The sequence below is a fragment of the Oribacterium sinus genome, from assembly GCF_963553175.1.
Lineage (GTDB): Bacteria > Bacillota > Clostridia > Lachnospirales > Lachnospiraceae > Oribacterium > Oribacterium sinus_B.
The window spans coordinates 57,672-115,342 of sequence record NZ_CAUVME010000001.1 but is presented as its reverse complement, the minus strand read 5'-3'; the positions used below and the strand labels follow the sequence as shown (position 1 = coordinate 115,342).

Genomic DNA, 57,671 nt, shown 5'->3' with positions numbered 1-57,671 from the left:
ATTCCTGTACCAGCTGAACAATGACCACCAGTACAACCACCGCAATCAACATCATATCCGTCTGGTAACGATAGTAACCGTAGTTTAAGGCAATGGCTCCCAGACCGCCGCCTCCTACAAAGCCCGCCATAGCGGAATAAGAAAGGATGGAGGTCATACAAATTGCCGCCCCCACATAAAGACTGGGGCGAGCCTCCGGAAGCAGGACCTTAAAAATAATCTGAAAGCTGTTGGAGCCCATGGATTTTGCCGCTTCAATCACTCCGCTGTCCACTTCCTTTAGGGAGGACTCCACCATTCTGGCGATATAGGGTGCGGAAGCAATCACAAGAGGCGGAATAATCGCCTTAGGTCCCAGCGTCGTGTGCACCAGAGCCTTGGTGATGGGTAGCACCATAACCAAAAGAATCAGGAAAGGGATGGTACGGAAAATATTGGTGAAAAATCCGAGAATCCCATGAATAATCTTATTCGGTGCAATACTGCCCTCCTCCGTTACCACCAAAATCACCCCTAAGGGGATGCCGATGGCATAGGAAATCAAGGTGGAAATGCTTACCATATACAAGGTTGCCAAAGTTTCCTTGGAAAAAAGAGCCAAAAGCTCCTGCAAACTCATGCTCATGAATGCACCTCCTCATACAGAATTCCTCTTTCCTTTAGGAAGCTGAGAATCTGGAATTCATCCTCCGAATTCTCCGGCAGTTCTATAATCATCTGCCCCATGGCAATATTATCCACATCCTTGGTATTGGCAAAGAGAATATTCACCGGTGCCTTAGCGGAAAGAATCATTTCCGAAAGCACAGGCTCATGGGCGGAACGTCCGTCAAAAACCAAACGAATGCGCTTTCCGGTACCGAATCGAGTTTCCTTCTCTCCCTCTCCCAAAATCAGCTTTCTTCCGATTTCCGACTTAGGGGAACGGAAAACCTCCTTCACCGGGCCTGCTTCCGCAATCCGGCTGTGATCGATAATGGCCACCTCATCACAAATGGCTTCAATCACGGACATCTGGTGGGTAATCAAAATAATGGTCACCCCCATCTCCCGATTGATCTTCTTCAGCAATTCCAGAATCTGCTCTGTAGTTTTAGGATCCAAGGCAGAGGTTGCCTCATCACAGAGCAACACCTCCGGTTTTGTCGCCAAGGCTCTGGCGATGGCTACTCTTTGCTTCTGTCCTCCGGAAAGCTGGGAAGGGTGACTGTACTCCCTTCCCTCTAAACCCACCATGGCCAAAAGCTCCTTCGCCCTCTCCAGTCTTGCCTTCCTTTTCTTAACATAGGAAATAGGACCGCCTTTATGGGAAATTTCCAGGGGGTAGCTGACATTTTTCAACAAATTTCTCTGCTCAAGAAGATTAAACTGCTGGAAAATCATGCCCATGTTCTGCCGCATGGCAAGAATTTCCCTTTGCTTCATGGAGCCCAGGCTCTGCCCCCGGAAATAAATCTGTCCACTACTGGGCTTTTCCAAGTAGTTGATACAACGAACCAAGGTGGATTTTCCGGCACCGGAAAGACCGATAATACCCTGAATGCTTCCTCTTCGGATGGACAAATCAATCTGATCCAATGCCACAAAGTCCTCACCGTCGGTTTTAAAGGTCTTGCCAAGCCCCTTGATTTCTATAATATTTTCATTCTTCAACTCTTCCCCGGAACCCTCTACTGTATAGTTCTCTTTCGGAAGAGCCTCGTTTTTCACAATCGCTTCTGTCATTTTATCTTCCATAAATATCCCGGTGCTTCGCCGGATTATTGGCAAAGCGCCAAAATTGCCTCTCCGTAAATTTCTGCCGCCAAAAGTAGATCCTTTACCTTAATCCACTCATCAGCCCCGTGCATTCTGGTGTCTACATCCGGAAGAACCGCTCCGAAGGCTACGCCATTTTCCACATCATGCACATAGGTACCGCCACCGATTGCCAGGCACTCTCCCTTTAATCCGGTCACCTTCTCGTAAACAGAGAGAAGATTCTGTACAAAGGGGGAATCGGAGGGTACATAGTGGGGAGGAATCATTCCCTTGGTTTCAAATTGGAAGCCCTTGGCTTCTACATTTTTTCTTGCGGTATTTACACAATTCTCCTCCGTAGCACAGATAGGCACACGGGAATCGTAGGTAAAACGAAGCTCTTCTCCGTCAATGGCATAGATATCCAAGGTACAGGTTAAATCCTTACTTTCCTTATCCTCCATCTTAATGCCCAAGCCGGAGCCGTCGGTCTTTCCATAAGGGAAAAGTTCCAAAAGATGCTCTAAATCCTGCTTCAGCTCTGCTCCGATAGAGGGAAGCTTTGTGGCAAAAATCACCGCTGCAAGACCTGCATTTTTTCCAAGGTAGGGAGTTGCCGCATGGGCGGAGGTTCCGATTACCGTAACCTCATTGCCGTTTTTACCGATCTTTACCTGACACTGCTCTTCCACCGCCTGCTTTGCAGCTTGGAACTCCTCTTCTTCTAATGCAGAGAAAACAAGTACAGCTTTCTGCGGTACCGCATTTACCGCAATTCCCGCCTTTAAGGAAAGAAGACTGCTCTCCTCCTTCTCTCTCTTCTTGAAAATTGTTCCTCTAAACTGTCCCTTTTCCACGTTGATAATGGGGAACTCCGCATCCGGGGTAAAGCTCATCTCTCCGGCCTTCTCCCTGGCATAGTAATACTCTAAATCTTTGGAACCGGTCTCTTCATTGGTTCCCATAATCATACGAACGCCCTTCTTTAAAGGATAGCCCAGTTCTTTTACCGCACGCATGGCATAAAGCCCTGCAAGCATCGGTCCCTTATCGTCACTGACACCGCGACCGTAGACAATTCCGTCCTTTTCCAGCATTTTAAAGGGCTCGGTAATCTCCCAGCCTTCTCCCGCAGGAACCACATCCAAGTGTGCCAAGATATCCAGACTTCTGGGAAGCTTTGCATCCATATCCGCTGTTCCCACATAGTTTTCCATATTGTTTACGGAAAAACCGTAGCCCTCACAAAGGGACATGGCCTCCTCTAAAGCCTTCTTGGGACCTTCTCCGAAGGGTGCTCCCGGCTTTGTCTCTCCCTGAACGGAATCAATGGCAATCAGTCTGCCCAAGTCCTTAACAAATTCCTCTTCATGCTCTGCCAACCAAGTTTTGATACTCTTTTCCATAGGGTCCTTCCTTTCTTCTTGCTTAAACTTCGTATGCTCTTAGCTATACCTTTATGCCCAAGGCCTTCTCTAGCAATATTATGCATTTTGCCCTTGGGCATTCTATGCCAATATTGATATCTCCTGCCTTAAGGCTTTTTCACTGATGTTTTTTACCCCTTTTTTTAGTTTCTGGAGAACTCGCTGAGCTTTAGATTTTCATTTCTATCCAAAACCATACCGATGGACCAGGGATGGGCGAAAAGCAATAAGGGTCTATCCTTTAAGTCCTTTACCAGCTTCATATCAGAGGTTCCGGAAATGGCGGAAACATCTATTTCCGTATAATTTTCAATCCAGCGAATATGCTCGTAGGGAAGCATTTCCAAGCGCACCTCCACATTATACTCGTTTTTCAGACGGTAGGTTAATACTTCAAATTGCAGAGATCCTACAACGCCTACAATAATCTCCTCCATACCGCTGTTATACTCCTGAAAAATCTGAATGGCACCTTCCTGGGCAATCTGAGAAACCCCCTTTAGGAACTGTTTTCTCTTCATGGTATCAATCTGCCGTACTCTGGCAAAATGCTCCGGAGCGAAGGTAGGAATTCCCTCATAGACAAACTTTTTGTTGGAAAGCTCCAGGGTATCTCCGATAGAAAAGATTCCCGGATCAAAAACACCGATAATGTCTCCTCCATAGGCCTTATCCACGATTTTTCGCTCGTCTGCCATCATCTGGGTAGGCTGGGAAAGCTTCACCTTTCTGCCTCCCTGAATATGGTTTACTTCCATTCCCGCATCAAATTCTCCGGAGCAGATCCGCATAAAAGCCACTCTATCACGGTGCTTTGGGTCCATATTGGCCTGAATTTTAAAGACAAAGGCGGAAAATGCCTCCTCCACCGGATCAATCATGCCCTGGTCGGACTTTCTGGGAAGGGGAGACTTGGTCATCGCCAAGAAATGCTGCAAAAAGGTCTCCACACCAAAGTTGGTTAAGGCAGAACCGAAGAATACCGGAGTAAGTTCTCCCGCATCCACTCTCTTTTCATCAAAGGCATCCGCAGCCCCGTCCAAAAGCTCCAAATCCTCCTGTAGCTTTTCAAAGTACTCCTGAGAAATATGATTGGGAAGCTCCGGATCCTTATAATCAAAAACTTCCTTTTCTACCGCCTTCTTTCCTCCCGCATTGCTGTGGAAAAGGCTGACCTGCTCGGTTTCTCTGTCATACACCCCCTTAAAGTTATGGCCGCAGCCGATGGGCCAGTTAATAGGGCAGGTTCTGATTCCCAATACCTCCTCAATTTCATCCAAAAGGGCATAAGGGTCTCTGGCCTCTCTATCAAACTTATTGATGAAGGTGAAAATAGGGATATGTCGCATAACACAGACTTTAAAGAGCTTAATGGTCTGGGGCTCCACACCCTTTGCTCCGTCAATGACCATCACCGCACTGTCTGCCGCCATCAAGGTTCTATAGGTATCCTCCGAGAAGTCCTGGTGTCCCGGGGTATCCAAAATGTTAATACACTTTCCGTCATAGTTAAACTGAAGTACGGAAGAGGTTACGGAAATTCCTCTTTCCTTCTCAATCTCCATCCAGTCGGAAACCGCATGCTTTGCAGACTTTCTTCCTTTTACCGTTCCTGCCAAGTTGATGGCACCTCCATAGAGAAGAAACTTCTCTGTAAGGGTGGTTTTTCCTGCGTCCGGGTGGGAAATAATCGCAAAGGTTCTTCTTTTTTCAATTTCTTCTCTTAAATTCGCCATGGTTCTCCTATTTATATTTACAAACGCTTACTTCAAGCCTAACTAACCTGTCTTTTGTCTCTCTAAATCCAAGGAATCCTTAGATTCCTCCTATTACGATAAAAAAGGCTATGCCCAAGGGACATAGCCTACTTTCCGCTTTTATCTTCTCCGAAGGAAATCCGGAAGATCGATGTTGTTTTCTCTTCCTGTTCTAACTCTGCTGCTTGGGCTTTCCGGAGTCTCTACAGGTCTGGAAAGATTGACTTGCGGAGTGCTTGCATATCCCCCAAGATTAGTCTGCGTATTCTCTACAGGCACCTCCGGTCTTTGAGAAAGTCCGGGAGCAACAGGTCTTTGATTGCTAAGGAAAGAAGGAAGTCCGGGAGTAGTATTGCTTCCTGTTCCGGTATTGTTGGCAACGGAAGGAGTAATCTGTGGAGTCTGTGTATTTACCGTTCTTACAGTTTCTACAGTCTTGGTTCTCTCCTTGATACCGGTAGCAATAACGGTAATGGATACCTCATCCTGACTATCCTCATCATACATAGCACCGAAGATAATGTTGGCATTCTCGCCTACCAGCTCTTCTACATAGGAAGCCGCATCATTTGCCTCGATGAGACTGATGTCTCCGGAAATGTTGATGATAACATCGGTAGCGCCCTCGATGGTGCTCTCCAAGAGCGGAGAAGAAATCGCAATCTTTACAGCCTCGATAGCCTTGTCATCTCCCTTGGCCTTACCGATACCTACATGGGCAATTCCCTTATCCTTCATAACAGCAGAAACGTCTGCAAAGTCCAAGTTAATCAGTCCCGGTACATTAATCAAGTCGGTAATTCCCTGTACAGACTGCTGTAATACTTCGTCAGCCTTCTTCAAAGCCTCCGGAAGAGAGGTCTTCTTCTCCACAATCTCCAACAAACGATCGTTGGGGATTACAATCAAGGTATCCACCGCACTCTTTAAGGCATCAATACCTTCCATGGCATTCTTCATACGCTGCTTAGCTTCAAAGCGGAAGGGCTTGGTTACAACACCAACGGTAAGAATACCCATATCCTTCGCAATTCTGGCAATAATAGGAGCTGCACCGGTTCCGGTTCCGCCACCCATTCCACAGGTAACGAAAACCATGTCTGCGCCCTGTAATGCAGCGGTAATGTCCTCTGCACTTTCCTCAGCGGCCTTGGTACCGATTTCAGGCTTTCCTCCACATCCCAGTCCCTTAGTTAATTTCTCACCAATGGTCATAGCTGTAGAAGCCTTACTGGACTGTAAAGCCTGCTTATCTGTATTCACCCCTATAAATTCTACTCCGGCAATGCCCTCGTCCACCATGCGATTCACCGCATTATTTCCGGCACCACCAACTCCCACAACAATTATTTTTGCAGCCGCTTCGGACTCGGGAAGCTTAATTTCCAGCATATCTTCCTCCTTCAATCTATGACTTTTTTCCTTTTAGGAACGGACTCTTCTCCACATTAATCCTAACTATATCATTATAAGAATTTTCGGCATTTTGTAAAGACTTTCCTTAAGGATGATACACAGATTTCAAAGAAAGTGCAAGTTCAATTCTTCCTACAAGTTTATTTATTTTCTCGAAAGATATAGGCTTCCTTTTCTTTTCTGCCTTTAAACTCACTTAAATCCAGGGTTCCTTTCCTTCCTGAAAGAGCCGGCAGAATGTCCTTTAAGCTCATGACCTTCTGCTCCATGTCCTCATTTCCACCAAGGAGAACCCGAACCCCCCCCACATGAATAATGGCCTGCGTTCCGCTATATTCAATATAATCACAGCTGATTTTTTCCTGTTGCAGGGAAGCACTGAGATTCAAAATATCCTGAAACACTCCCTTATTTTCCACCGGAAGAGCCTTGTAAAGACTCACAGAGGAAAATTTCAGGCCCTTTACCTCCGGAATCCCGGGGGCTTTTTTCTTGGTGGATTCCACCACTACCCCGTCTCCGTCAAAATAAAAGTTGCTGGACATATATTGCACATAGCCCACCATATTTTTTTCATAGATAATAACTTCCACGCTCCAAGGATTCTTCCAACGCATTTCATACCGTTCAATAAAAGGAAGGCTTTTATGGGGACGAAACTTTTCTTTAAAAAAGGCATAGGCGGATTTCTCATCCCATTCATCTTGAAAGAGCAATGCCTTAATTTCTTTTTCGCTGTACTGCTTATTCCCCAAAATCTTCACATCCGAAATGCGAATACTGACTATCAGCAAAAGTAGTAAAAGAAAAAAAAGAATCAGTCCATAATGTATTAATTGTTTCTGTTCTTTTCTTCTGTTCATTTTCTGTTCATCTTCCCTTATCACTCCCAAAGCTTCCTTACTTCTATAGTATACATCGTCAAACGCTGATTTTTTCTTAAGTTTCCGAAAAAACGCTGATTTCCTACTCTTATTTTTCTGAAGAAATCGACTCATCCAAAGTAGTTTGATAGGAAACATTCAGGCAGATTCCGATCTCCGCCAGCAAAATCACAAGGGAGGTTCCTCCGTAGCTGATAAAGGGGAGGGTAATTCCGGTGTTGGGAATAGAGTTTGTCGCTACCGCAATATTTAAAATTGCCTGTAAAGCAATGTGGGACATCACGCCGATAACCAGCAAAGAACCGAAAAGGTCTTTGGCATTTTTTGCAATCTCATAGAGACGAAAAAGAATAAGTGCATAAACCAGCATCACGCCAAGGCCCCCCACAAAGCCCAGCTCTTCGCAAATAATGGTAAAAATCATATCATTCTGGGACTCGGGCATTATAAACTTCTGAATACTCTCTCCCAGTCCCCTTCCGAAAATGCCTCCGGAACCGATGGCATAAAGCCCCTGCAATGTTTGAAAGGTTTCATCTTCATAGGAAGAAGGATCCTTCCAGGCTAAAATTCTGGTAATCTGATAGCCGTGTAGCACCTTCATTTTTTGCAACAGCAAAGAAAGAGGATAGGCGCCAAGATACGCCGCTATTCCTCCTCCCAAGAGCATCAAATGATACTTATAGCTTTTTACCGCTACAAAGAGCATAAATGCCGCAATTCCCGCTACAATCATAGCGGTGGACAGGTTGGTATAAGCAATGATTGCTGCCGGAACCAGTGCCCAGGCTGCCGCTTTTAACATGGGAACGAAACCGTCAAGCTTCCTTCCCTTATGAGTTAAAAGAGTGGCAAAGAGAATAATAATGGCAGGTTTCATCAGCTCTGAAGGCTGGAAACGTACACCGAAAATTACAATCCAGCGGTTGGAACCGTGGGATGCCACACCAATCAGGCTGGTGACGATTACCGCCACAAAGGCTATGGCATAAATCACCAGATTTAACTTGGCAAAGATATGGTAGTCAATAAATCGGGAGGTAAAAAGCATGATAAGAAATCCAAATCCGGCAAAGAAAGCCTGTCGTTTCAGGTAAAACATCTCTCCCAAATTATCTCTTTCCGCCGTATAGGAAGAGGCGGAATACAGCATCAGTAGCCCAAAAAGGGTAATGGAAAAGACCATTACCACCAGGGAAATATCATAAAATCGTTTTAGCCTTCTTTTTCCAGCCACTGATTTCCTCCTCTTAAAGATTCTTCATGCAGTCTTTACAGTCTCACGCAGTCCTTACAGGTTCTTCACGCAGTCTTTAAAGATTCTGCCTCTTTCCTCATAGTCCTTAAACATGCCCCAGGAGGCACAGGCCGGACTTAAAAGCACGTAATCTCCGGGATCCGCATAGGCCGCGCAATCCTTTACCGCCTCATCCATATCCTCGGCAAACATCACATTCTGGAAGCCGTTTTTCTTAGCGGTTTCCGCAATCTGATTTCTGGTTTCTCCAATCAAAACCAGGTACTTTACTCTTCCTTTAAACTCCTTCACCCAGGGATCAAAATCCACGTGCTTATCATATCCGCCCCCGATTAAAACCACCGGGCCCGGCATTGCTCTAAGGGCTTGGATTGCCGCATCCACATTGGTACCCTTGGAATCGTTGTAATATTTTACACCGGAACGCTCCCGAACAAATTCAATTCTGTGCTCCACAGGCTTAAACTTCTTGCAAACCTTGATAATCTTGTCCATGGGTACGCCCATTTTCAGACCGACTCCTACGGCGCAGAGGATATTTTCATAATTATGCTTTCCCAGCAAATGCACATCCTTGGTGGTGAAAAGCTTCTCCTCCTTATCCGCCTTCTTATAATAGAAGGTATCTCCTCTCAGGAAAAGAGACTCCTTTTCCTTGGTATCCTTCGGCTCTTCCTCGGAAGAAAACCATAGCACCTTCGGCTTTAGGCTTCTTTTCTTTCCGAACTTCCGAAGCTCCGGATCCATATAGTTTAAAACGATACTGTCTTCCTCTTCCTGATTCTCCGCAATGGATTCCTTCACCGCAATATAGTTTTTCATGGTCTTGTGTCGGTCCAGATGATCCGGGGTAATGTTGGTGATGGCGGAAACATCCGGCCGAAAATCCACGATGGTTTCCAGCTGAAAGGAACTTACCTCGCAAACGGTGGCAGACTGCTCTTCTGTCTCCAGGGCCTCTGCCGTAAAGGGATTTCCGATGTTTCCCACCACATGGGTATCGCTGTATTCGCTTTTCAAAATTTCCCCGATAAGGCTCACTGTGGTGGTCTTCCCATTGGTTCCCGTTACCGCACAAAGCTTTCCCTTGCTGGATTGGTAGGCCAGTTCGATTTCTCCAATAATAGGGATTTGGGCGGTGGAAAGCATTTTCACATAAGGCTCATCTAAGGGGATTCCGGGACTGATGACAGAGGCGTTAATATGCAGCAAATCAGAGGCCAAGAGCTTGCCCTTAATCAGGCTCACCTTGTCCTTCTTTTTAAACTGGCTCAGCAAGGCTCGATCCTCAACCTTGGGGTTTTTATCGAAGAAAATCACTTCTCCCCCCATGGCAAGAATCTGCTTTGCCGCCGCAACACCGCTCCGTCCTGTTCCCAAAACCAAAATTTTCTGCTTGTCCATCTTCGTCCCTTTAACCTCTTTGAAATCCCTTTCCCTGTGCTTGTAAGTTCTGCAAAGCCCTATCTTCTCCCCTTTAGGCCTGCAAATTTATTTCCCTAAATTTTTCTTGCTCTTTTTTAGCTTTTTCTTTTTGCTTTTTCTTTTTTACTCTTTCATTTTTTATAAAATCATAAAGCAGAAAAAACATAGCAAAATCGTAACAATGGTAAAAATTGTCACCACCTTGGTCTCGGACCAGCCCAAGAGCTCAAAATGATGATGTATGGGCGCCATTTTGAAAATTCTCTTTCCATGGCTCCATTTGAAGTAGCTTACCTGAATAATCACGGAAAGCACTTCCACGAAATAAATGAAGGCAAAAATCGGAATAAATAAGGCGATTTCCTGCTGAATGGCCATAGCCACCACAAAGCCTCCCAAAGCCAAAGAGCCGGTATCTCCCATAAATACCTTGGCAGGATAGGCATTGAAGCATAAAAAGCCCAAAAGTCCGCCCAAAACCGCTCCCATAAGAGGTGCCATATCTCCCGTTCCCAGGTGATTTTTCAAAAGTAAGAAAAATACAATTACCGCAGTTACAGAGGAGCAAAGACCGTCAATACCGTCCGTAAAATTCGCCCCGGTATCGGTAGCGGTAATAATAAAGAGGGAAATCGGGAAGAACAGAACCAGTCCCACACTGTAAGCTTCCTTACCAAAGAAAGGAATGCGAAAGGCTCCGCTATATTCCTTGGAATAGAAAATATAGGAGATATACAGGATGGAAATAATCGTCTGGCACAGCATCTTCTGCCTTGGATTAAAGCCCTCGGACTGATGCTTTACCACCTTCAGGTAGTCATCAATAAAGCCTACTACCCCAAAGCCCATCCCCAAAAGGTAGGCCGGTAAAATATGAGGGTAGGTTCCCGCAAAGGGAAGACAGGCTACGCTGATGGCAATCAGAAACAAGATGCCTCCCATGGTAGGAGTTCCCTGCTTTTTTAAATGGCTATTGGGGCCGTCCTCTCGAACCTCCTGACCAAACTTCAATTGGTGCAGAAGCTTGATTCCCTTTGGCGAAATCAAAAGCATCACCAAAAAGGAAATCCCTAAGCTTATTCCCTCCATAAACATTTTCCTTCCCCCTCATTTCTTTATCTTGCAGATGTACTTTCCGTACTTTCCGATGTACTGGGCAGCTCGTCCGGAACCTCTCCCTCGTCTTCCGCCTTCTCGTCCGTATCTACACTTCGCTTGACTACTTTACCCTCTTGTGCATCAGAGGTGCTACTGTCTTTCTTAGCAGAAGAATTGTTTCCCGACTTTTCGGAAGCGCCTTCTTTTTTGCCGGTTTCTGCATTTTCATCCTCTTCCTTGCTCTGATTCTCTCCCAAAATACCTTCTTCCGACTGTAAGTCCTTGTTCAAAGAGGCATTGGGATCCGTTTCTCCCTGCGGCTGAATATTTAAGAACTGTAAAGCATCGTTCATAATCTTTTGCTCAATCTTGGTGGCAAAGGAAGCGCTGGCCTGAGCCTCTCCTTCCAGATTGGGTGTATCCACCACCACATAGACCAAAAGCTGCGGATCCTCCACGGGAGCAAAGCCGCAGAAGGAAACCAGATAGTTTTTCGCAGATCTTGGCAATTTTTGGGCTGTTCCTGTCTTTCCTCCCACATGGTAGCCTTGAATCTGTGCCGGCTTTCCTGTTCCTCCCTCTACGGTCTGGAACAAAGCCTCTCGCAAAAAGGCACTGGTATCTTCGGAAACGGTAACCCGCATCAGCTCCGGTTGCACATCCTTAATTACCGTACCGTTGGCATTTAAAATCTGCTTTACCACATGGGGTCTGTAATAGGAGCCCCCATTGATGACACTGCAAAAGGCGGAGGCCATCTGGATCATGGTAACGTTAAAGTTTTGACCGAAGGAATTGGTGGCCAGAGTGGTCTTTCCCAAGGTATCCGCCGTATAGACCAAAGAGGAGGTATCCGCCTCTCCCGGAAGGTCCACGGTGGTTTTATCTCCAAAGCCGAATACATGCTGGTACTTTACAAAAGTTTCCGCCCCCTCTGCAAAGGCAGTATTCATCATATAAACGTTACAGGATTGCATCAAAGCCTGCTCCGCATCCAGAGTTCCATGACCGTCTCTCTTATGACAACGGATGTTCCAGGTATGAACACCGTCACTTAAGGTCACCTTTCCGTCACAGGTAAAGGTGGTTTTCGGCTTAATAACGGATTCCTCCAAAGCTCCCGCTATGGTGAAGGGCTTCACCGTAGAACCGGGCTCATAGGTGTCGGAAATTACAGGGTTTCGCCAGACCTCATTCCAGGCCGCCTGCCTTCCATAGGAAAGAAGCTCCTCCTGGGTAAAATACTGCCCCACCTCATCTGTAGATATGCTTTTGTTTTCATGCTCTCTTTTATATACGATTTGGGCTTCTTTTTTCCCAAGCTCCAAAAGAAGACTCTCCGGATATTCCGCATCATCCAGCTTTCTCGGCTCATTTAAGTCGTACTGCTTAGTGCTGGCCATAGCCAGGATTTCTCCGGTTTTCGGATCCATAACAATGGCAGAAGCCACCTTGGATCCTACATCCTGGGTTTGCCATTCCTGCAAATATTTTTCCACCGTCCTCTGAATGTTGTAGTTGATGGTGGTAACCAGGCTATTTCCGTCGGTAGCTTCCCGAATCACGGATTGCAGCTTCGTATCGGAATCCAGATATCCATAGGTTCTTCCATTGGTACCGATCAGGCTTTTATTATAAAACTGCTCCACCCCGGCCTGTCCGCTTTCCCCGTCATCCGTAGTAAAGCCGATGATATTACAAGCTAAATTTTTATAAGGATAATATCTTCTGTACTCTTCTTCAAAATCCAGCCCCTTAATCCGGTCTTTCTTTCCGTCTTTTTTATACTGCTTATTTTGTTCGTCTATATAGTCCAAAAATGCCGTCCGCTCTTCATAGGACAGCCTTTTTTTATACTTATAGTAGGCACTCTTTTTCCCGTCCGGTAAAGCATCCTGCTTGGCAATATAAGCTCTAAGTTCTCCCGCATCCTCTTTGAAAAACTCCTCCACCGCCTTCAAGCTGGCTTCCTCATAACGCTTGTCCTGATAGGAAGTCATGGTTCTGGCATCCACAATCAGATTGTAAACCTTCTGGCTGGTGGCCAAAATGGTTCCGTTTCTATCCATGATGTCTCCCCTTTTGGCAGGAAGCACCTTGGAACCATATTGGGTTTGCCTTTGTCTTAATACCTTTCTGTTAAAAGCCTCGTTGTTGTTTCGTACAATCTGAAACAGGGCAAAGGTCAATAAGAGAAAGAGAATCAGAAAAAAGCAAAAACCGATAATCAGTTTTTCTTGCATATAAAACGGCAGAATTTTCGTCTGCCGTCTTCTTCTCTGTTCAGCTTCAGGATTTGGGGATGTTTTCATACTGCCTTACGTACTCACTTTCCGACTTTTTATACTCTATTACCTGATTTTCCCCCGGATATACCATCCCCAGTTCCTTGGTGGCAATTTCATAGACCTCTTCCGGATTCACGCTGGTATTGATAGCATTCTGCAAAGCATCATTTTTCTGCCGCAGCTTATCCAAGCGGGTTTTCTCTACCTCGATTTTTCGAATTCTGGTATTCACCTCCGTCTGCAGCTGAATGTAATGAAAGCATAAACCGCCCATCACAAACATCATCGCTGTAACGCAAAATACCAGGAACAGATTGGCAGAGGTTTTTTCCTTCAGTCTTTCCTGCTGCAAAATGTGATTCTTCTCTCTTTCCCGAAGAATCTTTGCTCTCTCCTGCAAGACCCGTCTTTCCATGCCGGAGGCAGCTCTTTTCTTTCTCTGCTCCTGCTTTTTCTCTATTTTTTTCTTTTCTACTCGCTTCTTTGGGAGATACTGCTGTTTCACGGCCAAGCTTCCTTGCACATATTGCAGCTGTCTCCTCTCTCCCCTTTTCTTCATATACTCCCCTTTATTCCCCCGAAAATATCTTCATGCCCTCTGCGCAACTTTTCCAATGTCATGAACAGCCGGACAATTTCTGACTCCTTTATGCTCTTTCAAAAATCCTTAGCTTCGCACTTTTCGCTCTGGGATTTTCTTCCATTTCCTCTTCACTTGGGCAAATGGCTTTTCTACTGATGACCTTGCCCAAACTTTTTCTCCCGCAGGTACACACCGGAAAGTCCGGCGGGCAAATGCAAGGATTCTCCGCTTCCTTGAAGCTTCGCTTTACAATCCTGTCCTCCAGAGAATGGAAGCTGATAATACAGATCCTTCCCCCGGGATTCAAGGCTTCAATCATGCTTTTCAAAGAATTATCCAAAACCTCCAATTCCCGATTCAAGGCAATACGGATGGCTTGAAAAGTTCGTTTTGCAGGATGACCTCCCTGCAGACGAAACTTCATGGGAATGGCATGAGAAATGATTTCCGCCAATTCCTTGGTGGTTTCAATAGGTTTTTCCTGTCTTGCCAAAACAATGTGCTTTGCAATATTTTTTGCAAACTTGTCTTCCCCATAGTCCCTTATGATGTGAAACAAGGAGGATTCACTGTAGCTGTTCACCAAATCCTTTGCACTAAAGTCCTGTCTTTGATCCATCCGCATATCCAGGGGGGCATCAAAGCGATAGGAAAAGCCTCTTTCTTCTTCATCAAACTGATGGCTGGAAACGCCTAAGTCTAAAAGAATCCCGTCCACCTTTTCTATAGAAAGGGAAGATAGGATTTCCGGAAAATGCTCATAATTGTCCCGAATGATGTGAAGCTGCTTGGCAAAGGGCTTTAATCTTTCTGTTGCCGCCAGTATCGCATCCTCATCCTGGTCAATACCGATCAGCTGCCCCTTTTCTCCAAGTCTTTCTAAAATATGGAAAGAATGTCCTCCACCACCTAGAGTGCCATCCACGTAGATGCCATCCTTCTTGATGTTCAGACCCTCCATACATTCTTCAACCATAATACTTTTATGAGAAAATTCCATTATATGCCCATGCCTTCCATGTCTTTAGCCAACTCTTCCGTATCGGAAAAATCATTCTTCTCTTCATAGCTCTCGGAAGACCAGATTTCCGCATAGTCTCCCACACCCAGAAGCATCACATCTTTTTCCAATTCCGCCTTGTCCCTTAAGACCTGTGGAATGAGGATACGTCCCTGTTTATCACACTCCACCGACACTGCACTCCCCAGAATATAACGCTTTAACTTTCTCGCTTTTTCACTGGTCATGGGCAAAGCCTGTAGCTTTTCCTCTAATTTCTTCCATTCCGGAATGGCATAGAGGGAAAGACAGCCATCTAATGAACGGGTTAGGAAAAATTCACTATAACCATCCTCACGGAACTTGGCAGGAATCATCATCCTGCCCTTAGTATCTAAATTTAAATGATACTCTCCCGTAAACATACTTACCACTTTCTCCCACTTTTTCCCACTTCTCCATTATAATACCGAGTTTTCAGGGAAATGGCAAGACAAGATACTAGAATTTTCCCACTTCCTTCCCCTGTTTTTTCGAAAGAACAAAGACGGAAAATCTCTAAATAGTAAAATGCAGAAAAACGTGAATAAAAGCCGTAAATTCAAAGCTTTCTCCACCCTATGCTCTCGAAAAAGTCAAGATGGAAAGAAGCAGTCATGTCAAAAAAGCATAAAAAAAGAAGATGAGCAAAAAGTCATCTTCTTAAAATTTATGTTTTGCCATTGTTGGAACATGGTTTGCTATTGTCAGGGTATGTTTTGCTCTTGTCAGAGCATGTCTTTCTGTGATTTAAGCAAAAGCGGTCTAAGGTGAAAGGAAAGTTGCTCCTTGGATATCCATTAAACATTGAAACGGAACAGTACCACATCTCCGTCCTGCATCACATATTCCTTACCTTCCATCCGCACAAGACCTTTTTCTCTCGCCGCAGAAAGAGATCCGTTATCCAGCAAATCCTTGTAATTTACCACTTCCGCCTTAATAAAGCCTCTTTCAAAGTCGGTGTGAATCTTTCCTGCCGCCTGAGGTGCCTTGGTTCCCTTCTTAATGGTCCAAGCTCTGGTCTCCTTCTCTCCTGCTGTAAGATAAGACATCAACCCAAGCAGAGAATAGGACGCGCGAACAATCTTATCCAAGCCTGACTCGCTTAAACCAAGAGACTCCAGATACTCTCCCTTTTCCTCCTCGGAAAGCTCGGAAATTTCCTGCTCAATCTGGGCGGAAATCACGAAGCTTTCGGAATGGTTCTTCTTTGCATACTCCCGAACCTTTGCCACATGGGGATTACTTTCTCCGTCATCTGCAAGACTTTCCTCCGCCACATTGCAGGCATAAATCACAGGCTTTCTGGTAAGAAGCCCGATGCTGTCCAGTAAAGCTCCCTCTTCTTCGTCTGTCTCAAAGTTGATGGCCAGCTTCCCCTCTTCCAGATGAGCATGCAGCTTTTCCAAAAGAGCATATTCCTTCTTGGCATCCTTATCATTATTGGCAAGCTTCTTGGTCTTTTGCATTCTTCTGTCCAAAAGCTCTAAGTCAGAGAAAATCAGCTCCAACTCAATGGTTTCAATATCTCTGATAGGGTCTACGGAACCGTCCACATGGATTACATTGTCATCTTCGAAGCAACGCACCACATGCACAATGGCATCCGTTTCCCGGATATTTCCTAAAAACTGGTTTCCCAAGCCTTCTCCCTTGGAAGCGCCCCGAACCAGACCCGCAATATCCACAAACTCGATAACCGCCGGAGTGATTTTTTCAGAATGATACAGGTCAGACAAAAGCTTCAAACGCTCGTCCGGCACAGCCACCACGCCTACATTGGGGTCAATGGTACAGAAGGGGTAGTTGGCAGACTCCGCCCCCGCCTTGGTAATGGCATTAAAGAGGGTGGACTTTCCCACATTTGGCAAACCGACAATTCCTAATTTCATATTTATTATATCTCCTTTAATTATGTTGTTTTTCAAGGCTTTTATATTATATCATTCAAAAAACACGTCTATTAAGCAGGATATATTATACAGTATACGAAGTTTAATTGCAATTTTGCCTTATTTGTATCCATGTCCATTTCTTTGTTTAAATATTATCACAAGATAAACATATCCTTTATCTCTTTTTCATAATCAAGTACATTATACGGTTAGCTATAAGACTCTTCCCTCTTTTTGGAGATATCCATTGCATCAGAAATAGTATCCGCTGTTAAAAGTGCATCAATATGTGCCCATACCCTATTACTCATGACAATTTTCTTTCCAACCCTAATTTCCTTTGAAGGTATGATTGCCGGTCCAAGCGTATATACAAAATGCATATTTGATAGAATCACATCCGGTATCTCAGGAATAAATTGATGAAGTTTATCTGTAATTACATAACTTTCAATATGATGTATGGACTGAAGCTTTCCATCATATCTGAAAGCAATATATGTTAACGGCTCTTTAGGCCATCTACCTTTTCCACCGCCAACCGGGCAGCAATACTTATGATATTTACGAACTATATCCAGATAAGTAATATCGCTCTCAAAGCTCTTTCCTTTCTCTGAAATTACTTCAGCGTTCGTCTTTCCAAGGGAAACAACATATACCCAATTTGTATTCTGATTTTGCGTTGTCATAATCCTACCTATATACCTCTTCAGCTCATCCAAAATATACTTTTGTGAATGTGTAGACTCAAATCTAACTTTGTCCACCATTTCATAAATACTCTTCCATGATAGATGTAACAATCTTGTATCCTTTATACGGGGTAACTTACGATATGCGTATTCTTCACTACATTCAGACAAAGAAACAATAGCTTTATGCTTCGCAGGATTAGTCTTGAAGCCTTCGCGTGTTGAATACAATTGTAATTGACTATACCCCGGAAGAATCCAACCTCTTTTTGCCTCAATAATCACATAAAAATTTTGATTGTCTGTGATTTCTAAGTCAGTTATTCCTTTATCCGCCTCAGACACTTGATATCTTACAATTGTATCTTCACTGTTTATCTTTATTTTTAGCAAATCCTCAATACATTTTTCCAGTAATCTGGGGCATTTTATAAGACACCAAGCAATACTTTTAGTAATATCATTTTCTAAATCACCTATTAAATCAAAGACATTTGTAACCGCTCGACCATGCGCTATTAATTCTGCCATAAACCTTATTTCCTTCCCACCACTACAGTAAGGCTCTAAAAATCTGCACAATATCCTTCTCTAAAAAAGTATCCTATGCATCTTCCATCCCTTCAATTACTATAATACGCTTTGCCATTTCTTCAATTCTCCTGCTCAGTCCAATATTCAAATTCCTCCCAAGCATCATCCGTCCAGTATTTAATCATCCAGATTCACCTCATGAACAGTGCCACCGGTTTTCTCCATCTGGGCCATATTCCTTCTTAAGCGGTCCATATTTTCTTCACTAAAAAACGGGTCTGTTGTAACTTCAAAAGGTATCCTTTGCTCTCTGGTAACTTTTGTTGCGAACATAGTATATGCAGCAGATACTGATAGCCCCATATCCTTACATGTTTTCTCCATTTTCTCTTTTAATTTTTCATCCATTCGAAAATTTACCATTGTCTGTGCCATAGCTACACCTCCTATTCTAAGCCAAGTGTAACGGATGTGTACTTCATTTACAATCATTCACTATTATATTGATATACTTATGGTCTTTCTTATGGCCTAAAATAAATCTCCCGATAAACCTTGATCATTGATTGACTTTCTGTGAAATTGTTCTATCTCTTGCATAAAACAATCCGCTTCTTTCCTATCCAGGATAATGCTTACATTCTTCTCTTTATGGAGTTTCTTCTCATGCAAACCATAAAAAATGGGATTTCTAACTTTCATGGTCATCTTCAGACAATGAAACGGACGATTTTTCGTTTTTATTTGTTCTATATCTTCCAGTTTAAATTTAAAATGTAATACACTTCCTCCTCTACTTCCATAAGTATAGTATTGAACAACTTCGTTTTCATCAATTTCTAATTTCACCCCGTTTATGAAGAGAGAATATCCCATAAACCATACAAGGAGTGGAACGACAATCAGCACAATTACTATAATCATTTTATCGGAAAAGTCAGTAGGATAACGCATAAGTTGCTTCAGTACCCAGATAACCATAAAAGAAAATATTACCAAGGTCAAGCAGCCTATCCTATTAAAGTTAGACTTATGAGGATAGGTCAAGACAAGTTCTGGTTCCTCTTGTAAAAATTCTAATTTCATATTTCCCCCTGTCTTTCGCATCCTTTCCTTTTTGAAAATTAGCATTTTCATACTCTATGTTGGATATTGCTCGGCAACTAAAATTACCATTAGAGGTCGAACTTCTTGACTCCTGCAAATATGCTACCGGATTAAGATATGCATGCATTATATTACTCAATCATTATTCTTAATTTTCTTGCACTCCCTATCACATCTTCCCATTCTAATGCACCTACGTAATAGTTCGTTTTACGGTAGTATCTACATCCATGGTTGAACGCATATCCACACCTACCAAAGAAGATACTAAAAGCCCACCCTTTAACACAAAATTATCTCTATATCGTGATAAAGAAACTCTCTCCAGAAGTCTTTCCATCAGATATATTCTTAGCATTATCTGGGATTTGTCACTACTTCCCCCTGCTTTATTTTTTATCTTTGCCTTTACAGCTGTAGCGCTTTTCATCATAGTAATACCTCTGTATATTGTCTCACCTTATCCGAAATTCCCATGATGCGAGCATATTCCATGAGCTTATGGATATTTTTGTCACTACCCGAAAAATAAGTTCTCAAAGCCATCTGGAATACTTGAATATCCATTCTATTTTTATTCTTGATAATATCACAGATACAGCGCTCTCTATCATAGATTCGTACTTTATTACCGGTAAAGGTCTTCTCCTCTGTCAAGCCAAGCTCTATCCATTCCGGTCTTACAGTATGAACTATAATACCTTTATCTTTTAGATGTTTCGCATTATATCCTCGTCCAACAGTAACCACCGGTGCAAAAGATTCTCTATCAGAAAGATTATGAATATACAAAGCTGTCTCATGAGAAAAAATAATTTTTCTATTTCTAAGTTGAATCAAATATAGTCTATCTTCCCACACATCAGGCGATATATAGATGCCGGGAGCTACCTTTTCCATATCCTTCTTACGGACATAATCCAGAACTGCACACTTTGATACTCCTTCATTTTGAGCATCAATTAATCGAATATATCCATTCTGTTCTTCAAGTAATTGATCAAAGATATTTACTTCGTTCATATGAGCCCCCCATTCGCTATAATTTTAAAATTTAGTAGCGAAAAGGTCAATATCTTCTCGCTACAATATCCTGTTTATGTAGCGAGAAGGTATATATCTATTTAGACCGTCTGTATTCTCTTATCCTTCAATTTTTGCCGAGATCATTCCTTTCTTAAGACTGCCGCTAACTGTGATGCTGTGCCCGAAGAAAAGCTCATCATCATCAAGGTAAGCGGTAAAGGAACCTCCCGCTGTCACCCAAAGCAAACTTAGACTAATTCTTTTGGCAAAGCTTTCTTCCGTAATTAAAGCAGCCTCTTCATCAGATTCTGCCCATTCGCAAGCCAGTTTCGTGAGCTTCCCTGCGGCAAATTTCCGAAGATCCACATCCCATTTTTCCTGTTCTAAAACCATTATTTTCAGCGCTTTTTTGGCCCTTGTAATACCTGCTTTATTATCCTTGTCTACATGTAAGGAAATATGAATCTTGCCACGAAGCCAGGCTATGTTTCCCTCAAAGCTTTTAAGCAGCTTATCATAAGTTAGCTCACCCAATACATCATCCTGCAAAACCACGGGTTTTCTATACTCTATAAGCATTTCTTCAAGCTCCGGACAAACTGCATCCTCTTCCAGAATATCTACAACTAAAAAATGATTCTTACTAGGCAATACTCCCTCAGGAACTTCCTCCGGCAGTTTTTCACGCACCCTTAGTTTGTAAATGGTTTCCTCTTCAAACTGAAATGGAGGCTCCTCTTTGTCTATAACCGGAAATTCGATCCGTCCCTCTTCTTTGTGAAGCTCTCCTGTTTCACAGTCCACATAGGCTAAAAAATACTCATCCCAGTCCCAAAACCCATTTCTTAGACTTCCTCCGCCTCCTTCGTGCCTTAGGACAATGATTTCTCTTTCCTTTTTCTCAAAAGTATCTTCCCATTCTGAAAGCGTCATTTTATTTCTACGCCTCATGTACTCCAGTAGATTCATGCTTTTCGCCTCTCTTTTCAAAATCCCGGTCAATATCCGCTTTCCAGGCACCACCAACAAACATCGTCTCCATATCCGAAACCTTGCATTCTCTAATACGTGTTACAGCTTCATCTATAACCCGGTAATTAAGCGCTGTTCCCACCTCATCACAGTGGTAGTTTGCTGCCCTATCACGCTTAATTCCCATGTTTCCCGCAACCTCTATGGCATCAATATTTGCTCCCAGAAAAAGAAATTCCCAATGATACTTCTCTTGTTGACTTTGAATAAGCTTCTTTACATCCGTAAAGGAATACTTTCTACTGGCATTTTCAAGGCCGTCCGTTGTGATTACAAACAAAGTCTTAGCGGGCCTGTCTTCGTCTCTTGCATACTTATGAACATTCGCAATATGACGAATTGCTCCCCCCACCGCGTCCAAGAGTGCCGTGCATCCACGAACATAGTAGTCCGCTTCCGTAAGCTTTTTTACATTTCCAATAGGGGCTCTGTCGTGAATTACTTCCGTCTCATCGTCAAACAAAACAGTAGATACAAATACTTCTCCGGCTTCCTTTTGTTGCTTTTCTATCATGGCATTAAATCCGCCGATAGTATCGGATTCAAGCCCGGCCATAGAGCCGCTTCTATCAAGGATAAATACAAGTTCCGTTAGATTTTCTCTCATAGGGATTCCCTCCATCATTTGCTTGTTTGCATGTTTACGAGGGTATCCTATCTCTTTCCGCTTTATTTTCGGTCACTTGTCAGGCGACATTTAAATAGCCTGCATTCCCAGGAGTGGTTCGCCATGTTCAAAAAGAGCCAGATTGATTTCATAGATATCATAAGCTTCCCGCTCTATAAAGTATTGCACAATAAGATCCTGCTTACTGCAGGGAGATAAGGCCCAACCCGCCCTTGAAAGCAAATCCTTTGTGTCATCCAGATTCAATTTCAATGCAACAGCTAGAGCCAGCGCTGTAGATTTACTCGGATTCTTTGTGGTTCCGCATTTCAGTTTGGAAAATGCCTTTCTGTCCAGGTTTGCTTTCTTCTGCACTTCAACATCAGTAAGGCCTTTTTGATCGGCAAAAGAGAAAACCAGCTCCATAAAGCTTTTGTCCAGATTCTTTACCGCATCCTCCAAGCTTCGAACTTCGGAAACCAGGCACTTTTCCGGACTGATATGCGCCCCGTAAACAGAGCTCACTCTAACGGGATCAGCATTAGAACTTTTTCCTCTAACATATGATTCCGAATACTCTTCCGAAATCTTTTCTTCTACATAATGATTATTGATATATTCATCAATATCGCCATAGAGCTCCGTTGATAGGGAATATGATTTTTCATCAAAAACCACAAGATAAAGCTCTATGTCATTTTCCGACATAAAGCTTTCTATCTCCGACAGGGCAATCCTAAGAGCAATTCCCTTGGGAAAGCCATAGCTTCCTGATGCCAAAAGAGGGATAGCAAGACTGAGAATATGATGTTCAATGGCAAGTTTAAAGATACTGCGGTAACATTTTCTTATAATTATTTCTTCGTCTGAGTTCCCACCCTGCCAGGCTGTTCCTACCGTATGGATAATATACTTTGCAGGCAGATTGTATCCATCCGTAATAAAGGAGCTTCCGGGAGCAATAGCCCCTATTTCCTGTCGTCTCCGCAAAAGCTTTTCTTCCCCGGCAGCCTTATAGACAGCACTGTCTATTCCCGCAGCATATCCCGGCATAGGGTTAGCAGGATTCACTATGGCATCCACCTGCATTTTTGTAATATCGTTTCGGATGATTTGAAATGGCATAGCACTCTCCACTAATCTCTTTGAGACACTTTTGGAGCAAAAAGGAAAGCTAAGTTATCAAGAAAAGCTACAGAAGGTTTGGCCCCGATGTTTGCTCAGCTCCCCTCTATATCCTCCCTTTCCTTATCGGACAAAATTTGTAGCTATCCCCTCTTCTTGCTCCGGCAAACCGTATTTTTCTTTTCCAAGGGCAATGCTCTTCATTAAAAAGGCCATATTTCTAGCCAGAGTTCTCATGGTCTGCAGGCCCTCCAAGTCTTCTTTCGCCTCTCCTTTTTCGCATCCGTGAACGCTGTTCCAGTATTGGCTGGAGGCCACCGGCATTCCACAGATGGTAAAATACTTATTCAATTCATCAAAGGTCGCGGATAAGCCGCCTCGTCTTGCCACTACCACACTGGCGCCCACCTTCATGGTCTTATCAAAATGTGTACTGTAGAACAGTCTGTCCAGACAGGCAATCAGGGTAGCATTTGCGGAGGCATAATAAACCGGAGATGCCACTACTAAAGCATCTGCGGCTTCAAACTTCTCTGCCAGTTCATTTACCGGGTCATTGAAGACACATTTTCCATTTTTATAACAATATCCACAGGAAATACAGCCTCGTATATCTTTGTTACCAATTTGCACGACCTCAACTTCTATCTCTTCCTTCTCAAATACCTTAATCATCTCCTCCAGGGCAATGCTTGTATTGCCCCCGATGCGTGGACTTCCGTTAATAATCAATGTCTTCATAAATTGTTCTCCTGACTTTTTTGTATCTCCTGTTGTGTATCTCCTCTAACTTTCCTTCTCGGGCTGATAATGGCGAGTTCTTCTCCATGGGTGATGTCATAGTATGCCGAAAGCGCATGCTCCATGTCGTGACAGGGCTGCCTTGGCTTTTACCTTATAAGTAATCAAATCCCAAGGATCTCCCTCATACTTCGCCCCTGCAGCAATGGCCTTGCTACAGTCCAAGACACTTCCGCTTCCGTAGCTCAGCAGAATCCTTTTTCCGAACTGCTTCATTACTTCCGGAAGTTCTTGAATTACGTCTTTTCCGAAAATGAGTCTTGTCGGGGTTTGATAGTCAAAGTTTTGCATATTTTCCTCCTGTTTTTAGATTTCCATACTATCCGGATTAAGAAGAAAATCATAAACGCTCATCACCAATATGCCTTCTTCATTATAAAGTGGTGCCACAGCATCCTTTGTAATAATAATCTTTTTAAATCCATCGCCTGTATTCACCAACGAGCGTTGCTCCTGTTCCATCTTTTCTTTATCAGGTAATGCATAGGCCGATTGAATATAAAATCTCTTTGAGCCTTTATTGCAAACGAAGTCCACTTCCAACTGTTTTCTAATTTTCTTACCATTTTTATCTACTTCATTCATCACAACAACCCCTACGTCCACATTATATCCACGAACTTTTAGTTCATTAAATATAATGTTTTCCATTACGTGAGTCTCCTCCACCTGCCTAAAATTAAGTCTAGCATTCCTAAGTCCCAGATCGGTAAAGTAATACTTTGATGGAGTATTAATGTACTTTTTGCCCTTAATATCATATCGAATTGCACTATCTATAAGAAATGAATCTCTAAGATAATCTATATATTTGATTATCGTATCTTTGCTTATGGACTTGTTCTTAACACTTTTAAATGTCGCTGATAGCTTACTTGGGTTCGTAAGAGAACCAATTGCTGACGATAAAATATTAAGAAGTTCTTCTAATTCCGCCTTATTTCGTATATTATTTCTTCCGGTAATATCGGAAATGTAGGTTTCTTCAAACAGGGATTTTAAAAAATCGGATTTCTGATCAGCCGTTTCAAAACCTAGGACAAGCGGTATTCCACCAAACAGTACATAATCCCTCCAGCCTTCTTGTTTGTCACCATCATATACGCTCATAAATTCGCCAAATGTTAGAGGATACATATGAACTTCATCCCCACGTCCACGAAATTCTGTAATAATATCCTTTGATAAGAATTTTGCATTACTTCCCGTTACATATACATCTACATTTTGCTTTCTTCCGAGGCTATTAAGAACTGATTCAAAATCATCAAGCATCTGGACTTCATCTAACAGAACATAATACATTCTTTCATCCGACATTTTCTCCATTATATATGGAAATAAGACCTCCGGATCTCTATACCTTTTATTCTCAAAAGAGTCAAACGCAATCTCAATAATATGATTTTCAGCAACTCCTTCATTTACCAAATACTCTTTAAAAAGATTAAATAAAAGATATGATTTTCCACATCTTCGCATACCCGTCACAACCTTAATTAATCCGTTATGCCTTTTCGAAATAAGCTTATTCAAATATACATCTCTACCTATTTTCATATTGGTGCACCTCGTCACATATTAGACAAAAATACAGATTCCGCATTTTTGTCTAATAGAAGTATACATCCTATCAAAGGCTCAATCAATACTCTAGAGCCAAGAATGCATAAGTTTATCACTGCTTGTTTTTGCCATTGTAGCGGAATACCTATGATTAGGGCTATTTCCCTGGTATAAACGCTCCCATCAATGTATTTACTCTACCAACACAAAAATGGCCAGCCGCCAAAGTGCGCTTAGCCATGTATTGTTACTACATTATATTCTGTAGAAAATAATTAAGTTGCATTCCGTCCTTCAAGGCATTTCGTTTTTATAGTGATTCCCTGAAAATCTCTGCAATATCCTTCTCTAAAAGAGGCGCCCAGGCCTCTTCCAGACCTTCATTTTCAGCAACATGCTTTGCCATTTCGTCGATTCTGCTCTCATCAATTCCCACATCTTTAAGATGCATAGGAATATTGATGGACTCGAAAAAACGGTAGGTTTCGTCAATCGCCTTATTGGCAATCTCAAATTTATCAAGAGAAGCATCTATGCCAAATACATTGATGCCGTACTTTACGAAGCGCTCCACCGTCTTTTCATTTAAGATATGCTTCATCCATCTTGGCGTGATAATGGCCAAGCCCTCTCCATGGGTAATATCATAGTAGGCGGAAAGAGCGTGTTCCATGCCGTGGCAGGGCCAGACGGATTCACTGTTTCCAAGGGAATAAATGCCGTTACAACCATAGGTACAGCAAAGCATCATTTCAGCCCTTGCGGTATAGTCTTCCGGATTCTCCAGACATTTTCTTGTATTAATCATCAGGCTCTTTAAAGCAGACTCCATAAAACCGTCATTTAAGAGGGTAGAGTCCTCACAGAAATACTGCTCGAAAATATGGTTCATGGCATCCGCACAGCCTGCTGCAGTCTGCTTCTTGGATACACTAAAGGTATAAACAGGATCCAAGAAGGAAACCACAGGATAAAGCAGGGGATCACTATAGCCCGTCTTATCATTGGTTTCGGTTCTGGAAATTACGCCTCCCGCATCATACTCACTGCCTGTCGCAGCAAGAGTAATAATATCCACAATCGGAAGTGCTTCCTTGGCCTTTACCTTATAGGTAATCAAATCCCAAGGATCTCCCTCATACTTCGCCCCTGCGGCAATGGCCTTGGTGCAGTCCAAAACACTTCCGCCTCCAACAGAAAGAATCACATCAATATTCTTTTCTTTACAGATTTTCACGCCGTCAAGAACACTGGGATCATACTTGGGATTGGGTTGAATATCGGGAAGCTCATAAATCTCATAGTCCTTCAAAAGCTCCTTTACCTTGTCATAAAGACCAATCTTTTTGATGCTTCCACTTCCGTAGCTAAGCAGAATCCTTTTTCCGAACTGCTTCATTACTTCCGGAAGTTCTTCGATAACGTCTTTTCCGAAAATGAGTCTTGTCGGGGTTTGATAGTCAAAGTTTTGCATAGTTTCCTCCTGTATTCTTTTTTGGTTTTTAATTTCGTTTATTAGCTTACTATGGTTTTATCTTACTCTTGTTTACCTTGCTAGGGTTTTGTCTTGCTAAGGTTTTTCTTGCACTTTTTTTCTTGCGCTAAGTTCTCCAAGCTCTCCATTTTTCATTCCCTTTAATACACTATAATCCACTCCCCCTTTTTATTTGATCCGATTCTTTTAATTGCTCCTTTATCCATTAATTTTTGAAGTGTTCTCTTTACTGTTGACTCCGAACATCCTATCCTCTTAGCCATTTCGACTCTGGTTAATGATGGATTTTCATATACTATATCAAAAATCTGTTTTTCTCTTCCTTCCAATTTTATTGTGTCATTTATTGGGTCATTTATCGGGTCATTTATTGGGTCAGCTTGAACCGATAAAAACTTTCCACTAATATGCATCTCTCTGTTATGCAGCTCATGCTTCTCGTCTAGAAGCAGGTTTCTAAGAAATTTCTCCAAAAAATCTGTCGTCTCATAAATACCTTTTTGAATGTTCGTATAGTTAGCTCTTACTAAAGCGTTTCTAAAATACCAAGAATTTTCAGCAAAACTATCATTCTCAGCATCAAACCCAAGCATCCTTAAATATTTAATAAAGAACACGGCTGTTGTTCTGGTATTTCCTTCACAAAAAACATGAATCTGCCACAGCCTGGAAATAAATATCGCCAAATGATGAATTGTTTCATCCAGGCTAAGTCCATTATATTTAAAATTTCTTTCTTGGGAAAAATCATAGTCCAATGTCTCGCGAAGATTTGTTGCAGAACCATAGGAAACCGTATCACCATTCAATACCCATTCCTTCTTGGTGATGTTGTAGTCTCTAATTTTCCCTGCATGAGAATAAATCCCTGCGAATAATTCACGATGTATCGAGATGTACTGCATAGGTGAAAAAATGAACGCTTTATCAGAAAGTAACTTTGCAATTCTGGCAGAAACTTTGTCTGCTTCTTCTGTTCTCTCCTCCGAATCTGAACGCCCATCTTTATCCTCGTAATAACTATTAATCAGCGCTCCGGCTTCATCAATAGTTATTTCACCATCAATGCTCTTTATTGCAGTTTCATAAAGATATTTCGATGGCTTCAAGCCATCAACATCCTGTAAGCCAATCGCGGTAGACCACGCCTGCCCCAATTCTTTTCGTGTAGGCGGTAAGTTTCTTATATATTCATCGAACGGATCCTTTTTTATATCCTTCATCATCCTCCTCCGATTCCCTTCGTTCTCCTTTAATATTCTATACTTTTAAATTATATTTGAGCACCCAAATATTTGCAAATTGAATTGCCTATCCTTATTCTCACAATTTTCCAAAAAAATAATCCGCCATCCTCTTTAGATAGCGAACTATTTTCTCAAATATTCATGAAACTCTATAATTGCAATATTTTACTGCAAACTCTTATACACGGAATAAGCCTTTCTGGGTCTTCCGCCTCTTTCATAGGCATCCTTTAATCCGAAGTGCATCTCCTGCAATGCCCCTCCTACATTGTGCATCTCCCCGGGCTGGTCATACTCCCTGGCCAGGAAGAAGGCTTCCACATAGGGATTGTTCTTGGCAATGTCATAAGCCTTGGCAATCTGATCTGCCTGCACATCCTCGTTTGTGGCATTAAAGCCCTGCTCGGAAAGAATCAGGTGTCTTACCTTACCGCTTGGAGAAAGGTACTCCGGCTTCTGTAAATAATCTGTGAGAACATTTAAGTTCTTCATATTGATAATCAAAGAATTTTCACTGTTTGTTGCCTTTCCGTCATCCTCAAAGTTCGGGTCGGAAAGTCCTTCCGGATAGGGATGCCAAGCAATACCGTAATCCAAATCCCGTAATCTGTCATTTAACAAACGCAGTAAGTCCTTTGCCTTATAATATCCTGCGGAAGGAGAATGCTCTGTCCAAACATAGTCAAAGGGAATGTATATATTGGCAGAGGGGTTATTCTGCTTAATGGCCGTGTACCAAATGCGGAAAGCATGGGCATACTGGTCCGCATAGTTTTCAATACTGCTGTGAGGAGTAAAATTCCATACGTTAGGATAGTTTATCTCATTCCCGATAACCCAGTTATCCACGGAATCCTTATATAAGGAAGCAAAACGATTGGCAAGCCTGGTGGTTGCATCGATTCCGGCCTGTGTGGCCACATTATAGCCATAGTAATGGGCTTCCTGTCCGCTAATTCCATCAGGAAGAGACTGGGGCTCCGGATTATTTCTCGGAGTGTTTAGCATAATGGCGGTAACGCTTACCCCGTTTGCCTTGGTATTCCGGAAGTTATCCATGAAGTTTTGCTCATAGTTGGTAAAGTTGTATATGATGTGCTTTACCCCTAAATCTCTCACGGAAGTGGCATCAAAAAGGGTATCTCTTGTTGCCAAGCCCTTCTTGGAACCGGATCTGGAAAATACCGTATCATTCTGCGCCGCTGCATTCCCTGCGGAGGCCCCTACACCCTTGGTTTGCACGGCTCCATTTACCACCCAGGCACCGTCGCCGTTTACCTGATACCCCTCCACCGTTGTGTTTGTTAAGAGATATCCGTCATTTTGAAAATAATAGGACTCGGCAATACCGTCGCCGTTTCCATCCACCCAGTTCCAGCCGGTAAGATAGCTTCCATCCGCATTTTCATACCACCATCCGGTACCATTACTTTTCCATGTTCCTGCAAATGCTGTCAGACTCATCCCTAAAGTCATAGCCGACGCCAAAAGAGGAATCAATGTTTTTCTTCTCATAATCTACTCCTTATACAGAAAATACTTTTCTTATTCTACCGAAAATCGCCAGGAAAGGCTAGTATATTTCCGACATTTTCTTAAATAATAATTATATTTCCCGGAAAAGAAAAACTGCCCCGCGATATACGCAGGACAGCTGATTTAAAATCTTGATTATGCCGTCATGGAGGAAGTTACTGCTTTCAGCTTTTTCAAACTACTATTGGAGCTGTTTCTTCCTCTTTCGGCTATATTAAACTACTGCAGGAGCTACTTCTTCCGCTGCTACCTTTACCTTCTTGCTCATTCTTGTGCGGATATCATATACCAGCATGAACGCTACAAGGATAAACCCAAGGTATCCGTTCAATCCGTAAAGCACATTTACCAAAGAACGATAAGGTAAGAAGCAAGCGATAACGCAACCAATGATTCCTAATACTACGGTATAAAGCTTATACTTCTTGGTTCCTTCTTTCTCAATTCTTCCGATACTGGTCCAAAGAAGAGGAACGGAGGTGGTATAAATTCCGCAGAAGATAATTACCGCAAAAATACTTGCCAAAGCAGGAGAAATGGTATTTGCCAAGATTAAAGCGGGAATATCCGCCTGGCTGGTTACATCGATATGAGAAATCAATGCAACGCTGGCAATCACCATGGTTCCCATAATAAACACTGCAGAGAAAAGCATTCCGATATTTACTTCCTTTACCCGGTTCTTAGAACCGATTTCAGCCAGGAAGCTGGCGAACCATAGAAGCATGAAGCCTGCATAGGAAGCTCCGGAGAGGAAGGGATTACCGTTACCTACCTGAACAATTTCATGCTTTCCGGTATCTACTGCCTTTAAATTCTCCCAGAAATTGCCTGCACCGTTAAAAATACTGATAACGGAAACCACAAGGATGAAAAATACGATGATGGGTCCAATCTTTCCTAAGGCTTCGATAACACCGTCCAATCCGAAAATTACGGTAGCAATAACAAATACGGTAAGGATTACGGCTCCTACACCATTGGGAAGTCCCCATTGCTGTGCAGCTGTAGCATTGGCTCCGCCACACATTACGATAAAGCAGGCATAGCAGAACAGTGCTGAAAAGTAGTCGAAGAAGTTTCCAATATACTTTCCACAATAGTGGGTGTAAATATCTCCACCTCTCTTTAGCTTCAAACGATTGCCGTTTGTTGCGAAGGAAAGATCGGTATAGATATAGATTGCTGCATTCACAGCGATGACAATCCATAGCTTTGATCCGTAAGAAGCCACGTACTGAATAATCTCTTGCATGGTGGCAAATCCGGCCCCAATGTAGAAAGCAATGCAAGCTCCACAGAAGCTAACCACTTTCATGAACTGCAAACTCTTTTTTTCCATTATTCTACTCCTTATTTTTCTTTTAATTCATTCATTTTTTAAGATGAATGTAAAGCAAATTGATAGTTTCGTTCTTCCTCCTTTCCCCTGATGTTTAATTGTTACTGTCCTCTATATTGTTTCCACATTATATCCGATAATTGAATACTATTCAATCTATTTTTCGGATATTAGGGAAATTTTTTTAGTTATTTCTTACTATTTTTCATTTCCTGTCGCAATATTTTTTGTTTATATTTTAACAAGCCCATTTATGTATAAGAAAATTTTGTCACTTTTTCCTTCATTTTTGGGTACAAAAATAAGCGTAACCGAAGGAATGTATGTCATCCCTACAGCTGCACTTTTTATACAATCGGCGGGGGGGCCTATAACAACTAAATTGTACGCAAAACAACCGGATTGCGCGCAAATTGTATAGGCAAAACCCCTGCCTTTTGTTTTTCTTTCCAAGACTTCTTTATACCTTTCCTAAAGGAAAGAGATCAGCCCGAAAGTTATGTACCTTCTCCGAGAGAGATTAAGAAATATATCCCTTTGCTCTTAAAATCTCTTCAGACTTTGCTAAATTGCTTTCAGAAACACGGATAATCGGCCCTGTACAGCCCATTCCGGATTCTGCATAAATCTTTTCTTTCCAAAGCTCCAATACCGCATCATCCAAATCTGTTACTTCAATGCCGTAAACAGCAGCGGTAACAATCTCCTTCTCCGGCATGGGAACGGATTCTCCCTGCTCCTTGGGCTTATTTGCCTCTCTGATTTCTGCAAGAATGCCATCTAAGCCGGCTTTCTTTGCCAATGCAAACTCTTCCTTTGCTACCCCAAAGACATTGCCCTTAATCAGGTCTCTTGCAAAGCGAAGAGCATTTGCCAAAACCGGTGCTCCGGAAGCTCTGGAAACAATCATCACCAGCTGGTTATAGTTCTCACCGATTCCAGGACCATAGCCATAGCCCTGAGCCTCAAAAGAGCCTCCTGTGTTGAAGGAAGAAAGCATCTTGGACAATACATTTCCGGTTAAGGAATCACACACCAATACATCCGGTGTTCCCCGAAGAACGTCATTTCCACGAAGAACCGCACCGCCGTCGGATCTGGAGGACTCTGCGAAGCGAAGAGGATAACCGTTGGACTGCAATTTCTTTAAGGCCTTCTCTGTCTGTCTTGCACCGTCTACATTTAAAATACCTACAGTAGGCTCTTTGATTCCGCAAGCCTTTGCTGTGATGATTCCGTAAAGGGCATTCTTCACCATTCCTTCAATACGATCTGTACTGGAGGTTCCTGTAGTATTGGCAATGAACATCTCCTTGCCGAATGCAGGAGTAATGGCTCTTCCTACAGTGGATACACCGATGGGGAAGGGATAGTGCATGGTTACCGCACCGTCAATCTTATGCTCCTTTAAAAGAGCATCCATCTTGTCATGTCCCTCTTCATCATTGTCCACCACAAGGGTTTCTACCGCATCATTTTTCAAAGAACCGATATAGAGTACGTCCACCCCATCCTTAGCCGCATCCACGGCAGCCTTCATGGAATTTTCCTCTCCGTGCTCCGAGCCCATACCTGTTAAAGCAATTCTCGGTTTCTTAGAAAAAGAGCCTGTTTCCAAACCTTCCGCCATAGCCAAAAAGGTATCCACAATGAGCTCTTTTATTTCTTTTGCCATAATTCTCACCCTTTCTTCTATGCGCCCAAAATAGACTGTGCAAATTCCTTCATGGATTTCGCGATTAAGGAACGGATTTCTTCTTCAGATACTGCTCCGCCCTGACCCTTTCCGGTATTTTTCTGAATCAGGAAGGAGACACCGTCAAAGAGGTTTGTCATACGGCCAAGGAAGAGAGATCCCTTTCCGATAATCATAACTCTCTCCATATCTCCCTTTTCAATGCTTTCCTTGGCAAATCCCACATAAGGAACACCGGAAGGAATATGACCCTGAGTCGGTGCATATCCTACCAAGCCCTTCTCCTCACAGAACTTTGCCAAATCAGCCTTCTCAAGCCATCCCTTCTTAACAGCAAGAGCAGCGATCATCTTATAGTTTGCCATAGGAACATCTCCGGCTCCTGCAGGCTTGGTAATATCCGCATTCTGCATCTCAGGAGAGAACTTATCCACATCATTTACGGTAAGGCCTGCCTTCTCCAAAGGATCCGCTACTAAGGAACCGATAACGTTCTGTGGTGCGGCACCTGTTCCAACGGTATGTCTTCCGATAATATCCAGGTTGATTTCAGCAGAAACACCGTCATTTTCAGAAACTACGATGGAGAAGGAGCCTAAGCAATCCTCCAGCATGGGAAGCTCTTTCTTTACATGGTCTTTTCCGTTCATGGCAAGCTTAGGTACGCAACCACCACCGATAACAAGAACGGTATGGAAAGCTCCTGCCTTTACCAAAGAAGCCGCCTCAATCATAGCGTGGGAAGGTCCTGCACAGAAGCCTCTTGCATCGGAGCCGGTAGCATTTTCCAGTCCGGCAATCTCCGCTACAGCCTTCGCAAAGTTTCCGCCACCTCTCTGGTTTACGTCTCCGCAGGCTTCCTCGGAACAGTCGATAACATATTCAATGGAAAGCGGGTCTACATTGGAGGACTTTAAGGAGTGAAGAACAGCCAAAACGGAGCTTGCTTTATTCATCAAGTTCTCCAGCATTACTTCTGCGGAAAGGTTTACATCAATGTCATGGGCTCTCTTTACACATCCTACCAGCTTTCCTTCGTAGAAAAGAGGCTCTGCCTCGTGAGCGTCCACAAATCCCTTAATCACGGAATTCTCTACACCTTCTTGTACTCTGGCAAGGATTGCTTCTGTGATTACAGGATCCTTAGCAAGCTCTCCCTTGTTTGCTGCTACGAAGTCCTTATCCAGGTAGAAAACCTCGAAGCAGTCACAAGCCTGTGCCAAAAGAAGGAACTCATTCTCCGGCATAATCTCTCCAAAATGACCATAACGGTTGGCATTTTCTACCTTCTTATCGAAATAGGGGAACTCCACCTTGGCAAACTCCTCGGGAGTCTTGTTTCCGATATATACCTGGTTTGGCCAGTAAGCTACACAATCCTCAAAGCTACGAACGTGCTTTCCCATTTCCTTTAAGAACTCACCGTCAGGATTTACCAGTCTTTCCTGCACAATGGTGGAGCCGTGCTGCAACATCAAGCCGGGAGTATATGCCAAACAATATCCGGAACCTTTAATGACACTATTCATTTTGATCACCTCATAATTTATTGTTAAGTTTTACAAATTTACCAAAGAAAAGATAGTTCTTTTTCTATTTTTAGTACTTTTTTTGAAAAGAATTTTGAGAAAAAAGGGAGCCCGTAAAAAGCTCCCTCGGTTTTAAAGGTACTTGCAATATTCAGAGCGAATACTATTCATTTCGTTGACAATATCGTCTACATCTAAAACCATTTCCATCATACTAACCTGGTCTTCATAAACAGATTCGTCAAACTCTGCCTTCAACTCTGGTTCGCAAACATGATATACCGTGAGTCCAAGCTGGACCCCAGTCAATGGGCCGGCAAAAGTAGGATCTCCTGCTGTAACGGTCTCAGCTGCAAGTCCTGCAGCCTCCCCCTCAGCAGCGCCAAGTACAACAACCAGATTCTCTGGTCCGAACTTATCAGCAAAATCCTTTACTCTCTTTTGATTTTCCAAGTCCATTGCGCCTGCGCTCGTTCAAACGAAGCACTCGGTGGAAGCAAATACTACTTCTCCGCCGGCGGTCTCTACACAAGCCTGAATAGCAGGTCCTGGTACACCGTCACGGTCACCGATGATGATAACTTTTTTACCCTTTAAAATAGCCATCTTTTCTCTCCTTTCTTTAAAGATATGTATCGTAATGACTTTCGTCAAATACGCAAATGAAACGATTGCTTACTGGTTTAAAGCAACATACTTTTCAACCATCTTCTGGATGGACTCTTCTGTTGCATCATCCTTAACCAGCTCTTCCACCTTCTGTCCATCCTTATAGATAGCCATAACGGGAAGTCCTAAAATCTTCTGGCCGATAGCCAATCTTCTAGCCTTTGTAGTATTCAGAGAAGTGAACTTTAACTTACCCTCATACTTGTCAGCCAAAGAATGTACGAATGGCATAAGTGCAGCACAGGGAACACATCCATCTCCGAAGAAATCTACAAATACATAGCCGGATGCCTTCAGCACTTCCTCTTCGAAGGTATTCTTATCAACCTCTAACATCTTGTCCTCCTTTATTTGTGTTCATTAATATATTTCTCTGCCTGGGTGGCTGCAATAGCACCATCCGCAGCAGCAGTAACCACTTGTCTAAGACTCTTTACACGTACATCTCCAACGGTGAAAACGCCGGGAATATTGGTGTGCATATCTTCATCTGTGGGAATATATCCTCTGTCATCCATTTCCAGATTGGTTTCCTGGAAAATCTCTGTGGTAGGAATTCTGCCGATAAATCCGAAAATTCCGAACATTCCGTCCTCTTCGCTGGCTTCCAATACCTGCTCTTCTCCGGTAACCACATTCTTTACCTTAATCTTCTGAAGAATATCATCTCCGGACAGCTCTTCTACTACGGTATCCCACATAATATGCAGCTTCTCATTCTGGAAAGCTCTCTCCTGAATAGACTTTGCCGCTCTCAACTCATGTCTTCTGTGAATAAGAGTAACGGAGCTTGCAAACTTTGTCAAATACATAGCCTCTTCCACCGCAGAGTCTCCGCCGCCTACTACAAATACGGGAAGATCCTCGAAGAAGTTGGCATCACAGGTTGCACAGTAGGAAACGCCTTTTCCTAAGAATTCCTTCTCTCCCTTACATCCGATTGGACGTGGATTAGCTCCTGTGGCAATAATCAGAGTCTTACCCTCGTAGGTCTCCTTGGTACCGATGAGTCTTTTAACATCTCCGTCCAATTCTACAGCCTTGATGGTATCATGGGCTCTTTCGCAGCCAAAATGCTCTGCCTGCTCAGTCATTCTCTTAATTAGAGAAGGACCGGATTCGCCTTCCACAATCTGTCCGGGATAGTTCTCTATAGAATCGGTAATGGCAATCTGTCCGCCATCCTGTCCCTTCTCCACAATCAAGGTGGAAAGTCTGGCTCTTCCTGCATAAAGACCTGCAGCCAATCCTCCGGGACCTGCTCCCAGAATAAGCACGTCATAAATCTTGGACATGGTTTTTCTCTCCTTTAGATATTAATAATGTATGATTATACAAAACAGACTACGTCTATCTTGTGTGTAGCCGATAGGAATGGTCTTTGTTATGGTAACAAAAACAGCTTTTCTTTCTCAATAGCTTTCTCTCTTTTTAGAGATAAAAAAATTCAAAGTACAATAAATAATTGTTATAGTGTTCGATTTATATTCCTTATAAAAATTTCTTCAGGGCAGGGTCTCTGCCCTGAAGAATGAGTATTACGCAGTGTTTTTATAAAACACAAGCTTACTTGAAAATAGTCTGATCGGAAACTTCTGTGCAAAGAGCCTTTAAAGCTTTCTCTACAATCTTTCTTCTCAGAGCCTTCTCCTCTTCCGGTTTCATAGCCGGATTTCCCAGTGGGTGAGGAATAGCGATTGCCGGAACGATACGGTTAGCACCTACTGTCATAGAGATAGGTGTAACTGTACAAATGTGTACTACAGGAATTCCTGTTGCTTCGATACCTTTTACCATTGTTGCACCGCAACGTGTACAGGTTCCTCACGTGCTGGTAAGAATGACCGCATCTACATGGTCTTTCTTAAGTTTTGCACCGATTTCCTCAGCAAACTTCTTAGCAGAAGCTACTGCAGTTCCGTTACCTACTGTAGTATAGAAGTAATCGTAAAGCTTTCCGATCTTTCCTTCCTTCTCTAAATCTCTAAGAACGTCAACAGGTAATACTCTGTCAGCATCCTGATTTGCATAGCTGGGGTCATATCCGCCGTGAGCAGTCTCATAGGTCTCTGCTGTTAAGTCATTTACGCCCTTTAAGCTGTACTCGCCGTAACGAGTAGCGTTGGAAGACTCAATATGATCCGGATTGCCCTTTGGAACAATACCGCCGGAGGTTACTAAAGCGATGGTAGCCTTAGACATATCCTTGATAGCGGGCATTGGAGCCACACGGTCGAAGGAAGGCATTGGATACTCTGTGGTAAATTCCTTACCGGAAATCTTAGCCAAAAGCATCTCTACCGCACGCTTTGATCCTCTCTTATCCTCGAAGAAGTTTACACGGATTCCCTGTGGGATATATCCCTCTTCCTTGGAGGAACCGATCTTCTCTCCTCTTGCAAGCTTCAAGCCAAGAGGTGCCATCTTCTTTACTGCATCTCTCATACCTGCAGCACTGTTCTTGGTAGAAACGATATAGATCTTGCTCTTTGCCTCATCAGCACCCGGGTTCTCAACGTACATACCTGTGATAACAGGGATATGAAGCTCCTCCTGAACTGCTGCCGCAATGGTTGCGCAGGCAAATCCGTAACGGCCGGCGTTAAATGCAGGACCTGCAATGAATAAATCCGGCTTAAGCTCAGCAACCTTCTTTAAAATCTCCGGCTTTACCTTGTCGGTATTCTCTCCGAAGTAGCTATCTCCGCAAACGATGGTTCCAACGATTTCAGCCTCATCACCGAAAGCCTGCTGGAAAGCAAGTCCCGGGCCCATAGCGCCCTCATGGTACTCCATAGGATAATCTGCCTTATCCTCTCCACCGACCTGAGCGAAGAACTGGTTAATATATTGAACAACCTTTAATTTTCCCATTTTCTTCTCCTTATCTTGCACTCAGCTTGTTAAAGCCAACCTCAGAGGTAGCACCGGTAATAACCTGAATTTCTACTTCCAAGGAACCGTCAGCCTTCACTGTAGTATCACTAGCTCCCGCAATCTTGGTCATGTAATCCAGAGTTCCGATTACCTTATCCAACTTCGGAAGGGTGATAAGCTGGTTAGCATTTCCACCGGTAACTAAAGCATTCGCTGCCACATCCGCATCTGCCAAGGACTGAGACTTTCCGTCTCTTCCTGCATACTCATCAGTGATGATTACAGTCTTGATGCCCTCAGCTTCAATCTTCTTACAGTTCATAATCAAGTCTGTATCCGGGTTACCGAAACCTTCCTCAGTAATGATAACTGCATCTAAGTGAAGCATCTTGCAGAGCTTAGCGGTCTGGTTGGAGGAACGCTCTTTATCAGCAAGGTAAACGTTCTCGTTGGTAATGATATGGGCCACAAAGTTAATGGTCTTACCGTGCTCTTCGAAAAGATCCTCTATAACAGGGTTGTTCTCGTGAACATAGCTTGGGTTCTTATCACAAGCGGATACGCAGTTTCCGGAAATGATAGCGCCGTCCATAGACTCTGTCGGATACAGAATGGTGGGAAGAATCTTCTTTGCATCTACGCCGTAAACATAGGTGTCATGCAGTAATCCCTGAGACTGAAGCATCTGAACATATCCAACTCTTGGAAGATCCGGAAATGCCTTTGCGCCTTCCATAAGATCCAAGGTCTCATATACCTTAGTCTCATCAGGAGTAAGCTCTTTAGCCTTCTCAGCAATAAATGCAGCGGTCTTCAAGCCTGCCAAACGAACAGCCTGCTCGTAGTCATGGGACTCTGTTCCTTCTACCGGCTTGCATACACAGGTGAGGTTTACAGTCTTGGAGAATGGAGTATATTCTGCTCCAAGTCCGCACATATCGATAACACCCTCCTGGAAACCAACGATAGGTCCTGCAGTAATTACTGCCATTCCCTTTAAGCAATAGGTCTTTCCGGATCCTACGGTATCCACAGGAGCAACCACTCCGGGGAATACGCCGCCCTTTCCTTCTACCTTGACTCTTGGCTCAATCACATCCTTAACCGGTGTGATACGAACGGATTCACCAGGTCTTGCCACATCAAATTCCACTTCTTTAATCTTCTCTTCTGACAGAAAAACTTCGCTCAGTTCTTTCTTGGATACATAGAGAACGTGGTCTTTGATTTCTGTTTTCTCGGCAAACTGGATGTCATTAATGAAAATCTTACCTAATTCCAGCTTCACTTTCATTTCCTCCTTTTAAGTATGATTCATAAAAAGCGCCAAGCACAATGCCTAACTGCTCCTTTATGTCCTTAATGTAACACTAAAGACTCTAACCCGCTGTCCAGCAGGGTCCAGTCCAAGGTCTGGAAATCCTTCTGTACCTTTTCCTCGTGAATTCGTTCGTTTTCTTCGAACTTCTCACAGGTATTCAAGGCATACTCGATCAAATCCAGGGACTTCATATCAAATCCTTCTTCCGGTGTCTTGTCCAGAAGTACGGATTCGTAGGGAGTTTCATTGGGTTTAATGGAGCCATCTAAAGGATGGGTCAGAATCTTTCCTCCCATATGTACCATATCCCGTACCGCCTTAAGGGTATCCATGAAGGAAATCTCCTTGTAGTCAATCTCTATCTTCACGCTTGGATATTTCTTCGGTACATTTTCTTTCACCAAAGGGTTATTGGTAACAATCACTAAGGTTCTCATTACACTTCTCCTTTCTAAAAAACACAAAACAGGGGAACGAGAAATTTCTCGCATCCCCTGTTTCATTAGATTCAGAGTCCCCAACATATTCATCCTTTTACCTGAAAGATTCATCGTTTTTCAACAACTTGCCTCTTCGGTGGCTTTCGCGCTCTCTGAACATGCCTTATTTATGGTGCTTGTCAGCATTTTAACAACACTTGTAGAGTTTTTCAACAAAATTGTTTTATATATTGTTTTATTCTATAAGTATTTTCTACAAAATAATTTTTATACTATCAAAAAAATTTTTATATTGATGAATTCGTATTTCAAAATATTGATTTAGCATATTTTTACAAAATATCTATAAAAATTACTTTTTTATCCATAGTAAGATTCTATAAGTCCAAAGCTTTATGGAATTGTCCAATTTCACAAAAGAAGATCTCCAAGGTATAATCAAATTACCCTAGACGAAAGTCTGAAATAGCCATAACAAATACGAAAGAAAAAAGTGCTGCCGGGCAGCACTTTTTTCTTTACTACTATTTAAGGAATAGAATTAGAAAAAAGGATTATTCATCCTATATTTCTTTTATTTTTTCACATGCTCTTTCACTACACGGAATAGAGCAAGCAGAGCCAAGACATTCGGAATAACCATCAGACCGTTAAAGAAGTCCGCCATATCCCAAACCAATTCTACCTTTAATGTTGTTCCTACAATAATACAAGCTACAACAATCAGGGAGTAAAGAGTGACCGCCTTCTTTCCGAAGAGATACTGTACATTTACCGCTCCGAAGAAATGCCATCCCAAAACAGTGGAGAAAGCAAAGAAGAACAGACAAATGGCTACAAAGAAATGTCCAAAATTACCGAAGCCAGCTACAAAGGCTCTCTGGGTTAAAGCAATACCGGTATACAGAGGCTTCTGGGTTGCGGGATCCAGCTGTCCATAGATACCGCTGGTTAAAATAACGAATACCGTAAAATTCAAAACAACAAAGGTATCAATAAATACGGAAACCATTGCGCAAAGTCCCTGATCATCCGGGCACTTCGCCTTTGCTCTGGCATGAGCATGAGGAGTGGAACCCATTCCGGCTTCGTTAGAGAAGAGTCCTCTTGCAACGCCGAAACGAATAGCTTGACGAATGGTGATACCAAGTGCCGCACCGGTTACTGCCTGAGGATTAAAAGCACCGATAAAGATAGATGCCAATGCTCCCGGCAAAGCGGTGATATGCATAAGGATAAAGACTACCGCACCCAGAATATATACGCCTGCCATAATCGGAACAATTTTCTCCAGTACAGCTGCCAATCTCTTGGTTCCGCCAAGGAAGATGAAGGCTGCAATCGCTGCAACAAAGATACCGATAGCTATAGGAGGAATTTCAAAGTTCATAATATGGAAGACTTCCTGGAACGCTGCACCGATAGAGTTGGACTGCACCATATTTCCCATAAAGCCTAAAGCCAAGATGATGAATACCGCAAAGAGTCCGGCCAAAACCTTACCCAGTGCACCGGAAAATGCAGCCTTAATGTAATATACAGGACCTCCGGTTATATCGCCATCCTTCTCTTCTTTATACACCTGAGCCAATACGGCCTCGCCATAGATGGTTGCCATTCCAAAAAATGCGGAAACCCACATCCAAAAAATTGCACCCGGGCCTCCACTGACAATCGCTGTTGCAGCACCCGCCAGATTACCGGTTCCTACCTGGGCCGCAATCGCAGTCGCAATGGCCTGGAAGGGTGACATCTCTCCTTTTTCATGCTTCTCACCCTTTAAGGAAAAGTGTCCGAAAACCAACTTAAATCCTTCTCCAAGGCGTCTTAGCTGAATAAAACGCAGGCGAATCGTGTAATAGATTCCGGTTCCACACAGCAAGAAGATCAGCAGAAAGCTCCAAAGGAACGTATTTCCTTTTCCAATAAAATCCTGTAAAACATTCATGGCTTTTCTCCTTTTCATTAAAGAAAAATGTTTGATTGTGAATATTTTATCCAGAATTTTTCTCTATAGCAATTTTTTCCGACTTTATATAGTAAATTTCTATATACATAGTCCATTTTGCTGAATTTTTCTTGCGATTTTGTATAGTTTTTTAAAGCTTTCCAAAAATTTAAACAACTATCTCCCATGCAGTTTAGCAAGAACGAAATAAAAAAAGCCATAAAGAATCAAAATCGTTTGCACTACATTATTTTCATTCGTTACAGCTCTAATTCGTCTTATTACGCTAAAAAATCTTTTTCCTTTATAAATTGTAAAAGCACTTCTCCCAGAATAATCTGCCCTTCAGGAAGAAGATGTACCCGGTCCGGAAAGCGGGGAAGAGCTAAAGCAAAGGGGCTAAAGCACAGAATTCCTTTTTCCTTGCAAAATGCCTTTAGGGAAGCATCCCATTTTCCATCCAAGGTAGAAAAGGCTTCATAAGAACGATCTCCGGGAAAGGACAGAGAGGGAGGGGCAATATACAGGATATGTTCCTTCGGGAAGGGAATTCCGTAGCGAGGACAGTCCTCAAAAAATTCTGCAAGCCTTTTAATGACTCTTTCTCCGTCAGGTCTTCCAAAGCTTAAGTAATCGTTGATTCCCAGAAAAAGAATCATTCTATCTTCAGGTCCAAAACCCTCGCAGGCTTTCTTCAAGTCCTCCCACTCAAAGGGAAGTTCCGGAATGCATCGCCCCACCTTTGCTTCCACCAGAAGGGAATAGTCAGGAAATGCCTGTTCCAAGCTATAATAATACCGTTCTTCCAAGGGTAAACGCAGATCCTGATGCTTTTCATTGGGAAGATAGCCGTAGCTTATAGAATCTCCGTAAATCAGTAGTTTTTTCATCTTGCACTCCCCCTCTTATTTTGCAGCGGGCCCGGCCACACGCTCCGATTCTCCGGAAACCTTTTTCGTAATTTTTTCCCGATCAAAATACTGAATCATGGCTTTTGCACATTTTCTACTGGTAGAAAATGCATCCTTAAGGGTGGCAATGCCCAGGACTTCTTCCTTTTGAAAATAATCCAATACCCAAACCTTAACCTTCTCCAAATCCTGTGCAAGAATCAAAAGCTCAGGATCCTCTCCTACCTTCACCACTCTTCCTTCCACTACGGTATTTTGCAAAATATCCTGAAAATCTTCTTCCTTGGCCTTTCCTCTTTCCAGCTCTTCCAATTTCAAGAGCTGGTAGCCGGCATTTTCCAGAGTCGTTAAAATGTTCTTTTCTATTCCTTGATAATTTGCGTCTTTAAAATCCTCTTGGGAGGAAAGATAGAGCAGATCCCCCTTAGTTTGCAGCTCGGGAAGGAGAGAAAGCAGGGCATCAAAGACCTTGGCATTGCCCTTTTTCCATAACTTTTCCCGTAATTCCGCCTTTGCCATACCGATGCGATAGGGATGGGCTTTTCGGAATTTTTCCAACTCTTCCTTGCATTTACTCTCCCAATAAAATTTATTGTCTCCATGAAGATAAACTGTTCCCTGCTGCAAAGGAAGCTCACAAAGCTTTCCGTTACCCCGTAGCTCCTCCACAAGGGGAAGCAATTCCTCATTTTCCAAAGAAAGGTCTTTTCCCGCCTCCTTTAGGCCGGCACCAAATTTTGCCTCCAGGAAATAACTTTCCAAAGTCTCCTCTAAAGAGCCCTCTTCCTTTCGTCTTAAGGCATCAATTTCCTCTTCCCGGAAACGTTTTTTCTTCTTGGCATTGGCCTCCAGAACAGTTCCTCCGCCAATGGTTTCCACAGGGCTGTAAAACCGAAGAAGGAAGGGATCCCCTTTGGCAAAAACCATTTCCTGCTCTAAAAGAATCTGACAATATCCCTCTTCCCCTGCCTTAAGCTCCTCTTTGTCCAGAAGAATAATCCGACAAAGCAGTTCTATGGTACCGGTCAGAAAATGCAGTCTCTCTCTGTTTTTAACGGTTCTTTGGGAGGAGGGAAGAATGCGCACCTTAGCATCCAAAAGCTTGGTATTTTCAAAGCTGTTTTCCCGAGCCAGTACAGCGCCCTTCTTGATATCGCCCTTCTTTAATCCTGTAAGGTTCAAGGCCACTCTCTGTCCTGCCACCGCCTGCTCTGCATCCTGTTCATGAACCTGGATATTTCGGATGCGCACCGGAAGACGCTTGGGATAAATCTCCACCCCATCCCCCTTTGTCAAAGTTCCGGAAATCAAGGTACCGGTAATAATGGTTCCCAAGCCCTGCAGGCTGAAGATCCTGTCAATAGGGAGTCTGGGTAGACCGCTGGGGCTTTTTTCCGGAAGAGTTTTCACCATTTCCAAAATAGCATCCTTGCAGCCATCGATTCCCGCTCCGGTTTTCGTGGATACCTCCACAATCTTAGCCTTCTCCAGCATGGTTCCCCGGAATTCCTCCCGAATGTCCTCTTTCACCATGGAAATCCAGTCCTCATCCACCAAATCACATTTGGTCAGCACCACAATGCAATTCTCAATGCCAAGCAGAGAAAGGATGTCCAAATGCTCTCTGGTCTGGGGCATGATTCCCTCATCCGCCGCCACAACCAGGAGCACCATATCCATACCGCAAACTCCGGAAACCATCTGCTGAATAAATTTCTCATGTCCCGGTACATCGATGACACCGCAGCGGGTGCCGTCCTTTAAGTCAAACCAGGTAAAGCCCAGCTCAATGGTAATCCCCCGATCCTGTTCTTCCTTTAAGCGATCCGTCTCTCTTCCGGTTAAAGCACGAATAAGAGAAGTTTTGCCATGGTCAATGTGTCCGGCAGTTCCGATAATGATATGTTTCATGAAGTCCTCCAAAGCAAGTATTTACAGGCTCCCCTTCTTTTTGGCATAAAGGATGACCTGAGCGATGATACTGATCACAAACAAAAGCAAAGAAAGCATCTGACTAACCGCAATGCCGGTTCCGAAGAACATCAGGGAATCCGCCCGAAGTCCTTCAATAAAGAAGCGTCCAAAACCGTATAGCATTAAGTAAAAGAGAAAAATCTGTCCGTCATAATTCTTTCTTTTAGAGTAAAAATAAAGAAAGGCAAAAACACAGAGATTCCACATACTCTCATAGAAAAATGTGGGATGCACCTGAATATAGGATACGCCGGAAATATATTGCAAATTCGAGAGCACATCACTATTCAGCATCCCCGGATTCACAATACTTTCCTTAATCCGCATGGCCAGTAAGGAATTCGTATATCCCCCAAAGGCTTCCGCATTGAAGAAATTTCCCCAACGGCCGATAGCCTGCCCCAAAATCAATCCGATGGCACCGGAATCCGCCATCGGCAGAAAGTTCAGCTTTCTCTTCTTACAAAAGCCTATACAGGTGGCAATGGCCGCCAATACGCCGCCGTAAATTGCCAATCCTCCCTGACGAATATTGGGAATCTCCAACAAATGCTTGGAATAATATTCCCACTCGAAAATCACATAGTAGAGCCTGGCGCCGATGACTCCCAGAACAATCACAATCAAGGCAAAGTCCTGAATATCATCCACCTTGTGGCCATGCTTGGCATAATCCCTTGAAGCCACCGACATGCCCAGAAGCATTCCGATTCCAATAATAATGCCGTAGAAAGCTATAGAAAAACCAAAAACCGAGATACTGTTCTGTAATTTTTCAATGCCGATTCCCAGGTGGGGAAAATATAAATCATAGTTTTCCATTCTCTGTCCTTTCCTTTGATGATACGTGCCCTATCTTCCGACACTTTAAGTCTCAAATATAGCAGCTCAGAAGCTCATCGCTATCCCCGCAATCCCTTCACTATCCCTGCAATCCCTTCACTGTCCCTTGCCTTTCTTGAACGGCAAAACTTAAGCCTCCAAAAGCTTTAAGAACTCTTCCTCCGTTATAATCGGAACTCCCAGCTCCTTGGCCTTCTTGTTCTTACTGCTTCCGGAAGTACTGTCATTGTTGATTAAGTAGTCCGTGTTTTGAGACACGGAAGAGCTACTCTGCCCCCCGGCCTTTCGGATTTCCTCCTCTAAAGCCTTACGATTGGGAAAATGATGAACCGCTCCGGTAATCACGAAATGCTTTCCGCTGATTCCGCTTTTTTCCTCTTTCTCTTCCTTTTCCAAATGCAAAATAGAGAGAAGTTCCAAAACTATGCGCCTGTTTTCTTCCTTTTGAAAATACTCTGCAATACTATCTGCCAAGACCTGCCCAATGCCCTTCACCTGAAGGATTTCTTCTTTTGTAGCGTCCATCAGCTTGTATGGATCCTGAGAAAAGGCCTCTGCCAACATTCTACCGTTGCTAACACCGATTCCCTCGATTCCCAGACCATAAAGAAGTCTACCCAGATTGGAAGTTTTAGCCTTTTCGATATTTTCCTGAATTTTCTCAAAGGACTTTAGGCCAAAGCCCTCCATACCGATAATTTCTTCCCTATACTTTTCCAAGGAAAAGAGATCCGGAAACTCCTGGATAATGCCTCTGCCCAGCCATTTTTCCAAGGTCATCTCGGAAAGTCCCTCGATATTCAGGGCATCTCGACTGACAAATAGAGCAAACTGCTTAATCCGCTTTGCCGGACAATGGGGATTTGTGCAATAGAGCATCTTGGTTTCTTTGTCCTTAACAATCCTGGTTTCTCCCTGACAGGCGGGACAATGCTTGGGAATCTCCAAATTCCCTGACTTTGTTTTATTTTCCCCAATCTGGGGAATAATCATATTTGCCTTATAAACCGTGATTTCATCTCCGATACCAAGAGCCAAATCCTCGCAATAGGTGATATTGTGAAGACTGGCTCTGCTGACCAGGGTGCCCTCCAGCTCCACCGGAGTAAAAATCGCCACCGGATTAATCAAGCCTGTTCTGCTGGGAGACCATTCCACGGAAAGAAGCTTTGTAGTTTCCTCCTCATCCTGCCATTTAAAGGCAATGGCATTCCGGGGGAATTTCGCGGTTCTTCCCAAGCTTTCTCCATAGGCGATATCGTTATATAAAAGCACCAGCCCATCGGAGGGGAAGTCATTTTTCGGCATCAGCTTGGAAAACTCCGCCACCGCCTCTTGGATATTTTCAGCGTTCACCATTTTTCGATGTACCACGGAAAATCCCTGCTTTTCCAGAAAGCGGAACTCTTCCTCATGCTGGTTATGAAAATCCGGAGCTTTTCCCTCTTCCTCCGCAAGCACCAGGCTAAACAACGAAATCTGCACCCTTCTTTCCTTCGTCACCTTCGGATCCAGCTGACGAACGGAACCGGAGCAAAGATTTCTGGGGTTTTTGTATTTGGCTCCCTCTTCCGGAAGTTCTTCATTGATTCTTTCAAAATCGGAATAGGAAATAAAGGCCTCTCCACGCACCACAAGATGCCCCTTAAAAGGAATCTGTAATGGCAAATTTTGGAAGGTCTTGGCGTTTTCCGTAACCAATTCTCCTATGATACCGTTTCCTCTGGTCACCGCCTTTAACAGCTTTCCCTCCTGATAATGCAAAACGATGGTTAATCCGTCCAATTTCCAGGAAAGAATTCCCTCCTGCCCCTGCAAAAAGCTTTGCAAATCCTCTACAGACTTGGTTTTATCCAACGAAAGCATCGGTGTTTCATGGGCTTCCTTGGGTAGAGCGGTAGCTACCGCATAGCCTACATTTTGGCTGGGGCTTCCGGAAAGTACCACGCCGCTCTCCTTTTCCAGACTCAGCAAAGTATCATAGGCCTTGTCGTACTCTAAGTTGGAGACAATCTCTCTTCCCTCCTGATAATAGGCCTTAGCCGCCTCATTCAAAAAGGAAATCAACTCCTTCATTCGGGCAATACTATCCTGCTTATCGGCTTCTTGCAATCCGCTATTTTCTTCTATTTTGCTATTTTCTTGACTCCCCATACTTATCCTCTTACTTCCTAAGCTATCATTCTTGCGCTTCGGACTATCCCTCAAAAAAGCTCTAACTCTTCTCTTTTTATCTCGAAATATTCTCCGGGTTTCATTTTTCCCAGTTCTATATTCATCACCCGAATCCGCTTTAAGCGGGTCACTTCATAGCCAAGGGCTTCGCACATTCTACGAATCTGGCGATTTAAGCCTTCCGTTAAGACAATGTGAAACTGCTTCCGCTGAATCTCCTTGGGCAACTTCGGATCCTGCCAAAGCACTGCCCGTCTGGTAGTCCTCTCCAGTTCCGGAAGGTAAACTCCCGAGGACATTTCCTGTAAAAACTCCTTAGTAATCGGCTTATCCACCGAAACAATGTATTCTTTTTCCTTATAGCCGCTGGCTTTATTGATTTGATTCACCAAATCTCCCTGATTGGTCAAAAGCAACAAGCCTTCAGAGTCTTTATCCAGACGACCGATTGGGTAGATTCTTTCCTTATAGCCTATGGCCTCAATGACATTTTTCCCTCTGTCCTTCTCTCCTGTGGTACAAATAATGCCTCTTGGCTTATAATATTTCAGCAGTACAGGCTTGGGTTTTTCCTTCTTATGCCCTTTTCCGGAAATAAGCTTCCCATCTAGGAGAATCTCCTCTTTTCCCAGAATTTCCATACCAAGGCTGGCTTTCTCTCCGTTTACCAAAAGCTTGCCTTCGGAAATATAACGGTCCGCCTCTCTTCTGGAACAAATTCCCATGGCACTGAGCCATTTATTGATACGCATCCTTCCCCCTTATTCCTAATGAATAAACATGGCATCCCCAAAACTGAAGAAACGATACTTTTCCTTAACCGCCTCTTCATAGGCATGCAAGATTTTCTCCCTGCTGGACAATGCGGATACCAGCATAAGAAGGGTGGACTCCGGCAAATGGAAGTTGGTAATCAAGGCATCCATCACCTTAAAAGAAAATCCCGGATAGATGAAAATATCTGTCCAGCCGGACTTGGCTTCTATTTTTCCACTTTCTCTTGCGGCGGACTCCAGGGCTCTGCAGGAGGTGGTTCCGGTACAGATGACTCTTCCTCCTCTTTTTTTGCAGGCTTCTATCTTCTCCGCCACCTCTTGGGAAACGGAATAATATTCGGAATGCATGTGATGCTTCTCCACTTCCTCCATTTTCACCGGCCGGAAGGTACCAAGGCCTACATGAAGGGTGATGCGAAGAATCTCAACTCCCTTAGCCTCACACTGCTCCAGTAGCTCTTTTGTCCAATGCAGTCCCGCCGTAGGGGCTGCCGCAGAGCCCTCTTCTTTAGCATAGACGGTATTATAACGGGTTCTATCCTCTAATTTATGGGTAATATAAGGAGGAAGAGGCATTTCTCCCAACTTGTCCAATACCTCTTCAAAAATTCCGCTGAATTCAAAGCGAATCAGCCGGTTTCCCTCCTCTAAAATATCTACTATCTCCGCCTTAAGTCTTCCATCCCCAAAGGAAATTCTTGCGCCGGGCTTTAATTTCTTTCCGGGCTTTACCAGACACTCCCAGTGCTCCTTATCTTTTCGATGTAATAAAAGCACCTCCACCTGCGCTCCGGTATCTTCCTTCACCCCGTATAATCTGGCAGGAATCACCTTGGTTTCATTTAAAACCAGACAGTCTCCCGGATGCAAATAATCCAGGATATCATAAAAATGCTTATGCTCGATTTCTCCCGTTTCCTTATTTAAAAGCATGAGTCGAGAGGAGGAGCGATTCATCAGGGGATCCTGCGCAATCAATTCCTCCGGTAAATCATAATAAAAATCCTTGGTATTCATGGAATTCCCTTCTGTAACACTATCTTCTATCCGTTACCGGATGATAATGCTTTAGCTGTACTATTTCTTTGGATAAAGGCTATATCTGCCAGGTCATCTATCCGTTACCGGCAGCTGTACTTTCTGTAGTTCCTTCTGAGGTTGTTGTAGCTGTTGTTTCCAAACCGACATCAGCTAAAGTTTCTCCGCCGGCATTTTCTGCCGATGTCGGTTTTTCAGAAGCTGAAGAATTGGCTTCCCCGCCGGGAGCCGGAGAAACACTGCCATCGGATTCTGTAACTGCAGCCGGCCCATCATCATTTACCTCTAAAAGAGAGACCTCGGAATCAATGGAGGCCTGATCCTGGGTATAGATTCTTCCGGTCTGGAAGGCATCATAAAGAACAGCCAGTCGAGAATCTGAAGACAGAGCCTCTAAAAGCTGAGAATCCACCGCATTGATTAAATCCTGCACATTGGCGTGGGAGGCAATATAGGCATGGATAAATTTTGTTTGCTCCGGAGTTTTATTCTCCACCAGTTCAAAGGAATTTTGATCATTTACCCGCATATAGCAGTACATCAAAGCCGGTGCCGGCGTTTTTGCCCTTCTGAAATGCACCTGATACTGCAGGAAAATAAGCTTTTCATTTTTCCCGATACCCGGCACCGCGTAGGTTTTTATATTGTCATAGGCTTCAATATATCCGGCTTGGGTTTTCAGCTGCTTTTGTAACCTTTCTCTTTGCTCCTTGCTTTGATTTTCCACACCACTAAGACGATAGAGGGTATCCACATCCGCAGCAAGCTTCGCCTGAAAATACTCCTGGAAAAATTTCTCCAATACATCATCATTGTATTCCGCCAAGGTCTGATCCGTATCTTCTTCCACATCCGAAGAACTGACAATGTTGGAAGCGCTGGCCTTCAGCTTCGGCTTCTCCTGATAGGGTGAAGCGCCAAAGCCCAATGCTTCCAATATTTTAATCAGCACGATTAAGACCAACACAATAATCGGTATCAGAAAAAAGGATTGCTCATGAAAATCCCTTCTCTTTTTCTGAATCTTATGCAGTTTTCTTTGTCGTTGATTTCTTTTCTTTAAAATAATCTTTTCTCGACTTTTTTTCGACAACATTTTCTTTACATCATCTAAATTATCAAGATTTTTTCCCATATTTTTTGTCCTATCTTTGTTCAGTTTAACTTTTCTATCATAACGCACTTTAGGTAAAAAATACAGCAAAAAAGCGTGTTCCTTGCGAAACACGCTTTTCTTAAAGATTCGTTTAGGGATTCTTTCTAATTACTCAAGAATCTTAACAACTCTTCCGGATCCTACAGTTCTTCCACCCTCACGGATAGCGAAACGAAGTCCCTCTTCCATAGCGATTGGGTGAATAAGATCTACTTCCATCTCAGTGTTATCACCGGGCATAACCATCTCTACGCCGTCTGGCAGCATGCAGATACCGGTTACGTCAGTGGTTCTGAAATAGAACTGAGGACGATAGTTGGTGAAGAAAGGAGTATGACGTCCACCTTCATCCTTTGTTAATACGTAAACCTGAGCGGTAAACTTCTTGTGGCACTTTACAGAACCCGGCTTACAGATAACCTGTCCTCTTTCGATCTGGTCACGGTTGATACCACGGAGAAGAAGACCAACGTTATCTCCTGCCATAGCCTCATCAAGCTGCTTACGGAACATCTCGATACCGGTGATAACGGACTTCTGAGTCTCCTCGTTGATTCCAACGATTTCAACTTCATCAGATACATGAAGAACTCCACGCTCTACTCTACCGGTAGCAACAGTTCCACGTCCTGTGATGGTGAAGATATCCTCAACAGGCATAAGGAAAGGCTTATCAGTCTCACGAGCTGGCTCTGGGATATAGCTGTCTACAGCATCCATAAGTTCCATGATCTTATCGCCCCACTCGGACTTCGGATCTTCAAGAGCCTTTAATGCGGAGCCCTTGATTACAGGGATGTCATCTCCAGGGAACTCATACTCGGAAAGAAGCTCTCTAACTTCCATCTCTACAAGCTCAAGAAGCTCTGGATCGTCAACCATGTCACACTTGTTCAGGAATACAACGATAGCAGGAACACCTACCTGACGTGCAAGAAGGATGTGCTCTCTTGTCTGCGCCATAACACCGTCGGTAGCAGCTACTACGAGGATAGCTCCATCCATCTGAGCAGCACCGGTGATCATGTTCTTAACATAGTCGGCGTGTCCCGGGCAGTCAACGTGAGCATAGTGTCTCTTCTCTGTCTCGTACTCAACGTGAGAGGTGTTGATGGTGATTCCTCTTTCTCTCTCTTCCGGAGCCTTATCGATGTTAGCGAAGTCTGTTGCTGTGTTACCAGCTACACGGTCTGCTAAAACCTTGGTAATAGCAGCTGTAAGAGTTGTCTTACCGTGGTCTACGTGTCCGATAGTTCCGATGTTACAGTGTGGTTTGGTTCGCTCAAAATGCGCCTTTGCCATTTCAATACCCTCCTAATAAATGTAATACAACGAAAATCATGCCAAGCACCAACGCATGCATAGCATGCGAATTGCAGTACATCCCAAGTTCGTCCGAAAAAGAACCCAGTGACCATGATTTTATCATTAGTTTTCCTTGAAAGCAAGCCTTTTTCTGTAGTCTGAAGGGCCACAGAAAAGGCCTGTTAAATCTTCTTTTTTCTATCCCATAGTTAAGTTTTTCTATGGAATAAATACATTCTTTTTCCTACGTAATTCTATTATTTCTTTACGTTGGAAAGAACCTTTTCCTGAACGTTCTTAGGACACTTCTCATACTTCTCGAAGAACATGGAGTAGTTTGCTCTACCCTGAGTCTTGGAACGAAGGTCTGTTGCATATCCGAACATCTCTGACAATGGAACGAAGGCATTAACCTGCTTTCCGGAAGGGATGTCTTCCATGCTTTCGATTCTACCACGACGAGAGTTTACGTCTCCGATTACGTTACCCATATACTCTTCCGGTGTAGTAATCTCCACCTTCATGATAGGCTCTAAAAGGATTGGATCAGCCTTCTGCATAGCGTTCTTGAAGGCAATAGATCCGGCAAACTCGAAGGCACGCTCGTTAGAGTCGACCTCGTGGTAAGATCCGTCGTAAACGTTGGCATTAACACCCAATACAGGGAATCCTGCAAGTACTCCGGAGTTGGCAGCTTCACGAATACCCTTCTCGATTGCAGGGATGTATTCTTTAGGAATAGATCCACCCACAACGGTAGACTGGAACTTGAAGAGCTCTTCTCCATTCGGATCCATAGGCTCGAACTTAACCTTACAGTGTCCGTACATACCGGAACCACCGGACTGGTGAATGTACTTTCCTTCCACATCAACAGGCTTTGTGAAAGTCTCTTTGTAAGCAACTTCGGGAGCACCAACGTTTGCCTCTACCTTAAACTCACGAAGCAGACGGTCTACGATAATCTCAAGGTGCAACTCTCCCATTCCGGAGATGATGGTCTGTCCTGTTTCCTCGTTGGTTCTAACACGGAAGGTAGGATCTTCTTCAGCAAGCTTTGCCAAAGCCTCACCCATCTTACCCTGAGAAGCCTTAGTCTTAGGCTCGATAGCTACAGAGATAACAGGCTCCGGGAATTCCATGGACTCGAGGATGATGGGGTGCTGCTCATCACAAATGGTATCTCCTGTGGAAGTAAGCTTAAATCCTACTGCCGCAGCGATATCTCCGGAGAATACCTCATCCAACTCGTTTCTCTTGTTTGCATGCATCTGTAGCAAACGTCCAACTCTTTCCTTCTTTTCCTTTGTGGAGTTCAGAACATAAGAACCGGTCTTTAATGTTCCGGAATACACACGGAAATATGCTAACTTACCAACGAAGGGGTCAGTCATAATCTTGAAGGCAAGAGCAGCGAAAGGTGCATTGTCGGAAGAAGGTCTGCTGTCAGGCTCTCCATCCATATCGGTTCCCTGAATATCGGGAATGTCTGTAGGTGCGGGTAAGAAATCAATAACCGCATCCAAAAGCTTCTGCACACCCTTGTTACGATAAGCAGTACCGCAAAGGCAAGGAATAGCCTGTCCTGCAATGGTACCCTTACGAAGGGCTGCCTTTAATTCCTGCTCGCTTGGAATCTCTCCCTCAAGGTATTTCTCCATAAGGTCGTCGTCCAACTCGGAAATCTGCTCTACCAACTTCTCACGATATTCCTCAGCCAAGTCCTTGAACTCTTCAGGAACATCTGTGATCTCGATATCTTCACCCTTGTCATCCTTGTAGAAGTAAGCTCTCATCTCGAAGAGGTCGATTACTCCTTTGAAGGTGTCTTCTCTTCCCATCGGAACCTGGGTAATGATACAGTTCTTACCCAAACGGTCTACGATAGTCTGTACAGAGTGGAAGAAATCCGCTCCTACAACGTCCATCTTGTTGATGAACGCCATACGGGGTACATTGTAGGTATCTGCCTGACGCCATACGTTCTCAGACTGAGGCTCTACACCGCTCTTTGCGTCAAATACACCTACTGCGCCGTCCAAAACACGAAGAGAACGCTCAACCTCTACGGTAAAGTCTACGTGTCCCGGGGTGTCAATAAGGTTGATTCTATATTCCGGTGCTCCGGGGATCTTCTTGTGCTCCTTCTCAGGAATCCAGTGGCAAGTAGTTGCAGCGGAGGTGATGGTGATACCTCTCTCCTGCTCCTGCTCCATCCAGTCCATGGTAGCACTACCTTCGTGGGTTTCTCCAATCTTGTGGTTTACACCGGTGTAATAGAGGATACGCTCGGAAAGTGTTGTTTTACCGGCGTCAATATGCGCCATGATACCAATATTTCTTGTGTGCTCAAGGGAATACTGTCTTTCAGCCAATGTCTTTCCTCCTATTAGAATCTGTAATGAGCAAATGCCTTATTGGCCTCAGCCATTCTATGCATCTCCTCTTTACGCTTTACTGCAGCACCTGTGTTGTTGGCTGCATCCATAATTTCATTTGCTAATCTTTCTGCCTGGGTCTTCTCAGAACGCTTTCTGGAAAACTCTGTAAGCCATCTTAATGCCAATGTCTGGCGTCTCTCAGGCTTTACTTCCATTGGTACCTGGTATGTGGCACCACCAACTCTCTTTGCCTTTACTTCAAGTACAGGCATGATGTTGTTCATTGCTTCTTCAAATACTTCTACAGCATCCTTCTCTGCCTTAGCGGCAACCTTCTCGAATGCTCCATAAACGATCTTCTGTGCAACACCCTTCTTACCATCTAACATGATGGAGTTTACAAGCTTAGTTACAATCTTGGAATTGTAAATTGGGTCTGCCAGTACATCTCTGTGTAGCGTATGTCCTTTACGTGGCACGTTACTTCCCTCCTTAAATACTGGATTTAGATCAACGGTACTCTCTTAGGAAAATGTTTTTCCCATCTTCTTTGAGTTCATGCGGAAATGGACACAGGCTTATCTATCTTTGTGACCAAATTTTCCGTCATAACCATGTCTAAATGAAAACTACGATTTCGGCTTAAGCCTTCTTTGCCTTAGGTCTCTTTGCGCCGTACTTGGAACGAGCCTGCATACGATTTGCAACGCCTGCGGTATCCAAAGTACCACGAATGATGTGATAACGTGTACCGGGAAGATCCTTAACACGGCCACCACGAATCATAACAACAGAGTGCTCCTGAAGGTTGTGTCCTTCTCCGGGAATGTAGGATGTTACTTCGATTCCGTTGGAAAGACGTACTCTGGCGATCTTACGAAGAGCAGAGTTCGGCTTCTTCGGTGTTGCAGTCTTTACGGCTGTACAAACACCTCTCTTTTGTGGAGCGCTGTTCGTAGTTGCTCTCTTCTGTAAAGAGTTGAACCCTTTCTGAAGAGCAGGGGCAGTGGACTTTTTCTTACTGGTCTCTCTACCCTTTCTAACGAGCTGGTTAAATGTTGGCATTTTGGTCTCCTTTCATAATAGTTTTGCTCCCTTTATGTGACCACCTTGCGAAAGGCATGCATAAAGAAAGGCGCGAGAAAACTCACGCCCAACAAATATAAGCTTGAGATAAAGAAAAGTCAAGAAAAAACATGGCTTTTTTTGAGGAAAAATCCCAGTTCCATACATAGCAAACCCGGTATCTCTTTCCCTTCCGTTTTCTCCTCCTCTTTCTCCTTCGCTTTCGCTTCCTTGTTCCCCTATTTTTTGTATCCTATCCCCCCTTTTCACATCTTCATCAGCCCACTTAAATTTTGTTGCTTTTGTACATTATTATTCTTCCATCTTATTGCAGTATTCACAAATTTATTTTCTTATCTTTTGGACATTGTATACTTCTTATAATTATTCCAAATATTATCAATTAATTATTTTAAATATCATTGATATTGACTAGCCTTTTTCACTATGCTAAGGTAATCTCGTTTCTTATTGGTTAGAAATGACTAACTCCATTATCGCATATATGGACTTTTGGAAGATTGTGGTTAGTCAAACATTTCAGACAATCATTTTCTTTATTTCTAACTATATCATCACACGCACTATCTCTTGTAGAGGTAGAAAGGAGTTCCTTATGAAAAGGAAAGCATTTTCATGCGCTGTCCTTTCCATAGCCACCGCACTGCTGATCCCCGGTATCAGCTTGGCCAGCCCGGCAAACACCGTTGGACAATGGTTTAACCGTTCCGGAAAATGGTATTATGGAAAATATGAAGACAGCTTACGAAAGGAATGGATTGTTTCTGATGGTGACTGGTATTACCTCCACAAAGAATCAGGAGAGCTCCAGTCTGGATGGCTGAGTTTGAACGGAAAGAAATATTTTCTTAACACTCTGCACAATGGGCAATTCGGAAAATTACTTACCGGATGGCAATGGATTGACGGTTACTGCTATTTCTTTGAAGCGGAAGATCCTAAGACTCTGGGAGAGTTAAAGCTATCCGGCAGCAAGGATGGCTATCAGCTGGACGAAAACGGACGCTACCTTTCCAATGGCAAGGTAGTGTATGAAGCCGGAAAAGGACTTCCCGGCACAGAAAGCGGCCAAAGCGTTGCCGGTGTCAGCAGAACACTCCCCTCCGCTTCTAGCGATTCCCCTTATAGAAGCCGTTCCCGTAGAAGCAGTTCCGACAGCCAGATTCAACCCCCAAAGGAGGAGGCAAAGCCGGAACAGCCGAAGGAAGATAAAAAACCTGAAAGTCCCAAGGAAGATAAGAAACCTGAAGTTCCTAAGGAGGATACGAAGCCTGAGACTCCTAAGGAAGAGGAAAAAAAGCAAAGTCTTATGGACGGTGTTTATTTCGGAACTTCCAAGGAGGGGATCCACTTCCAAGAAAAAGGTCCAAATATTGTTAAGGTTCGAATTGAAAATGGAAAAATCGTCTCTGCAGAAAGCGTGGTTTTTACCGATGATACAGAGCCGGAATTTTTCGCGAACTACAGAGATCAGCTTCTGGAAAGAGTAAAGGGACTAGATTCGGTTGAAGAGGTAAAAAAATCTGTTACAGGAAAGAGCGGAAAATACTATGACGGATTGGCAGGGGCTACCAGAACTCTCCGTTCCCATACCTCCGCAGTGGAAAATGCCTTAAGCCAGGCGAAAAAGAAGGAAGGCAACAAGGAATATCCCTTTAGCTATATGGAGTTTGAAAGCCGTCCCAATCCCAGTCAAAGTGGTAAGAGCTTAGACCTTAGTGCAACTCGCTTAAAGCTTCATTTCCAAAATGGAGAAAGTAAAGTTGTTGGTCCGGAAGACTTTGCACAGTATGGTATCACAAGCAGTCCTGCTCAGGGCTCTCCTATTAAGGAAGGAACCAAGGAAATTCTGGTGCATTTCCTGCAAAAGGATATGGAGATTGACCTGGTAAGTGCCATTGTGCCAAGAGCAGAGATTCGAAAGAAATACCCCACAGAAATCCATGTACACTATACAGATGGAGACAGTTATACTCTCTCTTTGGATAAGGAAAACTTCCGTTACACCATTCCTGCCAAGGGAAAGATTGACCATATGCACCTAATGGACGGAAATAAGGAAGTGGCTAGATCTCAGTATGATGCCGCTGCCAACCAGTGGAGCTTCTCCTTAAAGGATGTTCCCCATGAGGGCTTCAGTTCCTGGGGCTATGAGCTTTATACCGTAAAGGTAGATACCAGTCAGGATACTTCCCCCATCGCTTCCTTTACGCTGGATACCCATTTGGCAAAGAAGGAATACCACGTGGGAGATGCTTTAAAGATTAATGACTTAATCGTAGAGGCGGTTACCGAGCAGGGAAACAATAAGATTTACCAGAACTGGGATTTGGCCAAGGCCGCAGGCTTTAGTGTCAGCCCTGAAAATAACACTACATTAAACACCGTGGGAGAAAATACCATTACTGTTCGCTACCAAAAGGGCGGCGTGGACTTATCTCAGACTTTTACCGTAAACGTAAAAGATCTGGCTAATCAGGTTCCTGCTAAAGTAGAGATTCGTACCAAGGCGGGAGAACTGGTAAAGCGCTACAGCTTTACCAAAGCTCAATGGGAAGAAAAACAGGGTATGCTTTCCTATGTGCAGGTTCCTGTTCCCAAGAAGTTTGAAACAGCATGG

At 43.5% G+C, this 57,671-nt stretch carries 51 protein-coding genes and 1 riboswitch (2 of these 52 cut by a window edge); of the genes, 2 read left to right on the top strand and 49 right to left on the bottom strand.

Annotated features, from left to right (window positions below; all coding sequences use genetic code 11):
• The 42 genes from RYO92_RS00470 to ligA form a co-directional block, all read right to left on the bottom strand.
• Positions 1–619, bottom strand: partial view of a methionine ABC transporter permease gene (locus tag RYO92_RS00470; RefSeq protein ID WP_315369129.1) — the 5' portion only. The gene continues 50 nt to the left of window position 1, outside the view; only the first 619 of its 669 coding nucleotides appear in the window; it begins with the start codon at positions 617–619; its stop codon lies off the left edge, out of view.
• Between the two features lie 2 nt (positions 620–621).
• Positions 622–1,725, bottom strand: coding sequence for a methionine ABC transporter ATP-binding protein (locus RYO92_RS00465; RefSeq protein ID WP_315369117.1), 1,104 nt, complete (start codon positions 1,723–1,725; stop codon positions 622–624).
• A 35-nt stretch (positions 1,726–1,760) separates the two neighbouring features.
• Complete coding sequence (locus RYO92_RS00460) at positions 1,761–3,146, bottom strand: Sapep family Mn(2+)-dependent dipeptidase (protein ID WP_315369116.1); 1,386 nt, start codon at positions 3,144–3,146, stop codon at positions 1,761–1,763.
• Between the two features lie 164 nt (positions 3,147–3,310).
• On the bottom strand, positions 3,311–4,903 hold the full coding sequence (locus RYO92_RS00455) for a peptide chain release factor 3 (RefSeq protein WP_315369115.1): 1,593 nt from the start codon (positions 4,901–4,903) through the stop codon (positions 3,311–3,313).
• Between the two features lie 141 nt (positions 4,904–5,044).
• The gene (gene ftsZ, locus RYO92_RS00450; protein WP_315369114.1) at positions 5,045–6,316 is read right to left on the bottom strand and encodes a cell division protein FtsZ; all 1,272 of its coding nucleotides are present in this window, start codon (positions 6,314–6,316) and stop codon (positions 5,045–5,047) included.
• 164 nt (positions 6,317–6,480) lie between these two features.
• A complete protein-coding gene (locus RYO92_RS00445; protein ID WP_315369113.1) occupies positions 6,481–7,203 on the bottom strand; it encodes a cell division protein FtsQ/DivIB in 723 nt (240 codons plus the stop codon).
• Between the two features lie 109 nt (positions 7,204–7,312).
• On the bottom strand, positions 7,313–8,461 hold the full coding sequence (locus RYO92_RS00440; RefSeq protein WP_314833104.1) for an FtsW/RodA/SpoVE family cell cycle protein: 1,149 nt from the start codon (positions 8,459–8,461) through the stop codon (positions 7,313–7,315).
• A gap of 54 nt (positions 8,462–8,515) precedes the next feature.
• Positions 8,516–9,886, bottom strand: a complete 1,371-nt coding sequence (murD, locus tag RYO92_RS00435) for a UDP-N-acetylmuramoyl-L-alanine--D-glutamate ligase (RefSeq protein ID WP_314999166.1) — start codon at positions 9,884–9,886, stop codon at positions 8,516–8,518.
• Positions 9,887–10,045: 159 nt separating this feature from the next.
• Positions 10,046–11,002: a phospho-N-acetylmuramoyl-pentapeptide-transferase gene (gene mraY / locus RYO92_RS00430; protein WP_315369112.1), complete on the bottom strand. Its 957-nt coding sequence runs from the start codon at positions 11,000–11,002 to the stop codon at positions 10,046–10,048.
• 20 nt (positions 11,003–11,022) lie between these two features.
• Entirely contained in the window at positions 11,023–13,317 is a 2,295-nt protein-coding gene (locus RYO92_RS00425) for a peptidoglycan D,D-transpeptidase FtsI family protein (RefSeq protein ID WP_315369111.1), read from the bottom strand.
• Positions 13,295–13,852 carry a septum formation initiator family protein gene (locus tag RYO92_RS00420; protein WP_314966308.1) on the bottom strand — a complete coding sequence of 186 codons (558 nt, stop codon included), beginning with the start codon at positions 13,850–13,852 and terminating at the stop codon, positions 13,295–13,297. Before RYO92_RS00420 ends, RYO92_RS00425 begins: the two co-directional genes overlap by 23 nt.
• An 88-nt stretch (positions 13,853–13,940) precedes the next feature.
• Positions 13,941–14,876, bottom strand: a complete 936-nt coding sequence (gene rsmH, locus RYO92_RS00415) for a 16S rRNA (cytosine(1402)-N(4))-methyltransferase RsmH (protein WP_315369110.1) — start codon at positions 14,874–14,876, stop codon at positions 13,941–13,943.
• Positions 14,876–15,301, bottom strand: a complete 426-nt coding sequence (mraZ, locus tag RYO92_RS00410; protein WP_007157923.1) for a division/cell wall cluster transcriptional repressor MraZ — start codon at positions 15,299–15,301, stop codon at positions 14,876–14,878. The genes rsmH and mraZ overlap by 1 nt, the downstream gene beginning before the upstream one ends.
• A 414-nt stretch (positions 15,302–15,715) precedes the next feature.
• Positions 15,716–16,810 carry a redox-regulated ATPase YchF gene (gene ychF, locus RYO92_RS00405; protein WP_308578920.1) on the bottom strand — a complete coding sequence of 365 codons (1,095 nt, stop codon included), beginning with the start codon at positions 16,808–16,810 and terminating at the stop codon, positions 15,716–15,718.
• A gap of 212 nt (positions 16,811–17,022) precedes the next feature.
• Positions 17,023–18,039, bottom strand: a complete 1,017-nt coding sequence (locus RYO92_RS00400) for a hypothetical protein (RefSeq protein ID WP_315369109.1) — start codon at positions 18,037–18,039, stop codon at positions 17,023–17,025.
• A gap of 180 nt (positions 18,040–18,219) precedes the next feature.
• Positions 18,220–18,477, bottom strand: coding sequence for a type II toxin-antitoxin system RelB/DinJ family antitoxin (locus RYO92_RS00395; RefSeq protein WP_315369108.1), 258 nt, complete (start codon positions 18,475–18,477; stop codon positions 18,220–18,222).
• A 96-nt stretch (positions 18,478–18,573) separates the two neighbouring features.
• A complete protein-coding gene (locus RYO92_RS00390) occupies positions 18,574–19,128 on the bottom strand; it encodes a hypothetical protein (RefSeq protein WP_315369107.1) in 555 nt (184 codons plus the stop codon).
• 214 nt (positions 19,129–19,342) lie between these two features.
• The gene (locus RYO92_RS00385) at positions 19,343–19,582 is read right to left on the bottom strand and encodes a nucleotidyl transferase AbiEii/AbiGii toxin family protein (protein ID WP_315369106.1); all 240 of its coding nucleotides are present in this window, start codon (positions 19,580–19,582) and stop codon (positions 19,343–19,345) included.
• Positions 19,579–20,172: a type IV toxin-antitoxin system AbiEi family antitoxin domain-containing protein gene (locus tag RYO92_RS00380; protein ID WP_315369105.1), complete on the bottom strand. Its 594-nt coding sequence runs from the start codon at positions 20,170–20,172 to the stop codon at positions 19,579–19,581. The genes RYO92_RS00385 and RYO92_RS00380 overlap by 4 nt, the downstream gene beginning before the upstream one ends.
• A 120-nt stretch (positions 20,173–20,292) precedes the next feature.
• A complete protein-coding gene (locus tag RYO92_RS00375; RefSeq protein WP_315369104.1) occupies positions 20,293–21,144 on the bottom strand; it encodes a DUF2262 domain-containing protein in 852 nt (283 codons plus the stop codon).
• Entirely contained in the window at positions 21,116–21,814 is a 699-nt protein-coding gene (locus tag RYO92_RS00370; RefSeq protein WP_315369103.1) for a vWA domain-containing protein, read from the bottom strand. Before RYO92_RS00370 ends, RYO92_RS00375 begins: the two co-directional genes overlap by 29 nt.
• Positions 21,815–21,904: 90 nt before the next feature.
• Positions 21,905–22,939, bottom strand: a complete 1,035-nt coding sequence (locus tag RYO92_RS00365; protein ID WP_315369102.1) for a macro domain-containing protein — start codon at positions 22,937–22,939, stop codon at positions 21,905–21,907.
• Positions 22,940–23,062: 123 nt separating this feature from the next.
• Positions 23,063–23,680 carry a flavodoxin family protein gene (locus RYO92_RS00360; protein ID WP_315369101.1) on the bottom strand — a complete coding sequence of 206 codons (618 nt, stop codon included), beginning with the start codon at positions 23,678–23,680 and terminating at the stop codon, positions 23,063–23,065.
• Between the two features lie 96 nt (positions 23,681–23,776).
• Positions 23,777–24,031, bottom strand: a complete 255-nt coding sequence (locus RYO92_RS00355; protein WP_243155842.1) for a hypothetical protein — start codon at positions 24,029–24,031, stop codon at positions 23,777–23,779.
• Positions 24,032–24,046: 15 nt separating this feature from the next.
• Positions 24,047–25,300: an ATP-binding protein gene (locus RYO92_RS00350; RefSeq protein ID WP_007157935.1), complete on the bottom strand. Its 1,254-nt coding sequence runs from the start codon at positions 25,298–25,300 to the stop codon at positions 24,047–24,049.
• A gap of 316 nt (positions 25,301–25,616) precedes the next feature.
• On the bottom strand, positions 25,617–26,780 hold the full coding sequence (locus tag RYO92_RS00345; RefSeq protein ID WP_315369100.1) for an iron-containing alcohol dehydrogenase: 1,164 nt from the start codon (positions 26,778–26,780) through the stop codon (positions 25,617–25,619).
• Positions 26,781–26,941: 161 nt separating this feature from the next.
• Positions 26,942–28,027, bottom strand: coding sequence for a Fic family protein (locus RYO92_RS00340; protein WP_315369099.1), 1,086 nt, complete (start codon positions 28,025–28,027; stop codon positions 26,942–26,944).
• Positions 28,028–28,213: 186 nt separating this feature from the next.
• Entirely contained in the window at positions 28,214–29,563 is a 1,350-nt protein-coding gene (locus tag RYO92_RS00335; RefSeq protein ID WP_315369098.1) for a DUF5722 domain-containing protein, read from the bottom strand.
• A gap of 235 nt (positions 29,564–29,798) precedes the next feature.
• Positions 29,799–30,926, bottom strand: a complete 1,128-nt coding sequence (locus tag RYO92_RS00330) for a YkvI family membrane protein (protein WP_315369097.1) — start codon at positions 30,924–30,926, stop codon at positions 29,799–29,801.
• Positions 30,927–31,446: 520 nt separating this feature from the next.
• Positions 31,447–32,601, bottom strand: coding sequence for a glycine/sarcosine/betaine reductase complex component C subunit alpha (gene grdD, locus RYO92_RS00325; RefSeq protein WP_315369096.1), 1,155 nt, complete (start codon positions 32,599–32,601; stop codon positions 31,447–31,449).
• A 17-nt stretch (positions 32,602–32,618) separates the two neighbouring features.
• On the bottom strand, positions 32,619–34,151 hold the full coding sequence (gene grdC, locus RYO92_RS00320) for a glycine/sarcosine/betaine reductase complex component C subunit beta (RefSeq protein ID WP_007157942.1): 1,533 nt from the start codon (positions 34,149–34,151) through the stop codon (positions 32,619–32,621).
• A gap of 132 nt (positions 34,152–34,283) precedes the next feature.
• Positions 34,284–34,757, bottom strand: coding sequence for a glycine/sarcosine/betaine reductase complex selenoprotein A (gene grdA / locus RYO92_RS00315; RefSeq protein WP_304071687.1), 474 nt, complete (start codon positions 34,755–34,757; stop codon positions 34,284–34,286).
• Between the two features lie 69 nt (positions 34,758–34,826).
• A complete protein-coding gene (trxA, locus tag RYO92_RS00310; protein ID WP_007157945.1) occupies positions 34,827–35,156 on the bottom strand; it encodes a thioredoxin TrxA in 330 nt (109 codons plus the stop codon).
• Between the two features lie 11 nt (positions 35,157–35,167).
• A complete protein-coding gene (gene trxB / locus RYO92_RS00305; RefSeq protein WP_308578909.1) occupies positions 35,168–36,115 on the bottom strand; it encodes a thioredoxin-disulfide reductase in 948 nt (315 codons plus the stop codon).
• Between the two features lie 271 nt (positions 36,116–36,386).
• The gene (gene grdB / locus RYO92_RS00300) at positions 36,387–37,694 is read right to left on the bottom strand and encodes a glycine reductase complex selenoprotein B (protein ID WP_315369094.1); all 1,308 of its coding nucleotides are present in this window, start codon (positions 37,692–37,694) and stop codon (positions 36,387–36,389) included.
• A 10-nt stretch (positions 37,695–37,704) separates the two neighbouring features.
• Complete coding sequence (locus RYO92_RS00295; protein ID WP_308578907.1) at positions 37,705–38,985, bottom strand: glycine/sarcosine/betaine reductase component B subunit; 1,281 nt, start codon at positions 38,983–38,985, stop codon at positions 37,705–37,707.
• A 71-nt stretch (positions 38,986–39,056) separates the two neighbouring features.
• Positions 39,057–39,455 carry a GrdX family protein gene (locus tag RYO92_RS00290; protein WP_183683269.1) on the bottom strand — a complete coding sequence of 133 codons (399 nt, stop codon included), beginning with the start codon at positions 39,453–39,455 and terminating at the stop codon, positions 39,057–39,059.
• A gap of 79 nt (positions 39,456–39,534) precedes the next feature.
• Positions 39,535–39,624: riboswitch (glycine riboswitch) on the bottom strand.
• Between the two features lie 408 nt (positions 39,625–40,032).
• Positions 40,033–41,406, bottom strand: coding sequence for an alanine/glycine:cation symporter family protein (locus RYO92_RS00285; protein WP_315369093.1), 1,374 nt, complete (start codon positions 41,404–41,406; stop codon positions 40,033–40,035).
• A gap of 281 nt (positions 41,407–41,687) precedes the next feature.
• Positions 41,688–42,296: a lipase gene (locus RYO92_RS00280; RefSeq protein WP_315369092.1), complete on the bottom strand. Its 609-nt coding sequence runs from the start codon at positions 42,294–42,296 to the stop codon at positions 41,688–41,690.
• 15 nt (positions 42,297–42,311) lie between these two features.
• Positions 42,312–44,228 (bottom strand): selenocysteine-specific translation elongation factor, encoded by a 1,917-nt coding sequence (gene selB, locus RYO92_RS00275; RefSeq protein WP_315369091.1) that lies wholly within the window; start codon positions 44,226–44,228, stop codon positions 42,312–42,314.
• 21 nt (positions 44,229–44,249) lie between these two features.
• A complete protein-coding gene (gene lgt, locus RYO92_RS00270) occupies positions 44,250–45,113 on the bottom strand; it encodes a prolipoprotein diacylglyceryl transferase (protein ID WP_183683277.1) in 864 nt (287 codons plus the stop codon).
• A gap of 150 nt (positions 45,114–45,263) precedes the next feature.
• Positions 45,264–47,210 carry an NAD-dependent DNA ligase LigA gene (gene ligA / locus RYO92_RS00265; protein WP_315369128.1) on the bottom strand — a complete coding sequence of 649 codons (1,947 nt, stop codon included), beginning with the start codon at positions 47,208–47,210 and terminating at the stop codon, positions 45,264–45,266.
• 35 nt (positions 47,211–47,245) lie between these two features.
• Here ligA and RYO92_RS11215 point away from each other — a divergent pair, with 35 nt between their 5' ends.
• The gene (locus RYO92_RS11215) at positions 47,246–47,353 is read left to right on the top strand and encodes a hypothetical protein (RefSeq protein WP_418888212.1); all 108 of its coding nucleotides are present in this window, start codon (positions 47,246–47,248) and stop codon (positions 47,351–47,353) included.
• On the opposite strand, the gene RYO92_RS00260 is transcribed toward RYO92_RS11215, so the two are convergent.
• The 7 genes from RYO92_RS00260 to rpsL all read right to left on the bottom strand — a co-directional run bounded on the left by RYO92_RS00260 (position 47,339) and on the right by rpsL (position 55,030).
• The gene (locus RYO92_RS00260) at positions 47,339–48,061 is read right to left on the bottom strand and encodes a pseudouridine synthase (RefSeq protein ID WP_314328541.1); all 723 of its coding nucleotides are present in this window, start codon (positions 48,059–48,061) and stop codon (positions 47,339–47,341) included. The two genes, RYO92_RS11215 and RYO92_RS00260, sit on opposite strands and share 15 nt — an antisense overlap.
• Positions 48,062–48,076: 15 nt before the next feature.
• A complete protein-coding gene (queA, locus tag RYO92_RS00255) occupies positions 48,077–49,102 on the bottom strand; it encodes a tRNA preQ1(34) S-adenosylmethionine ribosyltransferase-isomerase QueA (RefSeq protein ID WP_315369090.1) in 1,026 nt (341 codons plus the stop codon).
• 97 nt (positions 49,103–49,199) lie between these two features.
• Complete coding sequence (locus RYO92_RS00250; protein ID WP_315369089.1) at positions 49,200–50,258, bottom strand: hypothetical protein; 1,059 nt, start codon at positions 50,256–50,258, stop codon at positions 49,200–49,202.
• Between the two features lie 129 nt (positions 50,259–50,387).
• Positions 50,388–51,581: an elongation factor Tu gene (gene tuf / locus RYO92_RS00245; RefSeq protein WP_007157961.1), complete on the bottom strand. Its 1,194-nt coding sequence runs from the start codon at positions 51,579–51,581 to the stop codon at positions 50,388–50,390.
• Between the two features lie 260 nt (positions 51,582–51,841).
• Complete coding sequence (gene fusA / locus RYO92_RS00240) at positions 51,842–53,959, bottom strand: elongation factor G (protein WP_315369088.1); 2,118 nt, start codon at positions 53,957–53,959, stop codon at positions 51,842–51,844.
• 14 nt (positions 53,960–53,973) lie between these two features.
• A complete protein-coding gene (gene rpsG, locus RYO92_RS00235) occupies positions 53,974–54,444 on the bottom strand; it encodes a 30S ribosomal protein S7 (protein WP_007157963.1) in 471 nt (156 codons plus the stop codon).
• 163 nt (positions 54,445–54,607) lie between these two features.
• Positions 54,608–55,030 carry a 30S ribosomal protein S12 gene (gene rpsL, locus RYO92_RS00230; protein ID WP_007157964.1) on the bottom strand — a complete coding sequence of 141 codons (423 nt, stop codon included), beginning with the start codon at positions 55,028–55,030 and terminating at the stop codon, positions 54,608–54,610.
• A 616-nt stretch (positions 55,031–55,646) separates the two neighbouring features.
• Between rpsL and RYO92_RS00225 the strand changes: the two genes are divergently transcribed.
• On the top strand, positions 55,647–57,671 hold the beginning of the coding sequence (locus RYO92_RS00225) for a bacterial Ig-like domain-containing protein (protein WP_315369087.1). 2,943 nt of this gene lie beyond the right edge of the window; 2,025 of the gene's 4,968 nt are visible here — the first part of the coding sequence; it begins with the start codon at positions 55,647–55,649; its stop codon lies beyond the right edge, outside the window.

Coding starts and splice junctions, on each gene's coding strand:
- RYO92_RS00465 (WP_315369117.1), bottom strand. CDS start 1,725: ATGACAGAAGCGATTGTGAAAAACGAGGCTCTTCCGAAAGAGAACTAT.
- RYO92_RS00460 (WP_315369116.1), bottom strand. CDS start 3,146: ATGGAAAAGAGTATCAAAACTTGGTTGGCAGAGCATGAAGAGGAATTT.
- RYO92_RS00455 (WP_315369115.1), bottom strand. CDS start 4,903: ATGGCGAATTTAAGAGAAGAAATTGAAAAAAGAAGAACCTTTGCGATT.
- ftsZ (WP_315369114.1), bottom strand. CDS start 6,316: ATGCTGGAAATTAAGCTTCCCGAGTCCGAAGCGGCTGCAAAAATAATT.
- RYO92_RS00445 (WP_315369113.1), bottom strand. CDS start 7,203: ATGAACAGAAGAAAAGAACAGAAACAATTAATACATTATGGACTGATT.
- murD (WP_314999166.1), bottom strand. CDS start 9,886: ATGGACAAGCAGAAAATTTTGGTTTTGGGAACAGGACGGAGCGGTGTT.
- mraY (WP_315369112.1), bottom strand. CDS start 11,002: ATGTTTATGGAGGGAATAAGCTTAGGGATTTCCTTTTTGGTGATGCTT.
- RYO92_RS00425 (WP_315369111.1), bottom strand. CDS start 13,317: ATGAAAACATCCCCAAATCCTGAAGCTGAACAGAGAAGAAGACGGCAG.
- RYO92_RS00420 (WP_314966308.1), bottom strand. CDS start 13,852: ATGAAGAAAAGGGGAGAGAGGAGACAGCTGCAATATGTGCAAGGAAGC.
- rsmH (WP_315369110.1), bottom strand. CDS start 14,876: ATGGAATTTTCTCATAAAAGTATTATGGTTGAAGAATGTATGGAGGGT.
- mraZ (WP_007157923.1), bottom strand. CDS start 15,301: ATGTTTACGGGAGAGTATCATTTAAATTTAGATACTAAGGGCAGGATG.
- ychF (WP_308578920.1), bottom strand. CDS start 16,810: ATGAAATTAGGAATTGTCGGTTTGCCAAATGTGGGAAAGTCCACCCTC.
- RYO92_RS00400 (WP_315369109.1), bottom strand. CDS start 18,039: ATGGCAGAATTAATAGCGCATGGTCGAGCGGTTACAAATGTCTTTGAT.
- RYO92_RS00395 (WP_315369108.1), bottom strand. CDS start 18,477: ATGGCACAGACAATGGTAAATTTTCGAATGGATGAAAAATTAAAAGAG.
- RYO92_RS00390 (WP_315369107.1), bottom strand. CDS start 19,128: ATGAAATTAGAATTTTTACAAGAGGAACCAGAACTTGTCTTGACCTAT.
- RYO92_RS00385 (WP_315369106.1), bottom strand. CDS start 19,582: ATGATGAAAAGCGCTACAGCTGTAAAGGCAAAGATAAAAAATAAAGCA.
- RYO92_RS00380 (WP_315369105.1), bottom strand. CDS start 20,172: ATGAACGAAGTAAATATCTTTGATCAATTACTTGAAGAACAGAATGGA.
- RYO92_RS00375 (WP_315369104.1), bottom strand. CDS start 21,144: ATGAATCTACTGGAGTACATGAGGCGTAGAAATAAAATGACGCTTTCA.
- RYO92_RS00370 (WP_315369103.1), bottom strand. CDS start 21,814: ATGAGAGAAAATCTAACGGAACTTGTATTTATCCTTGATAGAAGCGGC.
- RYO92_RS00365 (WP_315369102.1), bottom strand. CDS start 22,939: ATGCCATTTCAAATCATCCGAAACGATATTACAAAAATGCAGGTGGAT.
- RYO92_RS00360 (WP_315369101.1), bottom strand. CDS start 23,680: ATGAAGACATTGATTATTAACGGAAGTCCACGCATCGGGGGCAATACA.
- RYO92_RS00355 (WP_243155842.1), bottom strand. CDS start 24,031: ATGCAAAACTTTGACTATCAAACCCCGACAAGACTCATTTTCGGAAAA.
- RYO92_RS00350 (WP_007157935.1), bottom strand. CDS start 25,300: ATGAAAATAGGTAGAGATGTATATTTGAATAAGCTTATTTCGAAAAGG.
- RYO92_RS00345 (WP_315369100.1), bottom strand. CDS start 26,780: ATGCAAAACTTTGACTATCAAACCCCGACAAGACTCATTTTCGGAAAA.
- RYO92_RS00340 (WP_315369099.1), bottom strand. CDS start 28,027: ATGATGAAGGATATAAAAAAGGATCCGTTCGATGAATATATAAGAAAC.
- RYO92_RS00335 (WP_315369098.1), bottom strand. CDS start 29,563: ATGAGAAGAAAAACATTGATTCCTCTTTTGGCGTCGGCTATGACTTTA.
- RYO92_RS00330 (WP_315369097.1), bottom strand. CDS start 30,926: ATGGAAAAAAAGAGTTTGCAGTTCATGAAAGTGGTTAGCTTCTGTGGA.
- grdD (WP_315369096.1), bottom strand. CDS start 32,601: ATGGCAAAAGAAATAAAAGAGCTCATTGTGGATACCTTTTTGGCTATG.
- grdC (WP_007157942.1), bottom strand. CDS start 34,151: ATGAATAGTGTCATTAAAGGTTCCGGATATTGTTTGGCATATACTCCC.
- trxA (WP_007157945.1), bottom strand. CDS start 35,156: ATGTTAGAGGTTGATAAGAATACCTTCGAAGAGGAAGTGCTGAAGGCA.
- trxB (WP_308578909.1), bottom strand. CDS start 36,115: ATGTCCAAGATTTATGACGTGCTTATTCTGGGAGCAGGTCCCGGAGGA.
- RYO92_RS00290 (WP_183683269.1), bottom strand. CDS start 39,455: ATGAGAACCTTAGTGATTGTTACCAATAACCCTTTGGTGAAAGAAAAT.
- RYO92_RS00285 (WP_315369093.1), bottom strand. CDS start 41,406: ATGAATGTTTTACAGGATTTTATTGGAAAAGGAAATACGTTCCTTTGG.
- RYO92_RS00280 (WP_315369092.1), bottom strand. CDS start 42,296: ATGAAAAAACTACTGATTTACGGAGATTCTATAAGCTACGGCTATCTT.
- selB (WP_315369091.1), bottom strand. CDS start 44,228: ATGAAACATATCATTATCGGAACTGCCGGACACATTGACCATGGCAAA.
- lgt (WP_183683277.1), bottom strand. CDS start 45,113: ATGGAAAACTATGATTTATATTTTCCCCACCTGGGAATCGGCATTGAA.
- ligA (WP_315369128.1), bottom strand. CDS start 47,210: ATGAAGGAGTTGATTTCCTTTTTGAATGAGGCGGCTAAGGCCTATTAT.
- RYO92_RS00260 (WP_314328541.1), bottom strand. CDS start 48,061: ATGCGTATCAATAAATGGCTCAGTGCCATGGGAATTTGTTCCAGAAGA.
- queA (WP_315369090.1), bottom strand. CDS start 49,102: ATGAATACCAAGGATTTTTATTATGATTTACCGGAGGAATTGATTGCG.
- RYO92_RS00250 (WP_315369089.1), bottom strand. CDS start 50,258: ATGGGAAAAAATCTTGATAATTTAGATGATGTAAAGAAAATGTTGTCG.
- tuf (WP_007157961.1), bottom strand. CDS start 51,581: ATGGCAAAGGCGCATTTTGAGCGAACCAAACCACACTGTAACATCGGA.
- rpsL (WP_007157964.1), bottom strand. CDS start 55,030: ATGCCAACATTTAACCAGCTCGTTAGAAAGGGTAGAGAGACCAGTAAG.